At 67.3% G+C, this 56,619-nt stretch carries 55 protein-coding genes, 1 tRNA gene and 1 pseudogene (2 of these 57 cut by a window edge); 32 read left to right on the top strand and 25 right to left on the bottom strand.

Annotation, left to right across the window (positions count from 1 at the left end):
• The 6 genes from WS96_RS10355 to WS96_RS10330 form a co-directional block, all read right to left on the bottom strand.
• On the bottom strand, window positions 1-428 hold the beginning of the coding sequence (locus WS96_RS10355) for a prepilin peptidase (protein WP_059832347.1). Its footprint begins 484 nt before the window's first position; only the first 428 of its 912 coding nucleotides appear in the window; its start codon is at window positions 426-428; the stop codon falls past the left edge of the window.
• Between the two features lie 45 nt (window positions 429-473).
• Entirely contained in the window at window positions 474-1,679 is a 1,206-nt protein-coding gene (locus WS96_RS10350; protein ID WP_059832346.1) for a type II secretion system F family protein, read from the bottom strand.
• Between the two features lie 2 nt (window positions 1,680-1,681).
• On the bottom strand, window positions 1,682-2,959 hold the full coding sequence (locus WS96_RS10345; RefSeq protein ID WP_059832344.1) for a GspE/PulE family protein: 1,278 nt from the start codon (window positions 2,957-2,959) through the stop codon (window positions 1,682-1,684).
• Window positions 2,960-3,361: 402 nt separating this feature from the next.
• Window positions 3,362-4,654 (bottom strand): HlyC/CorC family transporter, encoded by a 1,293-nt coding sequence (locus tag WS96_RS10340; protein ID WP_052100232.1) that lies wholly within the window; start codon window positions 4,652-4,654, stop codon window positions 3,362-3,364.
• 140 nt (window positions 4,655-4,794) lie between these two features.
• A tRNA-Pro gene (locus WS96_RS10335) sits at window positions 4,795-4,871 on the bottom strand.
• A 148-nt stretch (window positions 4,872-5,019) separates the two neighbouring features.
• Window positions 5,020-6,015 (bottom strand): polyprenyl synthetase family protein, encoded by a 996-nt coding sequence (locus WS96_RS10330; RefSeq protein ID WP_034206340.1) that lies wholly within the window; start codon window positions 6,013-6,015, stop codon window positions 5,020-5,022.
• 210 nt (window positions 6,016-6,225) lie between these two features.
• Here WS96_RS10330 and rplU point away from each other — a divergent pair, with 210 nt between their 5' ends.
• From rplU to proB, 4 genes are all read left to right on the top strand, one after another.
• Window positions 6,226-6,537, top strand: coding sequence for a 50S ribosomal protein L21 (rplU, locus tag WS96_RS10320; protein ID WP_027783472.1), 312 nt, complete (start codon window positions 6,226-6,228; stop codon window positions 6,535-6,537).
• A gap of 24 nt (window positions 6,538-6,561) precedes the next feature.
• Window positions 6,562-6,825: a 50S ribosomal protein L27 gene (gene rpmA / locus WS96_RS10315; protein WP_034206341.1), complete on the top strand. Its 264-nt coding sequence runs from the start codon at window positions 6,562-6,564 to the stop codon at window positions 6,823-6,825.
• Between the two features lie 186 nt (window positions 6,826-7,011).
• A complete protein-coding gene (gene obgE / locus WS96_RS10310; RefSeq protein ID WP_006476998.1) occupies window positions 7,012-8,124 on the top strand; it encodes an Obg family GTPase CgtA in 1,113 nt (370 codons plus the stop codon).
• Window positions 8,125-8,213: 89 nt separating this feature from the next.
• The gene (gene proB, locus WS96_RS10305; RefSeq protein WP_034206343.1) at window positions 8,214-9,332 is read left to right on the top strand and encodes a glutamate 5-kinase; all 1,119 of its coding nucleotides are present in this window, start codon (window positions 8,214-8,216) and stop codon (window positions 9,330-9,332) included.
• A 93-nt stretch (window positions 9,333-9,425) separates the two neighbouring features.
• Here proB and WS96_RS10300 read toward each other — a convergent pair whose 3' ends face one another.
• The gene (locus WS96_RS10300) at window positions 9,426-10,034 is read right to left on the bottom strand and encodes a CNP1-like family protein (protein ID WP_059779121.1); all 609 of its coding nucleotides are present in this window, start codon (window positions 10,032-10,034) and stop codon (window positions 9,426-9,428) included.
• Window positions 10,035-10,047: 13 nt separating this feature from the next.
• Window positions 10,048-10,692, bottom strand: a complete 645-nt coding sequence (locus WS96_RS10295) for an RNA pyrophosphohydrolase (RefSeq protein ID WP_034206345.1) — start codon at window positions 10,690-10,692, stop codon at window positions 10,048-10,050.
• A 218-nt stretch (window positions 10,693-10,910) separates the two neighbouring features.
• Here WS96_RS10295 and WS96_RS10290 point away from each other — a divergent pair, with 218 nt between their 5' ends.
• Window positions 10,911-12,647: a proline--tRNA ligase gene (locus WS96_RS10290; protein WP_059500922.1), complete on the top strand. Its 1,737-nt coding sequence runs from the start codon at window positions 10,911-10,913 to the stop codon at window positions 12,645-12,647.
• A 21-nt stretch (window positions 12,648-12,668) separates the two neighbouring features.
• Entirely contained in the window at window positions 12,669-13,277 is a 609-nt protein-coding gene (locus WS96_RS10285) for a MarC family protein (protein ID WP_006496761.1), read from the top strand.
• Window positions 13,278-13,363: 86 nt separating this feature from the next.
• Here WS96_RS10285 and WS96_RS10280 read toward each other — a convergent pair whose 3' ends face one another.
• Together WS96_RS10280 and ffh are read right to left on the bottom strand one after the other, a co-directional pair.
• Window positions 13,364-13,915 carry a hypoxanthine-guanine phosphoribosyltransferase gene (locus tag WS96_RS10280; protein WP_059832342.1) on the bottom strand — a complete coding sequence of 184 codons (552 nt, stop codon included), beginning with the start codon at window positions 13,913-13,915 and terminating at the stop codon, window positions 13,364-13,366.
• Between the two features lie 94 nt (window positions 13,916-14,009).
• Window positions 14,010-15,377 carry a signal recognition particle protein gene (ffh, locus tag WS96_RS10275; protein ID WP_059779123.1) on the bottom strand — a complete coding sequence of 456 codons (1,368 nt, stop codon included), beginning with the start codon at window positions 15,375-15,377 and terminating at the stop codon, window positions 14,010-14,012.
• A gap of 89 nt (window positions 15,378-15,466) precedes the next feature.
• Here ffh and WS96_RS10270 point away from each other — a divergent pair, with 89 nt between their 5' ends.
• The 7 genes from WS96_RS10270 (at window position 15,467) to WS96_RS32155 (ending at window position 23,375) form a co-directional block, all read left to right on the top strand.
• Complete coding sequence (locus tag WS96_RS10270; RefSeq protein WP_059832340.1) at window positions 15,467-16,360, top strand: cytochrome C assembly family protein; 894 nt, start codon at window positions 15,467-15,469, stop codon at window positions 16,358-16,360.
• A 13-nt stretch (window positions 16,361-16,373) separates the two neighbouring features.
• Window positions 16,374-16,682, top strand: a complete 309-nt coding sequence (locus WS96_RS10265) for a PP0621 family protein (protein WP_034206349.1) — start codon at window positions 16,374-16,376, stop codon at window positions 16,680-16,682.
• Window positions 16,679-17,269, top strand: a complete 591-nt coding sequence (ampD, locus tag WS96_RS10260) for a 1,6-anhydro-N-acetylmuramyl-L-alanine amidase AmpD (RefSeq protein WP_034206350.1) — start codon at window positions 16,679-16,681, stop codon at window positions 17,267-17,269. The genes WS96_RS10265 and ampD overlap by 4 nt, the downstream gene beginning before the upstream one ends.
• Window positions 17,270-17,721: 452 nt before the next feature.
• Entirely contained in the window at window positions 17,722-20,727 is a 3,006-nt protein-coding gene (locus WS96_RS10255; protein WP_034206351.1) for a ribonucleoside-diphosphate reductase subunit alpha, read from the top strand.
• Window positions 20,728-21,093: 366 nt separating this feature from the next.
• Complete coding sequence (locus WS96_RS10245; RefSeq protein WP_006476978.1) at window positions 21,094-22,305, top strand: ribonucleotide-diphosphate reductase subunit beta; 1,212 nt, start codon at window positions 21,094-21,096, stop codon at window positions 22,303-22,305.
• 82 nt (window positions 22,306-22,387) lie between these two features.
• Window positions 22,388-22,714: a hypothetical protein gene (locus tag WS96_RS32160; protein WP_080334256.1), complete on the top strand. Its 327-nt coding sequence runs from the start codon at window positions 22,388-22,390 to the stop codon at window positions 22,712-22,714.
• Between the two features lie 28 nt (window positions 22,715-22,742).
• Window positions 22,743-23,375, top strand: a complete 633-nt coding sequence (locus WS96_RS32155; protein ID WP_034206353.1) for a histone H1-like repetitive region-containing protein — start codon at window positions 22,743-22,745, stop codon at window positions 23,373-23,375.
• Window positions 23,376-23,431: 56 nt separating this feature from the next.
• Here the strand turns inward: WS96_RS32155 and WS96_RS33625 are convergent, their stop codons facing one another.
• The 12 genes and pseudogenes from WS96_RS33625 to WS96_RS10190 all read right to left on the bottom strand — a co-directional run bounded on the left by WS96_RS33625 (window position 23,432) and on the right by WS96_RS10190 (window position 31,891).
• Entirely contained in the window at window positions 23,432-23,578 is a 147-nt protein-coding gene (locus WS96_RS33625) for a hypothetical protein (RefSeq protein WP_156443619.1), read from the bottom strand.
• 40 nt (window positions 23,579-23,618) lie between these two features.
• A complete protein-coding gene (locus WS96_RS10235; protein WP_006476977.1) occupies window positions 23,619-24,092 on the bottom strand; it encodes a glycine zipper 2TM domain-containing protein in 474 nt (157 codons plus the stop codon).
• Between the two features lie 19 nt (window positions 24,093-24,111).
• Window positions 24,112-25,050, bottom strand: coding sequence for a carbohydrate kinase family protein (locus WS96_RS10230; protein WP_034206354.1), 939 nt, complete (start codon window positions 25,048-25,050; stop codon window positions 24,112-24,114).
• Window positions 25,051-25,136: 86 nt separating this feature from the next.
• A complete protein-coding gene (gene tpx, locus WS96_RS10225) occupies window positions 25,137-25,640 on the bottom strand; it encodes a thiol peroxidase (protein WP_059500932.1) in 504 nt (167 codons plus the stop codon).
• A 70-nt stretch (window positions 25,641-25,710) separates the two neighbouring features.
• Entirely contained in the window at window positions 25,711-26,802 is a 1,092-nt protein-coding gene (locus WS96_RS10220) for a DUF3426 domain-containing protein (protein WP_373557877.1), read from the bottom strand.
• A 186-nt stretch (window positions 26,803-26,988) separates the two neighbouring features.
• Window positions 26,989-27,093: pseudogene (locus WS96_RS34885) on the bottom strand (MJ0042-type zinc finger domain-containing protein); the annotation flags it as partial.
• 45 nt (window positions 27,094-27,138) lie between these two features.
• Window positions 27,139-28,041, bottom strand: coding sequence for a 50S ribosomal protein L11 methyltransferase (gene prmA, locus WS96_RS10215; RefSeq protein WP_059791896.1), 903 nt, complete (start codon window positions 28,039-28,041; stop codon window positions 27,139-27,141).
• A 2-nt stretch (window positions 28,042-28,043) separates the two neighbouring features.
• Window positions 28,044-29,411: an acetyl-CoA carboxylase biotin carboxylase subunit gene (gene accC / locus WS96_RS10210; protein WP_059500935.1), complete on the bottom strand. Its 1,368-nt coding sequence runs from the start codon at window positions 29,409-29,411 to the stop codon at window positions 28,044-28,046.
• 85 nt (window positions 29,412-29,496) lie between these two features.
• Entirely contained in the window at window positions 29,497-29,973 is a 477-nt protein-coding gene (accB, locus tag WS96_RS10205; RefSeq protein ID WP_034206358.1) for an acetyl-CoA carboxylase biotin carboxyl carrier protein, read from the bottom strand.
• 67 nt (window positions 29,974-30,040) lie between these two features.
• Window positions 30,041-30,493 (bottom strand): type II 3-dehydroquinate dehydratase, encoded by a 453-nt coding sequence (gene aroQ / locus WS96_RS10200; protein WP_027783493.1) that lies wholly within the window; start codon window positions 30,491-30,493, stop codon window positions 30,041-30,043.
• A gap of 194 nt (window positions 30,494-30,687) precedes the next feature.
• Window positions 30,688-31,239, bottom strand: a complete 552-nt coding sequence (locus tag WS96_RS10195) for a TlpA family protein disulfide reductase (protein WP_059832334.1) — start codon at window positions 31,237-31,239, stop codon at window positions 30,688-30,690.
• Window positions 31,240-31,246: 7 nt separating this feature from the next.
• Window positions 31,247-31,891, bottom strand: a complete 645-nt coding sequence (locus WS96_RS10190; RefSeq protein WP_059500937.1) for a hypothetical protein — start codon at window positions 31,889-31,891, stop codon at window positions 31,247-31,249.
• 246 nt (window positions 31,892-32,137) lie between these two features.
• Between WS96_RS10190 and mpl the strand changes: the two genes are divergently transcribed.
• From mpl to WS96_RS10100, 18 genes are all read left to right on the top strand, one after another.
• Entirely contained in the window at window positions 32,138-33,523 is a 1,386-nt protein-coding gene (gene mpl, locus WS96_RS10185) for a UDP-N-acetylmuramate:L-alanyl-gamma-D-glutamyl-meso-diaminopimelate ligase (protein ID WP_059832332.1), read from the top strand.
• A complete protein-coding gene (locus WS96_RS10180) occupies window positions 33,520-34,089 on the top strand; it encodes a YqiA/YcfP family alpha/beta fold hydrolase (protein ID WP_059832330.1) in 570 nt (189 codons plus the stop codon). The genes mpl and WS96_RS10180 overlap by 4 nt, the downstream gene beginning before the upstream one ends.
• A gap of 80 nt (window positions 34,090-34,169) precedes the next feature.
• Complete coding sequence (locus tag WS96_RS10175; RefSeq protein ID WP_059832329.1) at window positions 34,170-36,257, top strand: ribonuclease catalytic domain-containing protein; 2,088 nt, start codon at window positions 34,170-34,172, stop codon at window positions 36,255-36,257.
• Entirely contained in the window at window positions 36,254-37,120 is an 867-nt protein-coding gene (gene aroE / locus WS96_RS10170; protein WP_059832327.1) for a shikimate dehydrogenase, read from the top strand. The genes WS96_RS10175 and aroE overlap by 4 nt, the downstream gene beginning before the upstream one ends.
• A 13-nt stretch (window positions 37,121-37,133) precedes the next feature.
• Window positions 37,134-37,871 (top strand): monofunctional biosynthetic peptidoglycan transglycosylase, encoded by a 738-nt coding sequence (mtgA, locus tag WS96_RS10165; RefSeq protein ID WP_059832325.1) that lies wholly within the window; start codon window positions 37,134-37,136, stop codon window positions 37,869-37,871.
• 426 nt (window positions 37,872-38,297) lie between these two features.
• A complete protein-coding gene (locus WS96_RS10160; RefSeq protein WP_059832323.1) occupies window positions 38,298-39,908 on the top strand; it encodes a S10 family peptidase in 1,611 nt (536 codons plus the stop codon).
• A gap of 76 nt (window positions 39,909-39,984) precedes the next feature.
• Window positions 39,985-40,383, top strand: a complete 399-nt coding sequence (locus WS96_RS10155; protein ID WP_059832321.1) for an EF-hand domain-containing protein — start codon at window positions 39,985-39,987, stop codon at window positions 40,381-40,383.
• Between the two features lie 352 nt (window positions 40,384-40,735).
• A complete protein-coding gene (locus WS96_RS10150) occupies window positions 40,736-41,635 on the top strand; it encodes an IclR family transcriptional regulator (RefSeq protein WP_034206368.1) in 900 nt (299 codons plus the stop codon).
• Window positions 41,632-42,657 carry a 2-dehydro-3-deoxygalactonokinase gene (locus tag WS96_RS10145; protein ID WP_059832319.1) on the top strand — a complete coding sequence of 342 codons (1,026 nt, stop codon included), beginning with the start codon at window positions 41,632-41,634 and terminating at the stop codon, window positions 42,655-42,657. The genes WS96_RS10150 and WS96_RS10145 overlap by 4 nt, the downstream gene beginning before the upstream one ends.
• Window positions 42,658-42,686: 29 nt before the next feature.
• Window positions 42,687-43,364: a 2-dehydro-3-deoxy-6-phosphogalactonate aldolase gene (locus WS96_RS10140; RefSeq protein WP_059832318.1), complete on the top strand. Its 678-nt coding sequence runs from the start codon at window positions 42,687-42,689 to the stop codon at window positions 43,362-43,364.
• Complete coding sequence (locus WS96_RS10135) at window positions 43,364-44,143, top strand: SDR family oxidoreductase (protein WP_059832385.1); 780 nt, start codon at window positions 43,364-43,366, stop codon at window positions 44,141-44,143. The genes WS96_RS10140 and WS96_RS10135 overlap by 1 nt, the downstream gene beginning before the upstream one ends.
• Before the next feature lie 102 nt (window positions 44,144-44,245).
• The gene (locus WS96_RS10130; RefSeq protein ID WP_034206372.1) at window positions 44,246-45,241 is read left to right on the top strand and encodes an arabinose ABC transporter substrate-binding protein; all 996 of its coding nucleotides are present in this window, start codon (window positions 44,246-44,248) and stop codon (window positions 45,239-45,241) included.
• 67 nt (window positions 45,242-45,308) lie between these two features.
• A complete protein-coding gene (araG, locus tag WS96_RS10125; RefSeq protein ID WP_059832316.1) occupies window positions 45,309-46,820 on the top strand; it encodes an L-arabinose ABC transporter ATP-binding protein AraG in 1,512 nt (503 codons plus the stop codon).
• A 69-nt stretch (window positions 46,821-46,889) separates the two neighbouring features.
• On the top strand, window positions 46,890-47,906 hold the full coding sequence (gene araH, locus WS96_RS10120; RefSeq protein WP_034206374.1) for an L-arabinose ABC transporter permease AraH: 1,017 nt from the start codon (window positions 46,890-46,892) through the stop codon (window positions 47,904-47,906).
• Window positions 47,907-47,934: 28 nt separating this feature from the next.
• Window positions 47,935-48,741, top strand: coding sequence for an SDR family NAD(P)-dependent oxidoreductase (locus tag WS96_RS10115; RefSeq protein WP_059832314.1), 807 nt, complete (start codon window positions 47,935-47,937; stop codon window positions 48,739-48,741).
• Between the two features lie 49 nt (window positions 48,742-48,790).
• Complete coding sequence (locus WS96_RS10110) at window positions 48,791-49,852, top strand: aldose 1-epimerase (RefSeq protein WP_059832312.1); 1,062 nt, start codon at window positions 48,791-48,793, stop codon at window positions 49,850-49,852.
• A 39-nt stretch (window positions 49,853-49,891) separates the two neighbouring features.
• On the top strand, window positions 49,892-50,734 hold the full coding sequence (pyrF, locus tag WS96_RS10105) for an orotidine-5'-phosphate decarboxylase (RefSeq protein WP_059832310.1): 843 nt from the start codon (window positions 49,892-49,894) through the stop codon (window positions 50,732-50,734).
• A gap of 254 nt (window positions 50,735-50,988) precedes the next feature.
• The gene (locus WS96_RS10100; protein WP_059832309.1) at window positions 50,989-52,047 is read left to right on the top strand and encodes a hypothetical protein; all 1,059 of its coding nucleotides are present in this window, start codon (window positions 50,989-50,991) and stop codon (window positions 52,045-52,047) included.
• 33 nt (window positions 52,048-52,080) lie between these two features.
• Here the strand turns inward: WS96_RS10100 and WS96_RS10095 are convergent, their stop codons facing one another.
• The 3 genes from WS96_RS10095 to thiL are packed head-to-tail and all read right to left on the bottom strand — an operon-like array spanning window position 52,081 to window position 54,146.
• On the bottom strand, window positions 52,081-52,581 hold the full coding sequence (locus WS96_RS10095) for a CinA family protein (RefSeq protein ID WP_034206379.1): 501 nt from the start codon (window positions 52,579-52,581) through the stop codon (window positions 52,081-52,083).
• Window positions 52,582-52,612: 31 nt separating this feature from the next.
• Entirely contained in the window at window positions 52,613-53,158 is a 546-nt protein-coding gene (locus tag WS96_RS10090; RefSeq protein ID WP_059832307.1) for a phosphatidylglycerophosphatase A family protein, read from the bottom strand.
• Window positions 53,148-54,146, bottom strand: coding sequence for a thiamine-phosphate kinase (gene thiL / locus WS96_RS10085; protein ID WP_059832305.1), 999 nt, complete (start codon window positions 54,144-54,146; stop codon window positions 53,148-53,150). Before thiL ends, WS96_RS10090 begins: the two co-directional genes overlap by 11 nt.
• A 134-nt stretch (window positions 54,147-54,280) precedes the next feature.
• On the opposite strand from thiL, the gene WS96_RS10080 reads away from it, so the two are divergent.
• Window positions 54,281-56,619, top strand: partial view of an NADP-dependent malic enzyme gene (locus WS96_RS10080; protein ID WP_306454032.1) — the 5' portion only. 4 nt of this gene lie beyond the right edge of the window; 2,339 of the gene's 2,343 nt are visible here — the first part of the coding sequence; the start codon lies at window positions 54,281-54,283; the stop codon falls past the right edge of the window.

The raw sequence follows: 56,619 nt of genomic DNA, 5'->3' as shown, positions 1-56,619 counted from the left end.
GCCGCGAGCGAGGCGGCGGCGAGCAGCGCGCACGCGAGTTCGACGAGCACATAGCGGACGCCGATCGCATGGCCGCAGCGCCGGCAGCGCCCGCGCAGCATCAGGTAGCTGACGAGCGGGATGTTTTCCCACGCGCGCAATACGTGGCCGCAGTGCGGGCAGGCGCTGCGCGGGCGCCACAGATCGTAGCGCGGCGGATAACCGTCGTCGGGCGGGGAGCTCGCGGCGCCCGTCGCTTCGGCGATCTCCGCCTGCCACGCGCGCTGCATCATCACGGGCAACCGGTGCACGACCACGTTCAGGAAGCTGCCGATGCAAAGGCCGATGACGACCGCGAACGCATACTGCAGCGCGGGCGGCAGCAACGCCAGCGCGAGCAGCGCGCGCTCGGGCGAATCGGAAACGGCGGACAGGGGCGCTGGCGTCATGAGGCTCGAGGTTCGGACAAAAAGGCGACAGAATCGGTTGCGATGCTACACCACGTTGCCGAGTTGAAGGATCGGCAGGTACATCGCGATCACGAGGCCGCCGACGAGGGCGCCCAGGACGATCACGATCAACGGTTCGCCGAGCGCCGCGAGCGCATCGAGGCGCGCGTCGAGCTGGCGTTCGCACGACGCGGCGATGTCGGCCAGCATCGTATCGAGCGCACCGGATTCCTCGGCGACGGCGATCGGTTGCACGACGTCGTCCGGAAAGCAGCCGGCCGAATGCATCGCGTCGGCCAGACGCACGCCGTGCAACACGCGTGCGGCGATGTGCGCGGTGGCGTGCGCGAACACCGGATGGCCGGCCGTGCGCTCGAGCGTGGCGAATGCATCGGCGAGCGGCACGCCGGCGCCGAGCAGGGTCGCCAGCGAGCGGCACCAGCGTGCGGCCGCGAACCGCTCCAGCGCGCTGCCCGCGAGCGGGGCGCGCAGCAGGTGCCGCGCGAGCGCATGACGCAGCGCGGCCGAGCGCCGAAGCGCGTGCTGCGCCGCGAACCCCGTGGCGGCCGCGCCGGCCAGAAGCACGCCGCCCCAGGCCGACAGCGCGGAGGACAGCGCGAGCAGTGCGCGCGTCGGTGCGGGCAGGGCGGCGCCGAAACCGTCGAAGATCTGACGGAAGGTCGGCACGACCCACACCATCAATGCTGCCGAGATCGCGAGCGCGAACAGGATGACGGCGGCCGGATACGCGAGCGCCGCGCGCAGCTTGCGCCATTGCGCATCGGCGCGCTCGCGGTGTTCCGCGAGCCGCGTCAGCACGATGCCGAGCGAACCGGACGCTTCACCGACTTCGATCAACTGGCGATACAGCGTGCCGAACTGCGATGGATAGCGTGCGAGCGCATCGGCGAAGCGCCGGCCGCCGACGATTTCGCGCGCGAGCCCCGCGGCGATGCGCGGCACGCCGTCGCGCGTGCGGGTGCGCGCGAGCATCTCGAGCGACGGCGCAAGCGGCAGGCCGGCTTGCAGCAGGCTCGCGAGCTGGCGCGTGAAGCGCGTGATGTCGCGCGCGGCCGCCGCAGGCGGACGGGCCGGCCCGCGGACGTCGAGCGACAGTACCGCGATGCCGTCGCGCGCGAGCGTGGCGCGCGCGGCCGCGGCGTCAAAGGCGATGACGATTCCGCTGCGCGGCGAGCCGTCGCGATGGCGGCCGCGCCATGCAAAGCGGGTTTCGCGCGGCGGCGTGCGCATGTTCACGCCGCGGGTGTGGCGGCGACGGCTTCCGCGATGCTCGTCGTGCCGTCCATGACGCGCGCGAGTGCCGCGTCGCGCAGCGTGCGCACGCCCTCGGTCGCCACGCATTGCGCGAGTTCGCCGACGCTCGCCCGCGCGACGATGCGCTCGGCCAGCCGGGGCGATACCGGCATCGTCTGGTGCAGGCCGATGCGGCCGCGATAGCCGATCCCGTGACAGGCGGAACAGCCGCGCGCGACGAACGGCCGCCATCCGGCTGCCAGCGCCGCCGGGTCGCACCCGGCTTCCCGCAGCGCGCGCGCCGACGCGTCCGAATGCACGCGGCAGGCGACGCACAGGCGCCGGACGAGACGCTGCGCGGTGACGAGGTGCAGCGCCGCGGCGAGGTTGTACGGCGCGACGCCGATGTCGAGCAGCCGCGCGACGGCGGCCGGCGCATCGTTCGTGTGCAGCGTCGACAGTACGAGATGACCGGTCTGCGCGGCCTTGATCGCGACATCGGCCGTCTCCGCATCGCGAATCTCGCCGACCATGATGACGTCCGGATCCTGCCGCAACAGCGCGCGCAGCGCCGTCGCGAACGTGAGCCCCGCCTTGTCGGCGACCCCGACCTGATTGATTCCGTCGAGCTGGATCTCGGCGGGATCCTCGACCGTGCAGACGTTGTGCGCGTCGCGATCGAGCATCTGCAGCGCGCAGTAGAGCGACAGCGTCTTGCCGCTGCCGGTCGGGCCCGTGACGAGCACGAGGCCATGCGGCGCGCGGATCGCGGCCTCCATCGCGGCCGCCTGCCGCGCGTCGAAGCCGAGGTTGGCAAGCGTGAGATCGGGCGGCAGCGTTTCGAGCCGCCGCAGCACGAGCTTTTCGCCGAACAGCGTGGGCAGCGAGCTGACGCGGTAGTCGCCGCGCGTGCCGCCGTCGACCGCAATGCGCAGCCGGCCGTCCTGAGGAAGCCGCCGCTCGGCGATGTCCATGCGCGAGAGCACCTTGATCCGCGTGACGAGCGCATCGCGCAGGTGCAGCGGCGGTCGCGCCAGTTCATGCAGCACGCCGTCGACGCGCAGACGGATGCGCCAGCCGGCTTCGAACGGCTCGACGTGGATGTCCGATGCGTCGCGCACGCGCGCCGCATGCAGCGTGTCCGTCAGCAGGCGTACGGCGGGGGCATCGTCGAGCTGGGCCGCATCGAGTGCAGGGGGCGCGGCGGCCGGCGGTGCGCCGGAATGCGCGGGCGACGACTGCGTGTGCAGCGGCGCCCCGGAGGAAGGGAAATGCATGTGAGCCGGCACGCTGGCCGCCTGTTGACCGTGATGCGCAGATGATCGCGCGTCGCGGGCGGCGCCGGCAGTCGGCCGTTCGGCCAAGGGCCTGTTCGCGCTAACAACGGGTTTGCGAACGTGTCTTTCCGCCCGTCCCCCAAGGGGGACTTCCTTCGGGCGCGTGCAAGAAGAGAGGAGGCGCAATAGCCGTCGCTATTGCAACGACGAACGACGCCGCCATGCGGGCGGAAAGGCACGTTCCCCTGTTTGGAAAACATTCGTTCGTGGGGCTGGCCCCCCCAGAAGGGCTGATCGCCGCGTCATGCTCCTCACGAATACGTCGAGTATTCGCTTCGTCGCCATCCTTGCGCTCGGCCCTTCTGGGGGCCAGCGCAAGCCCGTTATTAGCGTGAGCAGGCCCTAGCGCGCGGCGGCGCGTCCGGTGCGTGTGCCGCGCGGCTTGAACAGCTTGACGGTGCGTACGGCCTGATCGTCGCTGCGCATCACTTCGAGCATCACGTCGCCGATTTTCACGCACACGTCGTCTTCCGGAATTTCCTCGAGGATCTCGAGTACCAGTCCGTTCAGCGTCTTCGGCCCGTCGGTCGGCAGTTTCAGGTGCAGCCAGCGGTTCAGTTCGCGCAGCGGCATGCTGGCCGAGACGATGCATTCGCCGTTCTCGTCCCAGCCGCCCGCGCGTTCGCTGCGCGGCATCGACGTCGTGAATTCGCCGATCAGTTCCTCGATGATGTCCTCGGGCGTGACGAGCCCCTCGAGTTCGCCGTACTCGTTGACGACGAGCGCGGTGCGCTGCCGGGTTTCCTGGAAGAACTGGAGTTGCTGGACCACCGGCGTGCCCGACGGCACGTAGTACGGTTCGGCGAGCAGCGCGCGCAGCGTCTCGCGGTCGAAATCCTGGTTGTGCAGCGCGGTGAGCGTCTTGCGCACGTGCAGCACCCCGAGCACCTTGTCGATGTCGCCTTCGTAGACGACCAGGCGGTTGTGATAGCAGGTTTCGAGCTGATGCAGGATGTCGTCGAGCGGCGCGTAGAAGTTGAGCGACTCGATCTGGCGGCGCGGCACCATCACGTCGTCGACCGTGATGTTCTCGAGGTCGAACAGGTTGAGCAGGATGCTGCGGTGCTTGGTCGGCATGAAACTGCTCGATTCGAGCACGATGGCCCGCAGCTCGTCGGCCGACATCCGCTGGTCGCGGCCCTTTTTCGTGTTGATGCGCAGCGCCCACAGCACGCCGTTCGCGAGCGCATTGACGAACCAGACGACCGGCTTGAACACGCGCATCAGCGGGGCGATCACGAGGCTCGCGGGCAGCGCGATGCGTTCGGGGAACGTCGCGCCGACGATCTTCGGCGCGATTTCCGCGAACACGATGATCAGGAACGCGACGACGCCGGTCGCGATCGACAGCGCGAGGTTGTTGCGGCCGAACGTATGGAGCGCGAGCGAGGTCGTGAGGACCGGGATGATCGTGTTGAACAGGTTGTTGCCGATCAGGATCACGCTGAGCAGCAAGTCAGTGCGCGTGAGCAGCCCCTGCGTGGTTTTCGCGCCGAGTACGCCCTGACCGGCGAGATGCTTCAGCCGATGGCGATTGAGCGCCATCATCGCGGTCTCGGAAATGGAAAAGAAGCTGGAACAGAGGAGAAGCAGGAAGACGGCGCCGATTTGCGCCCATAAGGGAATTTGGTCCACGCGTTGGAAAGGGCAGTGAAGGACAGGGATGGGGGAAATATAGCAGAGGCCGGCGACCGCAATGTGTCGCGCGCGACACGGGGGCCTGCGGCCGCCGGACGAAAAAAAACCGTGCACACGGTGCACGGTTTTTTTAAATCTGGTCGGGGTGAGAGGATTCGAACCTCCGGCCTCTACGTCCCGAACGTAGCGCTCTACCAGGCTAAGCTACACCCCGATTTTTGCTCTTCGGACTTCGCCGTCTTCATGAAGATCGCTGCGTCGTCTCAAGCAAGAACGTAACTATAACGATGTTTTTTCTAAAAGGGAATACTTGGATGAAGAAATTTTTCGGGACAAGGCATCGCTCCCCGTTCGCGGCGTGCTTACGATTGCCGCGACGTCGAGTATGAGCACAACCCGAGCAGGCTTTCCTTGTAGATCGAATCGGGGAACGCGGCAATCGCCGCTGCGGCCGCCTGCGCTTCCTGGCGCGCGCATTCGAGCGTGTGATCGAGTGCGCCCGAGCGCGTGATCGCTTCGAAAATCGTGTCGAAGCGATCGGTGCCGCCCTGTTCGATCGCCTCGCGCGCGAGCGCCGACTGTTCGGGCGTGCCGCGCTCGATCAGGTAGATGAGCGGCAGCGTCGGCTTGCCTTCGCGGAGATCGTCGCCGGCATTCTTGCCCATCGCCTCGGCGGTGCCTGCATAGTCGAGCCAGTCGTCCATGATCTGGAACGCGGTGCCGATCCGGCGGCCGTATTCGGCTGCGGCGGCCTCGGTCGGCGCATCGGCGCCCGCGAGCACGGCGCCCAGACGGGCCGACGCCTCGAACAGCTTCGCCGTCTTGTAGCGGATCACCTGCATGTAGCGCGCTTCGTCGACGTCCGCGTCGTGCATGTTGAGGAGTTGCAGCACCTCGCCTTCCGAAATGATCGTCGTCGCTTCGGACAGGATCTCCATCACGCGCATCTTGCCGACGCCGACCATCATCTCGAACGAGCGCGAGTAGAGGTAATCGCCCACCAGCACGCTCGCCGCGTTGCCGAACAGCGCATTGGCGGTCTGGCGGCCGCGGCGCAGCTCGGATTCGTCGACGACGTCGTCGTGCAGCAGCGTGGCCGTGTGGATGAACTCGACGACGGCGGCCAGCACGTGCCGCTGGTGCGACGTTTCGCCGAGCGCGCCGGCGACGAGCAGCAGCAGCGCCGGACGCAGCCGCTTGCCGCCCGCGCCGATGATGTACTCGGCGATCTGGTTGATCAGCAGCACGTCGGACGCGAGGCTTTGCCGGATAACGCGATTCACCTGCTCCATGTCGCTGGTGATCGGGGCGAGCAGGTGGGCGGCGCTGAGGGTGGGGGAGGCGGTGGACGACGACATGATGATGGAATTGGGTGATGCCGCGGATTATAAGTCGAATCCGCGATATGCCGGTCTGTCAGACGTACCGGCAGCGCGATTTTGGCCGTCCGGCCGAGGCCCGCGCGCGGCAATCGTCGATCGGCTTTGACTTGGGTGCTAACCCCATGTATAATCACGTGTTTTCCGCGCGTGGTGTGCGGAAAAATTGGATCCAGAGTGAGGTTCTCAATGTACGCGGTCATAAAAACCGGCGGCAAGCAGTACAAGGTTGCCGTTGGCGAAAAACTCAAAGTAGAACAGATACCGGCTGACATTGACGCTGAAATCACGCTCGACCAGGTTCTCGCAGTGGGCGAAGGCGAATCGATTAAGTTCGGTGCGCCGCTGGTCAGTGGGGCTTCCGTCAAGGCCACCGTTGTGTCGCACGGTCGTCATGCCAAGGTCACCATCTTCAAGATGCGTCGCCGGAAGCACTACCAAAAGCACGGCGGCCACCGCCAGAACTACACTGAGCTGCGCATCGACGCGATCAACGCGTAAGCGCCTCGGTAAAGGAGCAATCAGATGGCACACAAAAAGGCAGGCGGCTCTTCCCGGAACGGCCGCGACTCCGAGTCGAAACGTCTCGGCGTGAAAGTGTACGGCGGCCAGGCAATCAATGCCGGCGGCATCATCGTGCGTCAGCGCGGTACGCGCATGCACGCTGGCGATAACGTCGGCATGGGCAAGGATCACACCCTGTTCGCGCTGGTCGACGGTCACGTCAAGTTCGCGACCAAGGGCGCGGACAAGAAGCATCTGGTCATCGTCGTCCCGGCGGCTGCCTAAGTCAGGCACCCACGGGCTTCGTAGCCGAAAGGCCCCGCAGTCTTCGCGGGGCCTTTTTTATTGGGTCGCCGGGCGCATGTGCGTGCCGGCGACCCTCGCGCAACCGGCGTGCGATCGGCCGAACGGCAGATTGTTCAAGCGCGCCGGCGCGCGGCACAATAGCGGAAATACTGGGCGGAGTGACGAATGAAGTTCATTGACGAAGCACGAATCGAAGTCATCGCCGGCGACGGAGGCGATGGCAGCGCGTCGATGCGCCGTGAGAAATTCGTCCCGTTCGGCGGGCCGGACGGTGGCGACGGCGGCCGGGGCGGCAGCGTTTACGCGATCGCCGACCGCAACATCAACACGCTGATCGACTACCGTTACGCGAAGAAGCACCTCGCGCGCAACGGCGAAAACGGTCGCGGTTCGGATTGCTACGGCAAGGGCGGCGACGATGTCACGCTGCGCATGCCGGTCGGCACGATCATCAGCGACATGGATACGGGCGAGCTGATCGCCGATCTGACCGAGCACGACCAGCAGGTGATGCTCGCGCAGGGCGGCGCCGGCGGCCTCGGCAACCTGCATTTCAAGTCGAGTACGAACCGCGCGCCGCGCCAGAAGACGGACGGCAAGCCGGGCGAGCGGCGCATGCTGAAGCTCGAGCTGAAAGTGCTCGCCGACGTCGGCCTGCTCGGCATGCCGAACGCGGGCAAGTCGACCTTCATCTCGTCGGTGTCGAACGCGAAGCCGAAGATCGCCGATTACCCGTTCACGACGCTCGCGCCGAATCTCGGCGTGGTGCGTGTCGGCCCGAGCAAGAGCTTCGTGATCGCCGATATCCCGGGGCTGATCGAGGGGGCGGCCGAAGGCGCGGGCCTCGGGCATCAATTCCTGCGTCACCTGCAGCGTACCGGCGTGCTGCTGCATCTGGTCGATCTCGCGCCGTTCGACGAAAGCGTCGATCCGGTCGCGGAAGCGACGGCGATCGTCGGCGAGCTGCGCAAGTACGACGAGGCCCTCTACGAGAAGCCGCGCTGGCTCGTGCTCAACAAGCTGGACATGGTGCCGGAAGACGAGCGCGAGGCGCGCGTCGCGGATTTCCTCGACCGCTTCGGCTGGGACGGCCCCGTGTTCGAGATCTCGGCGCTGACGGGCCAGGGCTGCGAAGCGCTGTGTTACGCGATCTACGACTATCTCTCCGAACACTCGGACGCGCATCGTGCGGCGGAGGCGGAGGATCTCGCGGCCGACGTGCGTTTCCGCGATGCGCCGCCGGCGAAGGGCGGTGCGACGCCGGGCGACGACGCCTGAACGTTCGCTGACGCGCCGGGCGTGCCGCCCGGCGTTGGCGTTCAATCGCGCCCGGCCGGGCAGGCATCAGATACAGGAGACAGTGCAGGATGCGTTCGATCATCGCGGATTCGAAGCGATTGGTGGTGAAGGTGGGCTCCAGCCTCGTGACCAACGACGGCAAGGGGCTCGATCATGCTGCGATCGGCCGCTGGGCGGCTCAGATCGCTGCGCTGCGTGCGCAGGGCAAGGAGGTCGTGCTCGTCAGTTCGGGCGCGATTGCCGAAGGCATGCAACGGCTCGGCTGGAGCAAGCGGCCGCGGGAAATCGACGAGCTGCAGGCCGCCGCCGCGGTCGGCCAGATGGGGCTCGCGCAAGTCTACGAAAGCCGCTTCACCGAGCACGGCATCCGCACCGCGCAGATCCTGCTCACGCACGCCGATCTGGCGGATCGCGAGCGCTACCTGAATGCGCGATCGACGTTGCTCACGCTGCTGCGGCTCGGCGTCGTGCCGATCATCAACGAAAACGACACGGTCGTCACCGACGAAATCAAGTTCGGCGACAACGACACGCTCGGCGCGCTCGTCGCGAACCTGATCGAAGGCGATGCGCTGATCATCCTCACCGACCAGTCGGGGCTGTTCACGGCCGATCCGCGCAAGGACCCGAATGCGACGCTCGTCGGCGAGGCCAATGCGGGCGCGCCGGAGCTCGAGGCGATGGCAGGCGGAGCCGGCTCGAGTCTCGGTCGCGGTGGGATGCTGACGAAGATCCTCGCGGCGAAGCGTGCGGCGCACAGCGGCGCGAATACCGTGATCGCGAGCGGCCGGGAGGCCGACGTGCTCGTGCGTCTGGCGGCCGGCGAGGCGATCGGCACGCAACTGATCGCACGGACCGCGCGGATGGCGGCGCGTAAGCAATGGATGGCCGACCATCTGCAGGTGCGCGGCCATGTCGTGATCGACGCGGGTGCGGTCGAGAAGCTGACGGCCGGCGGCAAGAGCCTGCTGCCGATCGGCGTGACCGACGTGCAGGGCGCGTTCGCGCGCGGCGAGGTGATCGCGTGTGTCGGCCCGGACGGGCGCGAGGTGGCGCGCGGGCTCACGAACTACAGCAGCGCGGAAACGAAGCTGATTCACCGCAAGCCGAGCGGCGAGATCGAGACCGTGCTCGGCTATATGCTGGAACCCGAACTGATTCATCGCGACAACCTCGTGCTGGTGTAATCGCCGGCCGGTTCCGTCGTTCAAATGAAAAAGCCCGCGCGATGCGGGCTTTTTCATGCGCGGGACGATGCGGGTAGCCCGCATCGCGTGCCGTCAGCGCAACTGCGTCATCGCGGTGCGGTGGAACCGGATGTTTTCGAGAATCTGCCGGGTCGAGCCCTGCGGCATCTTGTTCGAACAGAAGTAGTCCTGGTAGAGCGCGGAGTGGTAGGCGTTCAGCTCGCCGTTCTCGATGCGCCGCCAGTCGTTCTCGACCGTGCGATCCCAGCCGTCGTGGTCCGAGTTCAGGCCGGCGTACTGGCGCCATTCGTAGGTGTCGCAGCGGATGCCTTCGTAGTTCACGTTGCGCGCACCGGCCGGGCTCGTGATGACGACTGCGTAGCGCACGACGCCGTCGGTACCGACGTCGAGCGACTTCGCATCGACGAAGAACTTCAGCGGCGTGTTCTGCGACACGTTGAACGGCAGCAGGTCGCCCGTTTGCGGCAGCGGCGGCAGCGTGTCGACGGCGTTTTCCTTCCAGGTCCCCTGACGGTCGAGCAGGTACACGAACTCGCTGTCATCCTTGTTGGACGGCGCTTTCGAGTTCGCGCAGCCGGCCAGGGCGGCCACCGCGGCGATCGATGCGAGCGCGAGAGCAATCGCTTTCAATATGCATTCCTCGTAAAAAAAGGGCGCGACACCAAGGTCGCGCCCGGTCATGCAGTCCGACTCGTCATTTGCCGACGATCACGCGGGGCGGCATCTCGTCGAGCGAGCTCGCCTCCACTTCGATCTCCGAACAGACCACCGATGTGTCGACAATCGTCAGCGGCTGGGCCGGTGCGCCAATGACGCGCGGATAGCGCGACACACGCGGCCCGCGCGGCTTCTCGGCTCGCTGCGCCGGGCGGCGCAGGAAGCGCGACAGTTCCGTCAGCGCCAACTGATAGACATCCCGCTTGAACTCGATCACCGCATCGAGCGGCACCCAGTACTCGTTCCAGCGCCACGCATCGAACTCCGGGTGGTCGGTCGCGCGCAAGCAAATGTCGCAATCGCGTCCGACCATCCGCAGCAGGAACCAGATCTGCTTCTGGCCGCGGTAATGACCGCGTACTTCGCGTTTGATGAACTTGTCAGGCACCTCGTAACGCAACCAGTCGCGGGTGCGGCCGATTATCTTGACGTGTTCCGGATGCAGGCCCGTTTCCTCGTGCAGTTCCCGGTACATCGCCTGCATGGGGGTCTCGCCGTACTTGATCCCACCTTGAGGAAACTGCCAGGAATGCTCGCGGAGCCGCTTGCCCCAAAACACCTCGTTGCGCGCGTTCAAGAGGATGATGCCGACGTTCGGGCGAAAGCCTTCACGATCCAGCATACAACCACCTTCGAATCCTTTAAAATTGCTTTGATTATAAACAGATAACGGGCGCTGCGCACCGTGACGGAGCGAATCCGCACGGGGCACACCGGCTGAATTGTCCCTGATTAGTCTGCTACGTCATCTGCGCCATCGCTGTTCACGGCGCGCAGCTTTTTCACCTTGAAACTTTTTCGGGCGCCCCGCCTGGGGGCGCCGTATTTGGAACCGTCCGCATGAAAGCTTCCCGTTTCTTTATCGGCACCCTGAAAGAGGCACCGGCCGACGCAGAGATCGTCAGCCACAAGCTGATGGTCCGCGCCGGCATGATCCGTCGCGTCGCCGGCGGCATCTACAATTACCTGCCGGTCGGCCTGCGTTCGATTCGCAAGGTCGAGGCGATCGTGCGCGAGGAAATGAACCGGGCGGGCGCCATCGAGCTGCTGATGCCGGCCGTGCAGCCGGCCGAGCTGTGGCAGGAGTCGGGCCGCTGGGAGCAGTACGGCCCCGAGCTGCTGCGCTTCAAGGACCGCAAGGACAACGATTTCGTGATCGGGCCGACGCACGAGGAAGTCGTCACCGACATCGCGCGCAACCAGATCAAGAGCTACCGGCAGATGCCGGTGAACTTCTACCAGATCCAGACGAAGTTCCGCGACGAGATCCGTCCGCGCTTCGGCGTGATGCGCGGCCGCGAATTCATCATGAAGGACGCGTATTCGTTCGACAAGGATGCGGCGGGCCTGAACGAGTCGTACCGCAAGATGTACGACGCGTACGTGCGCATCTTCACGCGTCTCGGCCTCGAGTTCCGGGCGGTCGCGGCCGACAGCGGCTCGATCGGCGGCAACTTCTCGCACGAATTCCACGTGATCGCCGATACCGGCGAGGACGCGATCGCGTACTGCCCGACGTCCGAATTCGCGGCGAACGTCGAGGCGGCCGAAGCGCTGCCGCTGATTGCCGAGCGCGCGGCGCCGGCCGAAGCGATGGAAAAGGTCGCGACGCCCGGCAAGGCGAAGTGCGAGGCCGTCGCCGAACTGCTGGGCATCCCGCTCGAGCGCACGATCAAGTCGATCGTGCTCGCGACCGACAACGAAGGCGCCGAGCCGACCATCTGGCTCGTGATGCTGCGCGGCGATCACGACCTGAACGAGATCAAGGTGTCGAAGCTGCCGGGCCTGAAGAACCACCGCTTCGCGACCGAGCAGGAAATCGTCGAGTGGTTCGGTACGCCGCCGGGCTACCTCGGCCCGGTCGGCACGAAGAAGCCGGTGAAGGTGATCGCGGACCGCACGGTCGCGAACATGAGCGACTTCGTCGTCGGCGCGAACGAGGTCGACTATCACATCGCCGGCGTGAACTGGGGCCGCGACCTGCCGGAGCCCGAAGTCGCCGACGTGCGCAACGTGAAGAAGGGCGACCCGTCGCCGGACGGCAAGGGCGCGATCGACATCTGCCGCGGCATCGAAGTCGGCCACGTGTTCCAGCTCGGCACCAAGTACTCGGAAGCGATGGGCGCGACGTTCCTCGACGAGTCGGGCAAGCCGCAGCCGATGCTGATGGGCTGCTACGGCGTCGGCATCACGCGTATTCTCGGCGCGGCGATCGAGCAGAACTTCGACGATCGCGGCATCGTCTGGCCCGAGTCGATCGCGCCGTTCGAGGTCGTGCTGTGCCCGATGGGCTATGACCGCAGCGACATGGTGCGCGAGACGGCCGACAAGCTGTACGCGGAACTCGTCGCGGCCGGCATCGACGTGATCCTCGACGATCGCGGCGAACGCCCGGGCGTGATGTTCGCCGACTGGGAGCTGATCGGCGTGCCGCATCGTCTCGTGATCGGCGAGCGCGGGCTGAAGGAAGGCAAGATCGAGTACCAGGGCCGCCGCGACACCGAAGCGACGCTGCTGCCGGCCGACACGGCCGCGGCGACGGTCGCGGAGAAGATCCGCGCTGCGCTCGCGCACTAAGCGCGGCGACCGGGGGACACGATGGAATACACGTTCCTGTCGGCCACCGTGCTCCTCGTGCTGATCACGGATCCGCTCGGCAACATCCCGCTGTTCATTTCGGCGATGCGCGACGTGCCGCGCGAGCGGCGCGTGAAGCTGATCCTGCGGGAAGTGGGCATCGCGTTCGTGATCCTGCTGTTCTTCATGGTGGTCGGCGATCGCTTCCTGCGGATGATGAGCCTCACCGACCTGTCGCTGCGGCTCGGCGGCGGGATCGTGCTGTTCCTGATCGCACTGCGGATGATCTTCCCGCATCCGGACGGTGCGCTCGGCAGCGATCCGCGCGCGGGCGGCGAACCGTTCATCGTGCCGCTCGCGATCCCGGCGCTCGCGGGGCCGTCCGCGCTCGCGACGGTGATGCTGCTGACGTCGCAGGCGCCGGGCAAGATGTTCGAGTGGGTCGGCGCGCTGACGGTCACGATGATCGTCTGTGCGATCACGCTGGTGCTGGCCGAAAGGATTCAGGCGTGGCTCGGCGAGCGGACCGTCGCCGCGTTCGAGCGGCTGATGGGTCTCGTGCTCGTCGCGATCTCGGTCGAGATGCTGCTGGCGGGCATTCGCGCGTTCGTGCACCAGTTGCAGCCGTAGCGCGGGCGGCGCGGTCGACGAAAAAAAAGCGGCGCTCCGGGAAACCGGAGCGCCGCTTTCTATTTATATAGCCGGCGGGGCGGCGATCAGACGTTCGCGGTCAGCGCGCGGATCGTCGGCAGGTTGCGCCAGTAGCCCTTCGCGTCCATCCCGCAGCCGAACACGTAGCGATCCGGCACCGAGAAGGCGCAGAAGTCTGGGTGCAGCGGTTTCGCCTTCGCGAGCGTCTTCTCGCATAGCACGGCCGACATGAAGCGCTGCGCGCCCATGTCGAGGATGCGGTCGCGGATCGCGGCCATCGTCTCGCCTTCGTCGAGGATGTCGTCGAGCACGAGCACGATGCGGTCCTTCACCGATTCGCGAGGCGCGACGCGCCAGTGCATTTCCGGGCTGCCCTGCGTCGTGTTGCGGTAGCGGGTCAGGTGGATGTAGTCGAATTCGAGCGGGAAATCGAGATGCGGCAGCAGCATCCCGGTAAACACCGCGGCGCCGCCCATCACCGAGAGAACGAGCGGGAACGCGTCGCCGATCTCGGCGCGGATCGCGTCGGCCATCTTCGAGATCGACGCGTTGACGGCGTCGGCCGAGACGATCTCTTCGGAGTGGTCGAAAATGTGGAGGGCTTCTTCGCGGTTCATGTGTTCTGGCGGGCAGTCGGTATACAAATAAGGATGAAGCAGAACGGCAGGCGCGCGCTACGGCAAAAACCCGCGCGCCGGCCGACGGGCGAAATCAGCGCATGCCGGGCATCATGCCCTTCAGGCCGCGCATCATCTTCTGCATGTTGCCGCCCTTCAGCTTCTTCATCATCGTACGCATCTGGTCGTACTGGTTCAGCATCCGGTTGACTTCCTGCACCGGCACGCCCGCGCCGGCCGCAATGCGACGCTTGCGCGTCGCCTTGATGATTTCGGGTTTCGCGCGCTCGGCGGGCGTCATCGAGCTGATGATGCCTTCCATCCGGCGAATCGACTTCTCCGCCTGGCCCATGTCGGCGCCGGCCGCCGCCTGCTGGAACTGCGCGGGGAGTTTGTCCATCAGCGACGACAGGCCGCCCATGTTCTTCATCTGCGAGATCTGCGCGCGGAAATCGTTCAGGTCGAAGTCGCCGCCTTTCTTGACCTTGTCGGCGAGCTTCTGCGCGGCCTGGACATCGACGCCGCGCTGCGCTTCCTCGACGAGCGCGAGGATGTCGCCCATGCCGAGGATCCGGTTCGCCATCCGGTCCGGGTGGAACACCTCGAGGCCGTCGAGCTTTTCGGCGACGCCGACGAACTTGATCGGCTTGCCCGTGATGTGGCGCACCGACAGCGCGGCGCCGCCGCGCGAGTCGCCGTCGAGCTTGGTCAGCACGACGCCGGTGAGCGGCAGCGTGTCGTTGAACGCCTTCGCGGTGTTGACCGCGTCCTGGCCGAGCATCGCGTCGACGACGAACAGCGTTTCGGCCGGCTTCAGCGCACCGTGCAGCGCGGCGATTTCCTGCATCATCGCTTCGTCGATGCCGAGGCGGCCGGCCGTGTCGACGATCAGCACGTCGTGGTAGTGGCGCTTCGCCCAGTCGACGGCCGCGAGCGCGATGTCGACGGGCTTCTGGTCCGGCGTGGACGGGAAGAAGTCGGCGCCGACCTGTTCGCTCACCGTTTTCAGCTGCATGATCGCGGCCGGGCGATACACGTCGCACGACACGGTCAGCACCTTCTTCTTGTACTTCTCGCGCAGCAGCTTCGCGAGCTTGCCGGCGGTCGTGGTCTTGCCCGCGCCCTGCAGGCCGGCCATCAGGATCACGGCGGGCGGCGTGACCGCGAGGTTCAGCTCGGCGGCCTTGCCTTCGTAGTCGCCGCCGATCACGGCGGTCAGTTCCTTCTGGACCACGCCGACGAGCGCCTGGCCCGGCGACAGGCTGCTGATCACTTCTTCGCCGAGCGCCTTTTCCTTGACCTTGGCGATGAATTCGCGGACGACCGGCAGCGACACGTCGGCTTCCAGCAGCGCGAGACGCACCTCGCGGAGCATCTCCTGCGTGTTCGCCTCGGTGAGCCGGGCCTCGCCGCGCAGCGTCTTGACGACGCGCGCCATCCGTTGAGTGAGATTGTCGAGCATGGGGAGCGATGGACAGTGGGGCCCGAAGGCGCGGCGGAACCGAACAAAGGGAGCCGTCGCGGGAAGGGGGCCTAGTGTAAACTTCGAACATGGATATTGTACTGTATGCCCTCACCGCATTCCTGTACGGCGGCCTCGCCGTCGCCGGCTGGCGCGCGCACCGCCAGAGCGCGACGCCGCTCGTCGCGAGCGTGCCGGCCGTGCCGGTTCCCGCGTCTGCCGCGTCCGGGATGAGCGGGGCCGGCCGCGCGCTGCTGTTCGCCGCGCTGGTCGCGCACGGCGTGCTGCTCCACATGACGATCTTTCCGAACGACGCGATGGTGTTCGGCTTCGCGTTCGCGCTGTCCGCGATGTTCTGGCTCGGCGCCGGCATCTACTGGATCGAGAGCTTCTTCTTCCCGCTCGACAGCCTGCGCCTGCTGGTGCTGCCGCTCGCGTGCGGCGCGTCGCTGCTGCCGCTCGTGTTCGGCGGCGTGCGGGTGCTTCCTTATGCCGCGGCGCCGCTGTTCAAGCTGCATTTCCTGATCGCGAACATCGCGTACGGGCTGTTCGCGATCGCCGCGCTGCACGCGATTCTGATGCTGATGGTCGAGCGGCGCCTGCAGTCGCTGCGCAGCGGCGGGCGCGACGGCTCGACGGGCTGGATCGCGAGCTGGCTCGAAACGCTGCCGCCGCTGCTCACGCTCGAGAAGCTGCTGTTCCGCCTGATCGGCGCCGGCTTCGTGCTGCTGACGCTGACGCTCGCGTCGGGCATCCTGTTCAGCGAGCAGGTCGACGCGCGCGCGTTGCGGCTCGACCACAAGACGGTGTTCGCGATCCTGTCGTGGCTGATGTTCGGCGGCCTGCTGATCGCCCGCAAGACGTCGGGCTGGCGCGGCCGCGGCGCCGCGCGCTGGGTGCTCGTGTCGTTCGCCGCGCTGCTGCTCGCGTATGTCGGCAGCCGGTTCGTTTTCGAGGTGCTGCTGCACCGCTCCGTGGTTTGACCGCAGGTTTTCGATGCGACAGATTCTTCTCCTGATCCTTCTCTTCTTCGCGGGTTCGTGGCTCGCGCGCAAACTGCGCCATGCGCAGGAACAGGCACAGGCGCGCGCCGGCCGCGGCGCCGGTCACGACGGTGCGCCCGGCGCCGGCGCCGCGCGCCCGAACGGCGACGCACGGTCGCTGCCCGAGCCGATGGTGCGCTGCGCCGAATGCGGCGTGCATGCGCCGAAGGGCGACGCCGTCGCCGCGAGCGGCGAATACTTCTGCAGCGCCGAGCATGCGCGGCGCCACGCCGCGCGCGTGAACGGTCGCGACGCCCGATGAGCGACGCGCCGGTGCTGTCGGTCGACGCGAACGGCTGGGTGCGCGAAGCGCGCCACGCGCCGTCGCCGAACTTCGAGATGCGGCCCGCGGGTGCGGTGCCGACGCTCGTGGTCGTCCACAACATCAGCCTGCCGCCCGGCGAATTCGGCGGCGATGCGATCGAGGCGCTGTTCCTGAATCGCCTCGACTGCGATGCGCACCCCTATTACCAGCGCCACCTGCGCGGCGTGCGGGTGTCCGCCCATTTCCTGATCCGCCGCGGCGGCGAGCTCGTGCAGTTCGTGTCGTGCGACGAGCGCGCGTGGCACGCGGGCTCGTCCGAGTTCTTCGGCCGCCCGCGCTGCAACGACTTCTCGATCGGCATCGAGCTCGAAGGCGCGGACGACGTGCCGTTCGACGATGCGCAATACGCGGTGCTCGCCGCGCTCTCCCGCGCGCTCGCCGCGCGCTACCCGGTCGACGCGTTCGCGGGGCACTCGGACGTCGCGCCGGGCCGCAAGACCGACCCGGGCCCGCACTTCGATTGGCAACGCTTCGCGAGCGATGCCGGTTTTTCCGCCGAATACTTTCCTTTCCGTCAGCACTGATCGCGGGGTTTTTTGAGCGGAGAAAGTTTTTTCTCCGACCAATGCCTTGCCGTGTCTGCGCGTGAGCGATGTCAAGACCTCTATCGCAAATTATCCGTTTGGACGTCCTCCGAATGTCCACTATACTTGGTGCCAGTTGAGCAGTTCTGCACTAGATATAGTGTGTGTCGCAGGGGAAAACCCGAGCGGCACCGGCCGGCGGGCAACGCCGGCGGACAGGGTTCTCAAGGCGGCGCGTCAGGCCGGGCGGTCCGGGCGTCGCGACCAGCGCAGCGAATATCGACGGGGCAGGGTATACATGACGAAGCACACGACCGGCCGGGTTGTCGCGCATCGACCGAACCGGCTTCCCCGGCGCATCGCTCGCCTCTTACCGCTCGCGCACCGCATGGCGCGGCGTTCGTTTTAATCCGCGGTTCTCTCCGCACCATCCAACACCAGGAGCTTTGCACATGCAAACCACCGACAACGCGACGTCCCAGTACGAGAGCGCCTCGAGCCGTCCGCTCGGCGGGACCGAACAGGGCGCGAAGGCGCTCGCGCCGCAGGCCACGTTCGCCGACTACAAGGTGATCCGCCGCAACGGCAGCGTCGTGTCGTTCGAACCGTCGAAGATCGCGATCGCGGTGACCAAGGCTTTCCTGGCCGTCAATGGCGGGCAGGGCGCGGCATCGGCGCGCGTACGCGAGCAGGTCGAGCAACTGACGCACAACGTCGTGCGCGCGCTCGTGCGCAGCCGCCCGAACGGCGGTACGTTCCATATCGAAGACATCCAGGACCAGGTCGAACTCGCGCTGATGCGCGGCGGCGAGCACAACGTCGCGCGTGCGTACGTGCTGTATCGCGAGAAGCGTCACCTCGAGCGCCAGCATGCGGGCGAGGAAGCGGCGGCCGCGGGCGGCGAGTCGACCACCGGCATCAACGTCGTCGACAACGGCGTCACGCGCCCGCTCGACCTGAACGCGCTGCGCGCGCTGATCGTGTCGGCGTGCGACGGCCTCGGCGCTGCGGTTAACCCTGACCCGATCGTCGCGGAGACGGTGAAGAACCTGTACGACGGCGTGCCGATGAGCCAGGTCTACGACTCGGCGATCCTCGCGGCGCGCACGATGATCGAAAAGGATCCGGCATACAGCCAGGTCACGGCCCGCATCCTGCTGCACACGATCCGCCGCGAGATCCTCGGCGAGGAAGTCGTGCAGGCCGAGATGTCGACCCGCTACGCCGAATACTTCCCGCAGTTCCTGAAGCGCGGCGTCGACGCCGGCCTGCTCGACGACAAGCTGCTGCAGTTCGACCTGAAGCGCCTCGGCGAAGCCCTCGACGCGAACCGCGACCTGCAGTTCGGCTATCTCGGCCTGCAGACGCTGTACGACCGCTACTTCCTGCACGTCGAAGGCACCCGCATCGAAATGCCGCAGGCATTCTTCATGCGCGTCGCGATGGGCCTGTCGCTGAACGAGATCGACCGCGAAACGCGCGCGATCGAGTTCTACAACGTGCTGTCGAGCTTCGACTTCATGAGCTCGACGCCGACGCTGTTCAACTCGGGCACGCACCGCTCGCAGCTGTCGTCGTGCTACCTGACGACGGTCGCGGACGATCTGGACGGCATCTATGAAGCGCTGAAGGAAAACGCGCTGCTGTCGAAGTTCGCCGGCGGCCTCGGCAACGACTGGACGCGCGTGCGTGCGCTCGGCTCGCATATCAAGGGCACGAACGGCAAGTCGCAAGGCGTGGTGCCGTTCCTGAAGGTCGTGAACGACACGGCCGTCGCGGTGAACCAGGGCGGCAAGCGCAAGGGCGCGGTGTGCGCGTACCTGGAATCGTGGCACCTGGACATCGAGGAATTCCTCGAGCTGCGCAAGAACACCGGCGACGACCGCCGCCGTACGCACGATATGAACACGGCGAACTGGATTCCCGACCTGTTCATGAAGCGCGTGATGGAAGGCGGCGAGTGGACGCTGTTCTCGCCGTCGACCTGCCCGGACCTGCACGACAAGTTCGGCGCGGAATTCGAGGCGGCTTACACGGCTTACGAAGACAAGGTCGCGCGCGGCGAGATCAAGCTGTTCAAGAAGATTCCGGCGCAGCAGCTCTGGCGCAAGATGCTCGGCATGCTGTTCGAGACGGGCCACCCGTGGATCACGTTCAAGGATCCGTGCAACGTGCGCTCGCCGCAGCAGCACGTCGGCGTCGTCCACTCGTCGAACCTGTGCACGGAAATCACGCTGAACACGAGCGACACCGAAATCGCGGTGTGCAACCTGGGCTCGGTGAACCTCGTCGCCCACCTGGTGAAGCAGGCCGACGGCAGCTACGCGCTCGACCACGACAAGCTGAAGCGCACGATCAGCGTCGCGATGCGCATGCTCGACAACGTGATCGACATCAACTACTACGCGGTGCCGAAGGCGCGTAACTCGAACCTGAAGCACCGCCCGGTCGGCATGGGCATCATGGGCTTCCAGGACTGCCTGCACCTGCTGCGCACGCCGTACGCGTCGGAAGCGGCGGTCGAGTTCGCCGACCGTTCGATGGAAGCCGTCTGCTACTACGCGTACTACGCGTCGACCGAGCTGGCCGAAGAGCGCGGCCGCTACTCGAGCTACCGCGGCTCGCTGTGGGATCGCGGCATCCTCCCGCAGGACACGCTGAAGCTGCTGACGGAAGCGCGCGGCGGCTACGTCGAGGTCGACACGTCGGAATCGCTCGACTGGACGACGCTGCGTGCGCGGATCGCCGCGCACGGCATGCGCAACTCGAACTGCGTCGCGATCGCGCCGACGGCGACGATCTCGAACATCATCGGCGTGTCGGCCTGTATCGAGCCGACCTTCCAGAACCTGTACGTGAAGTCGAACCTGTCGGGCGAATTCACGGTGGTGAACGAGTATCTGGTGCGCGACCTGAAGGAACGCGGCCTGTGGGACGAAGTGATGGTCGCCGACCTGAAGTACTTCGACGGCATGCTGTCGCGCATCGACCGCATCCCGGCCGACCTGCGCGCGATCTACGCGACCGCGTTCGAGGTCGACCCGACGTGGCTCGTCGAAGCGGCATCGCGTCGCCAGAAGTGGATCGACCAGGCGCAGTCGCTGAACATTTACATGGGCGGCGCATCGGGCAAGAAGCTCGACGAGGTCTACAAGCTCGCATGGCTGCGTGGCCTGAAGACGACCTACTACCTCCGCACGATGGCGGCGACGCACGTCGAGAAGTCGACGGTCGCACACGGTGCGCTGAACGCAGTGCCGACGGGCGGTGCAGGCAGCGGCGGCTCGGGCAGCGGCGGCGCGCAAGGCGCGGCGGGCGGCTTCGGTGCGGCAGGCGGCGATGCGTCGTCGGGCGTGGTCAACGCGGCGCCGGCACTCGCGCCGGTCGAAGCAGACGGTCCGGTGTGCACGATGCGTCCGGGCGATCCCGGCTTCGACGAGTGCGAAGCGTGCCAGTAACGCAGTGCGCCTGATCTGAGAAAGCAGGTCAGGGCGGCGCACACGACGGCCGATCGAGGTTGAAGTGTGCGCCGCTCTCAACTAAAAAAATGATAAGGAATCTGTAACGCGACACCTGCGTTGCAGGCAGTGACAAGCGATCGAAACATCCCCGACGGCGTCGCGTTTCGATCGGCGTTCGATGCGTCGAGCGCACCTCGCGACACAAGCGCGACGCACATCGCGCGCTGCATGAACGACGATGCGTTGCTCAAAGTGTTGTATCGAGGTCGCAACGCGAATCGAAAAAAGGATTTTTCGTGAGCGAACCCTTTTATCGCTCAGGAAAAGATGGTACAAACCGTTCTAAATTGATGGTGAGAATTTATGCTCAACTGGGATGACGAGAAGACTGCCGTAACCCCCGCGAGCGGAGCGCAGCAAAACGCGATGCGCACCTCCGCCGGGATGGCTGTCGGAATGCAGGCTGCAACGCCTGCCGCCCATCAGGTCCGCGACATTTTCGAAGGCGATCTTGCGGTGCCGCCGCAAGCATCGGCTGTTCCCGCCGGCGGTACGGAAGCGCGGGTCAATGTCGCCGACAAGCGCATCATCAACGGCCAGACTGACGTCAATCAGCTGGTGCCGTTCAAGTACAAGTGGGCGTGGGAAAAGTATCTGGCCGGTTGCGCGAACCACTGGATGCCGCAGGAAATCAACATGTCCCGCGACATCGCACTGTGGAAGGACCCGAACGGTCTGACCGAGGACGAGCGCCGCATCGTGAAGCGCAACCTCGGCTTCTTCGTGACGGCCGATTCGCTCGCGGCGAACAACATCGTGCTCGGCACGTACCGCCACATCACGGCGCCCGAGTGCCGGCAGTTCCTGCTGCGCCAGGCGTTCGAGGAAGCGATCCACACGCACGCGTACCAATACATCGTCGAATCGCTCGGTCTCGACGAAGGCGAGATCTTCAACGCGTATCACGAAGTCACGTCGATCCGCGCGAAGGACGAATTCCTGATCCCGTTCATTCATACGCTGACGGACCCGGCCTTCAAGACCGGCACGCTCGAAGCGGATCAGAAGCTGCTGAAGTCGCTGATCGTGTTCGCCTGCATCATGGAAGGCCTGTTCTTCTATGTCGGGTTTACGCAGATCCTCGCACTCGGCCGCCAGAACAAGATGACGGGTGCTGCAGAGCAATATCAGTACATCCTGCGCGACGAGTCGATGCACTGCAACTTCGGCATCGACCTGATCAACCAGATCAAGCTCGAAAACCCGCATCTCTGGACCGCGGAATTCCGCGCCGAGATCCGCGAGCTGTTCAAGCAGGCTGTCGAACTCGAATACCGCTACGCCGAAGACACAATGCCGCGCGGCGTGCTGGGTTTGAACGCGTCGATGTTCAAGAGCTATCTGCGCTTCATCAGCAACCGCCGTTGCCAGCAGATCGGCCTCGACCCGCTGTTCCCGAACGAGGAGAACCCGTTCCCGTGGATGAGCGAGATGATCGACCTGAAGAAGGAACGCAACTTCTTCGAGACGCGTGTGATCGAGTATCAGACGGGGGGCGCGCTGTCCTGGGAATGACCCGCAGCAGCGAACCCGTTACATGATGGAGCAGCCGGTGGCCTCTCGGCCCCGGCCCAAGGTTTAGGAGCAAGAACGCCTGATGCAAAGCATGCCCGGTGCCTTAACGGCCCAACGATACGACAGGCACTTTGCGAACCCTTCAGTGGGATGGGCAAACTTCCCTCCGGAAAAAGCGGACGGCCGTGTGGCGGTCCGCTTGATCAAGCGATTAGGGGTAGCGGCGCGAGGTGCGCCGGCTACCGACTTGATTTGGCGCGCGAGGCCATGGGGTCACGCGCGCCATACCGTATTCATTAGCGTAAGCGCGCGGTATCTGCGTACGCCGATGAATAGCCCGCTTCGAAGCGCACGTCCTGAACAGCGTCCGCGGGAAGCGGGTTTTGACGAAGGGTGTAGTTTGAACTGACTCTCATCTGAACCTGAAGGAGAACAACATGGCTACTGCCAAGAAGAAACCGGCTGCTAAGAAGGTTGCCGCCAAGAAGACCGTTGCGAAGAAGGCTGCTGCTCCGGCGAAGAAGGCCGCAGTGAAGAAGGTCGCTGCGAAGAAGGTCGCGGTGAAGAAGGTTGCCGCGAAGAAGGCCGCACCGGCGAAGAAGGCCGCTGCAAAGAAGGTCGCAGCCAAGAAGGTCGCAACGAAGAAGGTTGCAGCGAAGAAAGTCGCGGTGAAGAAGGTTGCTGCGAAGAAGGCAGCACCGGCCAAGAAGGCCGCTGCGAAGAAGGTTGCAGCGAAGAAAGTCGCAGTGAAGAAGGTTGCTGCGAAGAAGGCCGCACCGGCGAAGAAGGCTGCTGCGAAGAAGGCTGCGCCGGCGAAGAAGGCTGCCGCGAAGAAGGCCGCGCCGGCGAAGAAGGCTGCCGCGAAGAAGGCTGCGCCCGCCAAGAAGGCTGCCCCTGCGAAGAAGGCCGCCGCACCGGCGAAGAAGGCTGCTGCACCGAAGAAGGCCGTCGTGAAGAAGGCTGCGCCGGCAACGACCGCGTCGACCGCATCGGTTGCGCCGGCATCGGGCGTGAAGACCGCGCTCAACCCGGCAGCGGCATGGCCGTTCCCGACCGGCAGCCGTCCGTAATCGCGGCTGAGCAGCATCACCCGGACACTCACGTGGTGTCCGTGGGTTGAGTAGCGCTACTCAATCAATCCCGCCATCTGGCTCAGGTGGCGGGATTTTTTTTCGTCCTTGTGGTCGCCGATGGCGCGCCCGGCGGGGCTGGCCGACGCGAGCGCGGACGAGAACGGGCGGACGAAAAAAAACGCATGTGCGGCTTCGCACATGCGTTCGATCGCGGCTTGCGCCGCGTGCTGAGGATACCGGTCAGTGCGTGACGCGCGTGACGCCGCCGCTCGACAGCAGGCGCACGCGCTCGCCGGCGCGGAACGCTTCGCCGCTTGCCGCCTGCGTGATCGAGCGCAGATCGCCGTTGTCGAGGCGCACGGTGATTTCGACACCGTTCGCGGTGCTGAGGTTTTCGCCGACCGCGTTACCTGCGACCGCACCGACGAGGCCGCCGGCGATTGCCGTCAGGATCGAGCCTTTGCCGCCGCCGATCGCGCTGCCCGCGACCGCGCCGAGTGCACCGCCGCCGAGCGTGCCGATCGCGCTGCCGCCGCCGTCGGACTGAATGCGCACCGCACGGACGCTTTCGACCGTGCCCATGCGGACCGTCTGTTCGCGCTGCGCCTGGCCGACGCTATAGACATCCGCCGAACCGGGCGCCGTGAAGCAGCCGGCGAGCGTCAGCGTGGCCGTCAGCATGGCCGCGAGCGTGAGGGTTTTTTTCGTCAACATCTTTGCTCTCCCACAATATTCATTTGAGACTGTAACCGAATGCAGTCTCGAAGCGTGCGTCGATTTCGGCGCGCGTCAGTACGTAAGTCTGGGGCCCTTGATGGGCGATCTTGAGCGAGCCCATCAGGCTCGCGAGGCGGCCGGTGGTTGCCCAGTCGAAGCCTTGCTCGATGCCGTACAGCAGGCCACCCCGGAAGGCGTCGCCGCAGCCGGTCGGATCGGCGATGCGCTCGGCCGGCACGACCGGAATCTGTTCCGCACCCTGCTTGTGGCGGATGGTCGCGCCGTGCTCGCCACGCGTGATGACGAGGGCGTCGACCCGGCTGGCGATTTCATCTTCGGACCATCCCGTCTTGTCGCTCACCAGCTTGGCCTCGTAGTCGTTGACCGCTACATAGGTCGCAAGTTCAATGCTGCGGCGCAGCGTCGCACCGTCGAACAGCGGCAGGCCCTGGCCCGGATCGAACACGAACGGCACACCGGCCTCGGCGAGCTCTTCCACGTGCTGCACCATCCCGTCGAAGCCGTCCGGGCCGACGATCGCGAGCTTGATGTCGGGCGCGTCGCCCGCATGGTTCAGGTGCGATTGCATCATCGCGCCGGGGTGGAACGCCGCGATCTGGTTGTTGTCGAGATCGGTCGTGATCATCGCCTGCGCGGTGTACGTATCGGGCAGCACGCGAACGTGGTCGCGGCGCAGGCCGAGAGCGTCGAGCCGGTCGAGGTACGGCTGCGCATCCAGCGCGCCCATCGTGCCCATGATGCGCGCGTCGCCGCCGAGCAGGTGCAGCGCGTACCCGATGTTGCCTGCGCAGCCGCCGAATTCGCGGCGCATCGTCGGCACGAGGAAGCTCAGGTTGATGAGGTGCACCTGGTCGGGCAGGATGTGCTCGCGGAACCGCCCTTCGAAGGTCATGATGGAGTCGTAGGCGATCGAGCCGCAAATCAGCGTAGCCAAGGTGTGCGTTCCTGTAGAAATGAGGAGCCCTGCGCGACAACGCCGCGCGGAAGGGCGCGGCGCGGCAGGGGAAAGCGGAAGAAAGCTTACTTCAGTGCGGCGAGCGCTGCATCGTAGTTCGGCTCATCCTTGATTTCGCTGACGAGTTCCGCATGGATCACCTTGTCCTGCGCGTCGAGCACGACCACCGCGCGTGCGGTCAGGCCGTTCAGCGGGCCGCTCGTCACGTCGACGCCGTACGCGTTCGCGAACGCGCGGCCGGTGCGGAACGTCGATGCCGTCACGACGTTCTCGAGGCCTTCGGTCGTGCAGAAGCGCGTGGCGGCGAACGGCAGGTCGGCGGACACGACCACCACCACCGTGTTGTCGAGCGACGACGCGGCTTCGTTGAACTTGCGGGTCGACGTCGCGCAGGTCGGCGTGTCGAGGCTCGGCACGATGTTCAGCACCTTGCGCTTGCCGGCGAAGCTGGCGAGCGACAGGTCGGCGAGGTCCTTGCCGACCAGCTTGAAATCGGCGGCTTGCGCACCGACGGCCGGGAACGTGCCGGCGAGATCGATCGGGTTGCCACCCAGCGTAACTTTGCTCATGTTCGTGCTCCGAAATAGCGCGCCGCTCGGCGCGCGGGTTGAGACGGGCGCGCAAGCGCGCCGCGGCGCGTCACGGATAGAAGATCTGGACGCGGAAATTCGAGGCGGGCGTGCCGTTCGTGTCGAGGCGGACGACCATCGTCTGCGTCGTGCCGGGCGGCAGCCCGGCGTCGATCGGCGTGCCCGGGCGCACGTAGTCGCGCGGCGCGAGCACGCGGCGCACGGTGACGTGATTGGTGTCGTCGAGCAGCGTGAGTTCGAGCGACGGGTACGCGAGCGCGACGCGGTAGCGGTTCGTCAGCGGCACCTTCAGTTCGAGCTTGTGCGGGCCGTCGACCTGGCGCAGGTCGGTCGCGTCGAGCCGCAGCCCGTCGATGGCGCGCGGCGGCGCGACCGTGCAGCCGAGCGGCGCACAGGCCTGCCGGAACCAGCTCTGCGTGACGGGCCAGTAGATCATCAGCGCTTCGCGCTGCCACCACGCCAGTTGCACGACGAGCAGCCCGACCAGCGCGGCCGCGACGAGGCCGCCGAAAAAGCCGCCGAGCATTCCGCGTCGCTGCGGCGCGCGCGTCTCGCGCGTGACGGCGAAGTGCGGACGATCGTCGTCGGCCGGTGCGGCGGGGAACGGGACGGTCAGTGGGACGGCCGGTGGGACGGCCGGTTCATCGGTTGCCGCTCCGGCCGGGGCCTTGTCGTGTCGGGCGAGGGTGTCGGATTCCGATGCGGTCCCGGTTTCGGCGACGGCCGGTGCGGGCGTGAACGCAAAGCGCGGTTCGCGCGGCGCGCGTTCGTCGTCCGGCACGGCGAAGTGCGTGTGGCCGACGGGTTCGGCCGGTTCGGCGGCGATTTCCGTTTCCGACGGCAGGTGGGCGACGAAGCGGGGCTCGCGCGGGTCGCGCTCGACGGGCGAGGGCCCGGCTGCTTCGGTTTCGTGCGGTTCGTGCCGCGTTTGCGGCGAATGCGGTTCGGCCGGTTGCTCGACGGCAGCCGACGAATCGAGCTCGGCCGGAGAGGTCGCGAACGGCGCGGGCGTACCCGACAGGTGGACGACGCCGGCTTCCGTGGACGGGAGCGCGAGCGGGATCAGCGGCTCGGTGCGCACGGTCTCGGCGCTGTGCTGCAGCGACGGATCGACGCCGGCGTCGAGCCACGGCGCCCACATGTCCCAGCCATCCGACTTGTAATCGGTGCCGGTCGGCAAGCCGGCCGGCGCGTCGGCGGTGAACAGTCGGACCGGGGCGGCCTGCTGGTGTGCGTCGCCGTCATGCGGCGCGGCAGCCGGTTCCGTCAACGCCGGTTCGGGCTGCTGCGCGTACTCGGGAACGAGCGACTCGGAAGCGTTGAAGACTTCGTGGCAATGCCCGCAGCGCACGAGCCCCTGATGCAGCGAGAGCTGTTCCTGCTGCAGCCGGAAGACGGTTTCGCAATGAGGGCAGCGCGTCGCAAGGAGCATGTCGAGCCGGGCGGCCTGCTGGCCAGAGTGAAGGACAGCGCTATTCTAATGGCTTTCGCGGCGGGTTCCGGCGAGGCATACCCAGCCTTCGTGTTCGCGCCAGACCGAGATGTCGACGTAGCGCGCATAAACGGCCGCGACCTCGTCCGCCTGGCGCGCGAGCACGCCCGACAGCGCGATGCGGCCGCCCGGCTTGACCTTCGACGCGAGCATCGACGCCATCAGCTTCAGCGGATTCGACAGGATGTTCGCGACGACGATGTCGAATTCGCCGTCCGGGCATGCATCGGGCAGCCCGTACGTGACTTCCGCCCGGTTGCGTTCGCTGTTCTGGCGCGCCGATTCGACCGCCTGCGGATCGATGTCGATGCCGATCACGGGGTTCGCCCCGCATTTCTTCGCGAGGATCGCGAGGATGCCCGAGCCGCAGCCGTAGTCGAGCACCGACTGGCCGGGCTTCACCGACTGTTCGAGCCACTCCATGCAGAGGCGCGTGGTGGGGTGGCTGCCGGTGCCGAACGCGAGGCCGGGGTCGAGCTCGAGGACGAGCGCATCGGGATCGGGCGCATCGTGCCACGACGGCACGACCCAGATCCGCTCGCCGATCGGGATCGGCTCGAACTGCGATTGCGTGAGCCGCACCCAGTCCTGCTCCTCGACGTCGCGCACGACGAACGCCGGTGTCTCGGCGATGCCGATTTCGTTCGCGGCCGCCGCGAGCAGCACGGCCGGTTCATGGTCGGCCGACAGCAGCGCGACCACGCGCGAGTGCTGCCACGCGGTGCGATCGGGCACGAGGCCCGGCTCGCCGAAGAGTGGCTGTTCGTCGGGCGTGTCGGCGTCGGCGTCTTCGACGGACACCGACAGCGCGCCGAGCTCGAGCAGTGCGTCGGACAGCGCCTCCGCATGCTCGCGGGCCAGTTCGACGACGAGTTCGCGATAACTCATGCTTACGCTTCTTCCGGTGCGACCTGCTGCTTCTGCGCGAGCCGGTTTTCGAGGTAATGGATGCTGGTGCCGCCTTCGACGAACTTCGAGTCGATCATCAGCTCGCGGTGCAGCGGGATGTTGGTCTGGATGCCTTCGACGACCATTTCCGACAGCGCGATGCGCATCCGGCGGATCGCCTGCTCGCGCGTCGCGCCGTAGGTGATCAGCTTGCCGATCATCGAATCGTAGTTCGGCGGCACGAAATAGCCATTGTAGGCGTGCGAGTCGACGCGCACGCCGGGGCCGCCCGGCGTATGCCACGACGTGATCCGGCCCGGCGAGGGCGTGAACTTGAACGGATCTTCGGCGTTGATCCGGCACTCGATCGCATGCCCGCGGAACTGGATGTCGCGCTGGCGCAGCGCGAGCTTTTCGCCGGCTGCGATGCGGATCTGTTCCTGCACGATGTCGACGCCGGTGATCAGCTCCGATACCGGGTGCTCGACCTGCACGCGCGTGTTCATCTCGATGAAGTAGAACTCGCCGTTTTCGTACAGGAATTCGAACGTGCCCGCGCCGAGGTAGCCCATCTTCTTGCACGCGTCCGCGCAGCGGTCGCCGATGCGGTCGATCAGGCGGCGCGGAATGCCGGGCGCCGGCGCTTCCTCGATCACCTTCTGGTGGCGGCGCTGCATCGAGCAGTCGCGCTCGCCGAGCCAGATCGCGTTCTTGTGCGCGTCCGACAGCACCTGGATCTCGATGTGGCGCGGGTTCTCGAGGAACTTCTCCATGTACACCTGCGGGTTGCCGAACGCACGGCCGGCTTCCTCGCGGGTCATGTTGACCGCGTTGACGAGCGCGGCCTCGGTGTGCACGACGCGCATCCCGCGCCCGCCGCCGCCGCCCGCCGCCTTGATGATGACCGGATAGCCGATCGCGCGCGCAATCTTGACGATCTCCTTCGGATCTTCCGGCAACGCGCCTTCCGAGCCCGGCACGCACGGCACGCCGGTCTTGATCATCGTCTGCTTCGCGGTGACCTTGTCGCCCATCATCCGGATCGTTTCCGGGCGCGGGCCGATGAACGTGAAGCCCGACTGTTCGACGCGTTCCGCGAAATCGGCGTTCTCCGACAGGAAGCCGTAGCCGGGGTGGATCGCCTCGGCATCGGTCACTTCCGCGGCGCTGATCAGCGCCGGCATGTTCAGGTAGCTCAGGTTCGACGGGGCCGGGCCGATACAGACGGCTTCGTCCGCGAGGCGCACGTACTTGGCTTCCTTGTCGGCTTCCGAGTAGACGACCACCGTCTTGACGCCGAGTTCGCGGCACGCGCGCTGGATGCGCAGCGCGATTTCACCGCGGTTGGCAATGAGGATTTTTTCAAACATAGCGAGTATTCGTCTCTTCGAGGGGCGCGCGAACGGCGCCTGGCGAGCATCGGCGGCGCGCGGCCGGCAGGGCCGCGCGGCGGGCTTAGCCGATCACGAAAAGCGGCTGGCCGTATTCGACGGCCTGGCCGTTCTCGACGAGGATTTCCTTGATCACGCCGGCCTTGTCCGACTCGATCTCGTTGAGCAGCTTCATCGCTTCGATGATGCAGATCGTCTGGCCTTCCTTGACCGTGTCGCCGGCCTGCACGAACGGGTCGGCGCCCGGCGACGGCGCGCGATAGAACGTGCCGACCATCGGCGACGTCACGACGTGGCCCTGCGGGGCGGCCGGTGCGGCCGGGGCGCCGGCTGCCGGCGCCGCCGCTGCACCATCGGTCGGCAGCGCGGCCGACGGCGCCGGCGCGCTGACTTGCGGGGCATACCCAGCCGTCGGCTGCACGTAGACCGGCGGCGCGTTCTTGACGATGCGCACCTTGCCTTCGCCTTCCGTCACTTCCAGCTCGGAGATGCCGGATTCGGAAACGAGGTCGATCAGAGTTTTCAGCTTACGAAGATCCATCGGGAATTCCCCTTTTCAATACGTGAAAGCGCCGGTTAGGGGCCGGCGCTGAATCTAGATCGCGAAATCAGCCGCGCGACGCGCCTTGCAGCTTGTCCAGCGCGTACTCGAGCGCGTACAGATAACCTTTCCAGCCGAGCCCGCAGATCACGCCTTCGGCCTGGTCGGAAAAGTAGGAGTGGTGCCTGAACGCTTCGCGGCGATGCACGTTCGACAAGTGAACCTCAACGAACGGGATGCCGACGCCGGCGATCGCGTCCCGGATCGCAACGCTCGTATGCGTATACGCGGCCGGATTGATCAGGATGAAATCGGTCTGTTCCTCCCGCGCGGCCTGGATGCGGTCGACCAGCGCGCCTTCATGGTTGCTCTGGAACGACGACAGTTCGGCGCCGGCTTCCCGGGCGCGCGCGGCAAGCGCCTGATCGATCTGCGCGAGCGTGACGCGGCCATACACCTCCGGTTCCCGGGTGCCGAGAAGGTTCAGGTTGGGGCCGTGCAGCACCAGCAATCGTGTCATGGTCGCTTCTATTTCTGCGGAATTGCGCGAACTTTAGCGCTATTTAGAGAAATTTGTCTAGTTTTGCCGAACGGCCGGGCGCGCCGGCCCTGCAAGAATTACCGGTGCCGATGCGCAGTATCGGCGAATTCACGCGAAATTGCGGCGATCGACCTGCAAATCGCCGTCAACGCGCAGGCCGCCGTTCGGGCCGATTACAGCGCGTCGAGCGTCTTTTTCAGCTCGGCCGGCTGGATTTGTCCCAATTTTGTCTCGCGGACCTTGCCGGTTTCGTCGATGACGACGGTAAACGGCAGCGCGCCGGCGGTATTTCCGAAATTGCGGGCCAGATCGGCGCCCGCATAGCCGCTGACGAAGACCGGATAGTCGACCTTCACCTTCTGCAGGAAGGTCTTCACGTTCTGCTCGGAATCGACGCCGATTCCGACGAAACGGATGCCTTTCTGTTTGTATTGATGCGACAGCGCCACGAGCTCGGGCATCTCCTCGACGCACGGGCCGCACCACGACGCCCAGAAATTGACGACGACTTTCTGACCCTTGAACGCGGCCAGCGTGGCCGGCTTGCCGTCGATGCCGGTGAGCGACGACGCCCACAGCTGGTCGACCGGGTTGCCGTGGGCGGCCGGCGCTGCGACGGCGACGCCGTCGTCGGCCGTGCCGCGGAACCAGTGGCCGGCGGCAATCCCGCCGGCGACGGCGGCGGCCGCGACCACCGCGAGCGCCAACATGCGTTTCATCATCATCGTTGAATCATTCCGGTTCGGAAGGGGCCTGGCTCGCGTCGACGAGCGCGCGCAGCGCGGCGGCATCCGCGCGGGCGACGCGCCCGCGCGCGTCGGCCTTCACCGCGCCGCGCAGATCGTCGCTCGCATAGAGCGCGAGATGGATGCCGATCGCGTCCATGTCGCGCCGCGGGCGCCACAGGAAACTGAGCGTCTCGACGTCGCCGCGGCCCGCGAAATGCCGCGTCTCCGACACGTCGTACTGGACGTTCTGGTTCAGCAGGTAGATCGCGACGTCCTTCGGGTTGTCGGTGAATGCCTGCAAATGGATATCCGAATGCGCGTTCGCGGTGCCGTTCAGCACGGCGCCCGTCACATAAGGATGGAACTCGGCGAGCCGGCGCATCCAGTCGAGCGCGATCTCGCGCAGGCGGCGCAGTTCGTCCGGCTGCGTGTCGCTCTGGAACAGTGCGAGGTATTCGCGCAGTTCTTCCTCGATCTGGTCGTTATCCGGCAGCCATTCGCCGGCAACGCGCGAATCGCCCAGCAACTGGCGCGCGGCCTTGCGCTTCGCGCCGGCATAGTCCTGGCCATCCTCCGCGATCAGGCGGGCGGCTGACTGGGCGATTTCCTCGCGGACGCGCCGCGGGTCGACAAGAGGTTTGCGAGACATGATCCGGCAATCATACTCGATCGTCGCGGCGCCCGAGCACGGGTGCGGCGGCCCGCCGCCCGAGGGCGTCGGCACCGTTCGCGCGCATCGTTCGGGCCGCCGGGCATCGCGAGCCGTCAGTTACAATACTGCTCTTTGTGTCGCGGCCAGGTCGTTGGCCGGGCGCCGGCCGCACGGCCTCGCCGGCGCGCCGCACACGCATCCTTTCCGAATCGACGGCGCCCGGCGGCGCGAAAGCATTCATCTATGCACATCCATATTCTTGGCATCTGCGGCACCTTCATGGGCGGTCTCGCCGTACTCGCACGCGAGGCGGGCCACACGGTGACGGGTTGCGACGCGGGCGTCTATCCGCCGATGAGCACGCAGCTCGAGGCGCAGGGCATCGCGCTGACCGAGGGCTACGGCGCCGAGCAGATCGACCTGAAACCGGACCTGTTCGTGATCGGCAACGTCGTCACGCGCGGCAATCCGCTGATGGAGGCGATCCTCGATCGCGGCCTGCCTTACGTGTCCGGCCCGCAGTGGCTCGGCGAGCACGTGCTCGCCGGCAAATGGGTGCTCGCGGTCGCGGGCACGCACGGCAAGACGACCACGTCGTCGATGCTCGCATGGCTGCTGGAAGACGCGGGGCTGAACCCGGGCTTCCTGATCGGCGGCGTGCCGCTGAACTTCGGCGTGTCCGCGCGGCTGACCGATTCGAGCTTCTTCGTGATCGAGGCCGACGAGTACGACACGGCGTTCTTCGACAAGCGCTCGAAATTCGTGCACTACCGGCCGCGCACCGCGGTGCTGAACAACCTCGAATTCGATCACGCCGACATCTTCCCCGATCTCGCCGCGATCGAGACGCAATTCCATCATCTCGTGCGCACCGTGCCCGGCGTCGGGCGGATCGTCGCGAACGGTCGCTCGGACGCGCTCGAGCGCGTGCTGGCGCGCGGCTGCTGGAGCGAGGTCGAGCGCTTCGGCGTCGACGGCGGCTGGCAGGCGCTGCCGGCGGAGGACGGCGTGCCGGTCGACGAACGCTTCGCGGTGTATTCGCACGCCGAGCGCGTCGGCGAGGTCGCGTGGCAGGTGCAGGGCGACCACAACCGGATGAACGGGCTCGCGGCGATCGCCGCCGCGCGCCACGTCGGCGTGCCGCCCGCGCAGGCCGCCGAATCGCTCGCGTCGTTCCGCAACGTGAAGCGCCGCATGGAAGTGCGCGGCAGCGTGGACGGCGTGATCGTCTACGACGATTTCGCGCACCATCCGACCGCGATCGACACCACGATCGCCGGCCTTCGTGCGCGCATCGGCCGGGAGAATACCCGCATCCTCGCGGTACTCGAGCCGCGCTCGAACACGATGAAGCTCGGCGTGATGAAGTCGCAATTGCCGGCAAGCCTCGCCGATGCCGATCTCGTGTTCGGCTACGGCGCGCCGACCGGGCGCGATGCGCTCGGCTGGAATCTCGCCGAGGCGCTCGCGCCGCTCGGCGAGCGCGCGCGTGCATTCGACGATCTGCATCTGCTGGTGAAGGCGGTGGTCGAGGCCGCACGTCCGGGCGACCACGTGCTCGTGATGAGCAACGGCGGCTTCGGCGGCGTGCACCAGAAGTTGCTCGACGCGCTCGGGAGCCGCACGTGATCCTGTATCTGCACGGTTTCCGGTCGTCGCCGGAATCGCAGAAATCGCGGCTGCTCGCCGCGCGCATGGCCGAACTCGGCCGCACCGGCGAGTGGCGGTGCCCGTCGCTGTCGGTGTCGCCGCTCGAGGCGATCGCGGTCGCCGAGGCCGAGGTCGCGGGCGCGGCCGACGTCACCGTCATCGGCAGCTCGCTCGGCGGCTATTACGCGACGTGGCTCGCGGAAAAACACGGGTGGAAGGCGGTGCTGCTGAATCCGGCCATCGTCCCGCAGCGCGACCTCGAACAGTATCTCGGCGAACAGCCGCTGTGGCACGGCGGTGGCACGATCGTCGTCGAGCGCCGCCATCTGCACGAACTCGACGCGCTGCGCGTGCCGGCGATCACGCGGGCCGACCGCTACTATCTGTTCGCGGCGACCGGCGACGAAGTGCTCGATTATCGCGAGATGCTCACCCATTACCCGGGCGCGACAACCCGCGTGATCCACGGCAGCGATCACGGAATCAGCGAATTTGCCGACTATGTCGACGACGTTCTCGCGTTTTGCGACGGAAAGACGTCATAAACCGGCCGCGTGCCGATCGAATTCCCATCATCATGCGGCGCCGCCGACGCGGCGCCCGGCAGTCTGAACGAGAGTACTGAGTGAACGTTTTCTTCGAGGAATCGGGCAGTTTCAAGGCGGGCAGCGTGCTGTCGCGCCAGGGCGACGCATTTCAGGTCGAGTTGCCCGGCGGGCGGCGCGCGAAGGTGCGCGCGAAAGACGTGCTGATCGAATTCGACAAGCCGGCCGCGGGCGAGCTGATGCAGGAGGCCGACACGGCCGCGCAGCAGATCGACCTGGACTTCCTGTGGGAATGCGCGCCGGCCGACGAGTTCGCGTACACGGCGCTCGCCGCCGAGTACTTCGGCGCGACGTACGGCCCGGTCGAGCGCGCGGCGCTCGTGCTGCGGCTGCACGGCTCGCCCGTCTATTTCCGCCGCAAGGGGCGCGGCCAGTACCAGCGCGCGCCGGAAGAGCAGCTCAAGATGGCGCTCGCGTCGCTCGAGCGCAAGCGCCAGCAGGCGCTCGTGCAGGCGCAGTATGAAGAGGAACTGAAGGCCGGCAAGCTGCCGGAAGCGTTCGCGGGCAAGGTGCTCGGGCTGCTGACGCGGCCGGACAAGAATTCGATCGAATACAAGGCGATGGAAGCGGCGGCCGGCGCGCGCGGCGTGTCGCCGGCGCGGCTGATGCTCGACTGCGGCGGCATCGAGTCGCCGCGCGCGCTGCACGAAGCACGCTTTCTCGCGGAATTCTTCCCGCACGGCACGGGCTTTCCGCCCGTCACGGTCGGCCCGCTGCCGGACGACCTGCCGCGCGCGAACGTCGAGGCGTTCTCGATCGACGACATCACGACCACCGAAATCGACGACGCATTTTCGGTCGAGCACCTGGCCGACGGCCGCGTGCGGATCGGCGTGCACATCGCGGCGCCGGCGCTCGGCATCGTGCGCGGCGATCCGGTCGATGCGATCGCGCGTGCGCGCCTGTCGACCGTCTACATGCCGGGCGACAAGATCACGATGCTGCCGGACGACGTCGTCGACGTGTTCACGCTGAAAGAGGGCGATTACCGTCCGGCGCTGTCGCTGTACATCATCGTCAACCGCGAGACGCAGGACATCGTCGCGAACGAGACGCGCGCCGAGCTCGTCTTCGTGAAGAACAACCTGCGCCACAACACGCTCGACGAGCTCGTCACCGAAGAGACGCTCGCGGCCGGCACCGGCGACTATCCGCACAAGGACGACATCGCCGTGCTGTGGCCGCTCGCGCAGGCGCTGTTCGAGAAGCGCCAGGTCGCACGCGCGGGCTACGGCCTGAAGCGCGAGGTGCAGCGCAACACCGACTACAACTTCTACGTCGAAGGCGAGCACGTGACGATCACGCCGCGCCGCCGCGGCTCGCCGCTCGACCTGATCGTGTCGGAGCTCGCGATTCTCGCGAACTCGACCTGGGGCGCGTTCCTGCACGATCACACGGTGCCGGGCATCTATCGTTCGCAGCGCGGCTTCGGCGCGCCGGGCCCCAAGCGCACGCGGATGCAGACGACGGCCGCGCCGCACGAAGGCCTCGGCGTCGCGCAATACGCGTGGAGCACGTCGCCGCTGCGCCGCTACGTCGACCTCGTGAACCAGTGGCAACTGCTCGCGTGCGTGCAGCACGGCGTCACCGCGAAGCTCGCGGCGCCGTTCAAGCCGAAGGACGCCGACCTGTACGCGGTCGTGCAGGGTTTCGACGACACGTATACGGCCTACGCCGACTACCAGCGCCGGATGGAGTACTTCTGGTGCCTGCGCTGGCTCGCGCAGGAGCAGAAGAAGCAGGTCGTCGCGAGCGTCGTGAAGGGCGATCTCGTGCGCCTCGAGGACATTCCGCTGCTGCTGCACGTGCCGGGGCTCGGCGTGCATGCGCGCGGCACGCGCGTGCTGCTCGACGTGATGTCGCTCGACGAGCTGACGATCGAGGCGTCGGTGCGCCTCTTGAACGTGCTCGACGCGCCGACCGTGACGAGCGGCGACGCGGCCGACGAAGAGGATGACGCCGAAGGCGGCGACGATACGCTGGTCGACGCGGAAGACGCGTCGGCGCAAGCCGAGGCCGAAGCGCTGGCCGAATCGGGCGACGATGCGGCGGCGGAGGGCGGCGAAGCCGCGAGCGGCAACGACGGCGAAGCGGGGCGCGCATCATGAACGCAGTTGCGTCGTCGAGCGGCGTCGACCGCTATGTCGTGTTCGGCAACCCGGTGGCGCACAGCAAGTCGCCGTTCATCCACGCGCAATTCGCCGCGCAGACCGGCGAGCCGATCGAGTACACGCACCGGCTCGCGCCGGTCGACGGTTTCGAGGCCGCCGTGCGCGCGTTCTTCGCCGAAGGCGGTCGCGGCGCGAACGTGACGGTGCCGTTCAAGCTCGACGCGCATGCGCTCGCCGACACGCTGTCGCCGCGCGCGGCGGCGGCGGGCGCGGTGAACACGCTGCGTATCGACGCCGACGGCCGTCTTCACGGCGACAACACCGACGGCGTCGGCCTCGTGCGCGACATCGAAGCGAATCTCGGCGTGTCGCTTGCGGGCGCGCGCATCCTGTTGCTCGGCGCGGGCGGCGCCGCGCGCGGTGTCGTGCTGCCGCTGCTCGACCGTGCGCCGCTGTCGATCGCGATCGTGAACCGCACCGCGAGCAAGGCCGAAGCGCTCGTCGGCCAGTTCATGCAGGCCGCGCACGATGCGGGTTGCACGCTCGCGGGCGGCGGCCCCGGCGTCGTGCGGGCCGAACCGTACGACGTGGTGATCAATGCGACGGCCGGCAGCCTCGACGCCGCGCTGCCGGAATGCGACGCTGCCGCGTTCGGCGCCGGCACGCTCGCGTACGACATGATGTACGGCGCGCAGCCGACCGTGTTCATGCAGCACGCGGCATCGCTCGGCGCACGCACGGCCGACGGGCTCGGGATGCTGGTCGAGCAGGCGGCCGAATCGTTCTTCATCTGGCGCGGCGTGCGGCCGGACGGCGCACCGGTGCTGGCCGCGCTGCGCCAGGCGCTCGCGGCGAGCTGACGGAGCGCGGCACGTGGTGGCGGTGAGCGGCACGCAGCGCACGCGGACGACGAGCCTCGCTCGCTGGATCGTCTATGCGGGATCGGTGTTCGCGGGCGCATGGCTCGCGACGCAACTGTTCTATCTCGCGCAGATCGCGCTGTGGTCGTTCGTGAACCCGGGCTCGACCGCGTTCATGCGCACCGACGCGTGGTGGCTGTCGCGCGACACGCCGCCCGCGCAGATCCGGCACCAGTGGGTGCCGTACGACCAGATCTCGCGCAACCTGAAGCGTGCGCTGATCGCGTCCGAAGATGCGACCTTCGCGACCAACAACGGCTACGACGTCGACGCGATCCTGCAGGCGTGGGAGAAGAACAAGGCGCGCGGCAGGATCGTCGCGGGCGGCTCGACGATCACGCAGCAGCTCGCGCGCAACCTGTTCCTGTCGCGCGAGAAGAGCTACATCCGCAAGGGGCAGGAGCTGATCATCACGTGGATGCTCGAGACGGTGCTCGACAAGGAGCGCATCTTCGAGATCTACCTGAATTCGGTCGAGTGGGGGCGCGGCGTGTACGGCGCCGAAGCGGCCGCACGCTATTACTACAAGATTCCCGCGAGCCGGCTCGGCGCGTGGCAGTCGGCGCGCCTCGCGGTGATGCTGCCGAAGCCGCGCTGGTTCGATGCGCATCGCGGCTCGGCCTACCAGGCGCAGCGGGCGGCGGTCATCGCGCGCCGGATGGGCGCGGCCGAGCTGCCGCAATCCGAATGAGCGGCGCGTCCGCGCCGCTGCATTGTCTGTTTCGCCGTCGACGCGCGATTGGTGCGCTGCAGCGGATTCGTGTCGCCGTCATTTCGGGCCACATCCTTTAGACGAATCCGTCTATTTCGGTTTGCTGAGCAATGACGGCGACCGCACGATTTTGTTGGCCGCCAGCGCGTGAAATCGATGCTTTTTTAGTCTTCGCGAGTAAACGCGAAAGTCGATGAAAGCGACGTGAAATGCAACGTTTCGCGAATCGAAGCATTCCTGAAAGGTGTGCGCCGCACCGCCCGCGCGCCAAATATTTCAAAATTTTTCAAAGCTGACGGGCTCGCGTATATTGGCCAGCGCCTCGGCTTATCGGCCGCAATCGAGGCGGGGGGCGGCTTATCCGGCTGCTCGACACAAAAAACATCCGAGAGAAGGAACGCAACGATGCCAGCGAGCAAAGCGAAGCTGTTGTTGGGGGTGGTGTGTTCTTCGCTGATTCTGACGGCCTGCAACGACGACGTGACGTCGTCCGCTGCTGCAAGCGCCGCCAATTCGGCCGATCCCGCCGGTCAGGTCGACCGCGCGTACAACGATCCCAACAGTTATTCGTCGAGCGCGAACGCGTCGCTCGACGCGTCCGCCGCGGTCGAAAAAGCCGCCGTCACGCACCATCAGATCACGCTGAACGGCAAGACGATCCGCTACACGGCCACCGCCGGCCACCTCGTCGCACGCAATCCGCAGACGGGCGCGCCCGAAGCGTCGTTCTTCTATGTCGCGTACACGGCCGACAACCAGCCCGCGGCGAAGCGGCCCGTCACGTTCCTGTACAACGGCGGCCCGGGCTCGGCCTCGGTGTGGCTGCACCTCGGTTCGTTCGGCCCGCGCCGGATCCAGACCGGCGACCCGAACGCGAACACGTCGACGTTCCCGTTCGTCGACAACCAGGAAACGCTGCTCGACACGACCGACCTCGTGTTCGTCGATGCGATCGGCACCGGCTTCTCGGAAGCGATCGCGCCGAACACGAACCAGACGTTCTGGGGCGTCGACCAGGATGCCGGCGCGTTCCGCGATTTCGTGACGCGCTATTTGAGCGTGAACCAGCGCAACGATTCGCCGAAATACCTGTTCGGCGAATCGTACGGCACGCCGCGCACCGACGTGCTCGCGAACCTGCTCGAGACGGCCGGCGTGAAGCTCGACGGCATCGTGCTGCAATCGTCGATCCTGAACTACAACACGAACTGCGACATGGCGAGCGACTATGTCGGCAACTCGAACAACGGCGCGAGCCCGGTGAGCTGCGCCGGCTTCGTGCCGTCGTACGGCACGGTCGGCGCGTATTACCAGCTCGACAACCCCAACCCGTCGAACCTGCCGCAGTATGCGGACCAGATGCGCCTGCTGACGGCCGGCAGCTACGCGCCTGCCGTGAACGCGTATCTGGCGAGCCACACGCCGCCGCCGCCGAATCTCGTCACGACGATGGCGAATTCGACCGGCGTGAAGCGGGCGCTGTGGAATGCGGACTTCAACGTGGTCCCGACCTTCTTCGACAACAGCTTCCAGCTGTCGCTGGTGCCGGGCACGCTGATCGGCCGCTACGACGCACGCGTGAACGTGCCCGTGTCGAGCCCGCTCGCGGCCGACGGCGATCCGTCCAGCTCGTTCATCACGAAGCCGTTCACCGACACGATCGGCAGCTACCTGCCGAACGAGCTGAAGTACACCGCGCAGTCGGCCTACTCGGTGAGCAGCAATGCGATCAACACGTGGGACTGGACGCACGACGGCCTGGCGATGCCCGACACGATCCCCGATCTGGCCGCGGCGCTGACACTCAATCCGCAGTTGAAGGTGCTGTCGCTGAACGGGTATCACGACATCGCGACGCCGTTCTACCAGACCGAGCTCGACCTCGCGCGGCTCGGGACGCAACCGAACCTGACGATCAAGGACTATCAGGGCGGGCACATGGTTTATCTCGACGATACGTCGCGTCCGCAGGAGAAAGCCGATCTCGTGACCTTCTACGGCGCGGCCGCGCACTGATTGCGCTACGCCGGCGACAGGGCGCCCCCGCGGCGCCGCTCGCCGGCCGTCGACCTCATCCAGACTGGAGCCTGACATGAAGAATCGTTTCATCGTCGTTGCCGCGGCGCTCGCATGCGTCGGCGCCGCAGCATCCCTGTCCGCGTTCGCGCAGGCGAGCGACGCCGCCGCGCCGGCGCGCGCGCGCCAGGCGCAACTCGGCGATCCGTACGTGCCGCCGGCCGCCCGCCACGCGACCGCCGGCACGCAAACGACCGGCGCCGCGCTGCATGCGCAGGTGGTGCGCAAGCTCGCGCGGCAATTCAGCGCGGCCGATACGCAGAACACGGGTTCGATCACCGAGTCGCAGGCGCGCGCGGCCGGCCTCGGCTATGTCGCGAACCACTTCCGGCAGATCGACGCGGGCGGCAACGGTCGCGTGTCGTTCGCCGACGTGCAGCGCTACATGCAGGCGCGCGACACGAGCCAGCAGTAAGCGCGCGACACGTCGAACAAACGGGGGCGGAGCCTGCGACGCGGCGGGTTTTCCGCCCCCGTGCGCATGGCGCGGCCGCCGCGTCGAGTCCGCGGCCGATTTCGTCGCCATTCTCATTATCTGGACAACGCATTCAAATATTGGAGACGAGTGCGTGCGCTCCTACAATCCGAAGCACATCGACAGCTTCGGACCCACGCATCGCGCGGCGCCCGTCGCACACGGAGACACCTTCCATGAAGTTCGCCGGGCGCTTTACTCGGTGCATCGACCGCCGCCACGCCGCAGCACCGGACGCAGTTCCGGCGCCGCGCGTGCGGCTTCACCGATTCCGTTGAAGAAGCCCCGCCCCATGACCAAGATGCCAGATTCCCTTGCCCTCGACGCCCGGCGCGCGATGCCGGTCAATGCGTCGCTGACCGACAGCATCGGCGCGACCAGCACGCCGCTCGACCTCGCCGCGCAGCAGGCCGGCACGCAGACGCTGCTGCGCGGCCTCGCGATCCTCGAGGCGATCGCCAACGGCGCGCGCGACATGCGCGCGATCGGCGCCGCGCTCGGCACGACGCGCAGCACGACGCACCGGCTCGTCAGCAGCCTCGTGCAGGCGCGCTATCTGCGCCAGGTGCAGGGCGGCTACCTGCTCGGCCCGAAGCTGATCGAGCTCGGCACGATCGCGCTCGAGCAGATGCCGCTCACCGCGGTGGCGCGTCCGCATCTGGAAGCGCTCGCGGAAGCGACGCTCGACACGATTCACCTCGGCGTGCGCGACGGCGACGACGTCTTGTACATCGACAAGATTCCCGGCACGCGCGGCCTCGAAATGCGCTCGCGCGTCGGCCACCGGATGCCGCTCGCGTCGACCGGCATCGGCAAGGCGATGATGCTCGACCTCGATCCGGACCTGTGGCGCTCGCTGTTCGAAGCCGCGCGGCGCGCGCTGGCCGGCGTCAATTTCAAGCCCGACAACCGGCCCGAGACGAGCGCGTTCCTGCAGCGCATGGCCCATTACGCGGCCGGCGGCTATACGTTCGATCTCGAGGAAAACGAGGCGTCGATCCGCTGCGTGGCCGCGCCGATCCGCGATGCGTCGGGCGCGATCGTCGCGGCGGTGTCGGTCGCGAGCACGATTCCGTACATGCCGCACGACCGCATGGACGAACTGATTCCGCTCGTGCAGCGCGAAGCGCGAGCCATTTCCGCGGAACTGGGCTGGAGCCCGCCGCAGGGTACCCGCAGGATCAAACGATGACGACTTCGACCCGGCCCGCTCCGGATGCCAGTTCCGCCTCCCCGTCGCTGATCGCGCTCGACTGGGGCACCACGTCGCTGCGCGCGTATCTGTTCGACGCGCACGGCGTGCCGATCGACACGCGCAGCCGGGCGGCCGGCGTGATGCACGTGCCGGGCGGCGGCGCGCGTGCGTTCGACGCGGTGTTCGAGGAAGCGTGCGGCGACTGGCTCGACCGTGCGCCCGGCCTGCCGGTGCTCGCCGCCGGCATGGTCGGCAGCGCGCAGGGCTGGCGCGAGGCGCCGTACGTCGCGGTGCCGGCCGGCGCGGACGCGCTCGTCGCGGGCCTCATCACGGTGACGACGGCGCGCGGCGCGACGGTCTCGATCGTGCCGGGCGTGATCGCGACGGGCGAATTGCCCGACGTGATGCGCGGCGAAGAAACGCAGATCGTCGGCGCACTCGCGAGCGACCCGACGCTTGGCGCCGATCGTTCAGGGGTCCTGATCGGCTTGCCGGGCACGCATGCGAAATGGGCATGGGTGAAGGACGGGCTGATCGAGCGCTTCCAGACCTTCATGACCGGCGAGCTGTTCGCGGTGCTGCGCGATCACACGATCCTCGGCCGCACGATGCGAACGGGCGCGTCGCCCGACCGCGACGCGTTCGTGCGCGGCGTGTCGGTCGCACGCGGCGCGCAACACACGGGGCTGCTCGCGACGATTTTCAGCACGCGCACGCTGGGGCTGACCGACCGGCTCGCGCCCGATGCGCAGGGCGACTACCTGTCCGGCCTGCTGATCGGCCACGAGCTGAATGCGCTCGATGCGATGCTCGCGGAGCGCGGCATCGCGCTCGCGGACCAGCCGCTGCTGCTGATCGGCGACGACGGCTTGTGCTCGCGCTACGTCGATGCGCTCCAGGTATTCGGCCATGCGCATGCGCGTGTCGCCGCGCATGCGACCGAGCTCGGCCTGTGGCGGATCGCGTCGCGCGCCGGGCTCGTGCGCGCGGACGGCGAACCCGTCTGCGCCGATCACTGAACACCGAACTGCTTGCAGAGGAATCCTCGATGCCGTCCGACCTGACATTGCCCGCGCCGTACACGCCCCACGCCGCATTGATGCGCGCGTTCGACGCGTGTCCGCTGATCGCGATCATGCGCGGCATCACGCCCGCCGAAGCGGCCGATCACGGCCGCGCGCTCTACGACGCCGGCTTCCGGATCGTCGAGGTGCCGCTCAACTCGCCGGACCCGTTCGACAGCATCGCGGCGCTGCGGCGCGCGTTGCCGGACGACGCGATCGTCGGTGCGGGCACCGTACTGCGCGCCGAGTACGTCGACCGCGTGCAGGACGCGGGCGGCGCGCTGATCGTGATGCCGCACAGCGACGCAGCCGTGATCCGCCGCGCACGCGAGCGCGGGCTGGCGAGCGCGCCGGGCGTCGCGACGCCGACCGAAGCGTTCGCGGCGCTGACGAACGGCGCCGACGTGCTGAAGATGTTCCCGGCCGAGCAACTCGGCGTGACGGTCGTGAAGGCATGGCGCGCGGTGATCGACCGCGCGGTGCCGCTGATTCCGGTCGGCGGGATCGCGCCGGACAACATGCGGCCGTTCCTCGACGCCGGCGCGAACGGCTTCGGGCTCGGTTCGGCGCTGTACCGCCCCGGCCAGTCCGCCGACACGACCGCGACGAATGCGCGTGCGTTCCAGGCCGGCTTGCGCGTCGCGCGCGGCGGAGCCGCATGATGGACCGCCTCGCGGGCAAGGTCGCGATGGTGACGGGCGCGGGCCGCGGCATCGGCGCCGCGATCGCGCGCGCGTTCGTGCGCGAAGGCGCAGCCGTCGCGCTCGTCGATCTCGACTTCCCGCAGGCGCAGCACACGGCCGTCGAGATTGCACGCGAATGCGACGGCGCGCGCGTGCTGCCGCTGCAGGCGGACGTCGCGCGGCAACAGGCGGTGCGCGATGCGCTCGCGCAGACCGAAGCGGCGTTCGGCCCGCTCGACGTGCTCGTGAACAACGCGGGCATCAACGTGTTCGCCGATCCGTTGACGATGACCGACGACGATTGGCGGCGCTGCTTCGCGGTCGATCTCGACGGCGTGTGGCATGGCTGCCGCGCGGCGCTGGAGGGCATGGTCGAGCGCGGGCGCGGCAGCATCGTAAACATCGCGTCGACGCATGCATTCAGGATCATCCCGGGCTGCTTTCCGTACCCGGTCGCGAAGCACGGCGTGCTGGGGCTCACGCGGGCGCTCGGCATCGAATACGCGGCGCGCAACGTGCGCGTGAACGCGATCGCGCCGGGCTACGTCGAGACGCAACTGACGCGCGACTGGTGGGACGCGCAGCCCGATCCGGCCGCCGCGCGCGCCGAGACGCTCGCGCTGCAGCCGATGAAGCGGATCGGCCGCCCGGAGGAGGTCGCGATGACGGCCGTGTTCCTGGCGTCCGACGAGGCGCCGTTCATCAATGCCGCGTGCATCACCGTCGATGGCGGGCGCGCGGCGCTGTATCACGACTGACGCAACGATTCGAAAGACCGCACGTGCGACGGCCGCGCGCACGCTGCGTCGAAACCAACAAGCGGCTGCATCCTGTTCGATGAAAACAAGGAGACACTGGAGATGAAACGCAGAACGTTCGTAACGCTGGCCGCCGCGGCCGCGGTGGTGATGGGCAGCCCGGTCGCGCACGCGGCCGACCCGGTCAAGATCGGCTTCCTGGTGAAGCAGCCGGAAGAGCCGTGGTTCCAGGACGAATGGAAATTCGCCGAGATCGCCGCGAAGCAGAAGGGCTTCACGCTCGTGAAGATCGGCGCGCCGTCCGGCGAGAAGGTGATGAGCGCGATCGACAACCTGTCCGCGCAGAAGGCGCAGGGCTTCATCATCTGCACGCCCGACGTGAAGCTCGGGCCGGGCATCGTCGCGAAGGCGAAGTCGCACAACCTGAAGATGATGACGGTCGACGACCGCCTCGTCGACGGCGCGGGCAAGCCGATCGAGGCGGTGCCGCACATGGGGATCTCCGCGTACAACATCGGCAAGCAGGTCGGCGACGGCATCGCGGCCGAGATCAAGAAGCGCGGCTGGGACATGAAGGACGTCGGCGCGATCGACATCACCTACGAGCAGTTGCCGACCGCGCACGACCGCACGAGCGGCGCGACCGACGCGCTGGTCGCCGCCGGCTTCCCGAAGGCGAACGTGATCGCGGCGCCGCAGGCGAAGACCGACACCGAGAACGCGTTCAACGCGGCGAACATCGCGCTCACGAAGAACCCGCAGTTCAAGCACTGGGTCGCGTACGGGCTGAACGACGAGGCCGTGCTCGGCGCGGTGCGCGCGGCCGAAGGGCGCGGCTTCAAGGCGGACAACATGATCGGCATCGGCATCGGCGGTTCCGATTCGGCGTTGAACGAGTTCAAGAAGCCGCAGCCGACGGGCTTCTACGGCACCGTGATCATCAGCCCGAAGCGCCACGGCGAGGAAACCTCGGACCTGATGTACGCGTGGATCACGCAGGGCAAGGCGCCGCCGCCGCTGACGCTGACGACGGGCATGCTCGCGACGCGCGACAACGTGGCGAAGGTGCGCGAGGAGATGGGGCTCGCGTCGAAGTAAGCGGCCCGCCGGCTGCCGCGGCGACGCGGCGGCCGGCGGTCGATCGATCTGGAAGTGGGGAGACGACGTGTCAGCGGCACTGCGTTTTGACAATATCGGCAAGGTATTTCCCGGCGTGCGCGCACTCGACGGCATTTCGTTCGACGTGCATGCGGGCGAGGTGCATGGCCTGATGGGCGAGAACGGCGCGGGCAAGTCGACGCTGTTGAAGATTCTCGGCGGCGAATACCAGCCCGATGCGGGCAGCGTGCTGGTCGACGGTCAGCCCGTGCAGTTCGCGAGTGCGGCCGCGTCGATCGCGGCCGGCATCGCGGTGATTCACCAGGAACTGCAGTACGTGCCCGACCTAACGGTCGCGGAAAACCTGCTGCTCGGCCGCCTGCCGAACGCGTTCGGCTGGGTGAGGAAGCGCGAGGCGAAGCGTTACGTGCGCGAGCGGCTCGCCGAGATGGGCGTCGATCTCGATCCGGATGCGCGGCTCGGGCGGCTGTCGATCGCGCAGCGGCAGATGGTCGAGATCTGCAAGGCGCTGATGCGCAACGCGCGCGTGATCGCGCTCGACGAACCGACGAGCTCGCTGTCGCATCGCGAGACCGAGGTGCTGTTCAAACTGGTCGACGATCTGCGTGCGCAAGGCCGCGCGCTGATCTACATCTCGCACCGGATGGACGAGATCTACCGGCTGTGCGATGCGTGCACGATCTTTCGCGACGGACGCAAGATCGCGTCGCACGAATCGCTGGCCGACGTGCCGCGCGAGCGGCTGGTTGCCGAGATGGTCGGGCGCGAGATTTCGGACATCTACCATTACGCGCCGCGCGCGCTCGGCGACGTGCGGTTTTCCGCCGAAGGGATCGACGGCCCGGCGCTGCGCGAACCCGCGAGCTTCTCGGTGCGCGCGGGCGAGATCGTCGGTTTCTTCGGGCTCGTCGGCGCGGGTCGCAGCGAGCTGATGCGGCTCGTGTACGGCGCGGACCGCCGGCGCGCGGGCGTGCTCACGCTCGACGGCGCGCGCATCGACGTGAAGCGCACCGGCGACGCGATTCGGCACGGCATCGTGCTGTGCCCCGAGGACCGCAAGGAAGAAGGGATCATCGCGATCGCGTCGGTCGCGGAGAACATCAACATCAGCTGCCGTCGCCATTCGCTGCGCGCGGGGCTCTTCATCAACGGCAAGACCGAAAGCGAAACGGCCGACCGCTTCATCCAGCGGCTGAAGATCAAGACGCCGAACCGGCGCCAGAAGATCCGCTTCCTGTCGGGCGGCAACCAGCAGAAGGCGATCCTGTCGCGCTGGCTCGCGGAGCCCGACCTGAAGGTCGTGATCCTCGACGAGCCGACGCGCGGGATCGACGTCGGCGCGAAGCACGAGATCTACGACGTGATCTACCGGCTCGCGGAGCGCGGCTGCGCGATCGTGATGGTGTCGTCGGAACTGCCGGAAGTGCTCGGCGTGTCCGACCGCGTCGTCGTGATGCGCGAAGGCCGCATCGCCGGCGAGCTGCCGCGCGCCCAGGCGAACGAGCACGCGGTGCTGAACCTCGCGCTGCCGCAGACGAGCGCGGTCCAGGCCGCCTGACGCGGCATACGACATTCGAATCGAACACGCGCGGCGCGGGCCGCGCGATGCAGGAGCAGGAGACACACCATGCAAGTCAACGAAAACCTTGCCAGCGCCGCCGCGAAGCCGTCGGCCGACGCGCTGGTGCCACAGCAGAGCGACCGCCAGAAGTGGTGGCAGCATCTGACCGAATACAGCCTGATCGCGATCTTCGCGGTGATGTTCATCACGATGTCGCTGACCGTCGATCACTTCTTCTCGATCGACAACATGCTCGGCCTCGCGCTGTCGATCTCGCAGATCGGCATGGTCGCGTGCACGATGATGTTCTGTCTCGCGTCGCGCGACTTCGACCTGTCGATCGGCTCGACCGTCGCGTTCTCCGGCGTGCTGTGCGCGATGGTGCTGAACGCGACCGACAACACGTTCGTCGCGATCGTCGCGGCGGTCGCCGCCGGCGCGGCGATCGGCTTCGTGAACGGCGCGGTGATCGCGTACCTGCGCATCAACGCGCTGATCACGACGCTCGCGACGATGGAGATCGTGCGCGGGCTCGGCTTCATCGTGTCGAAGGGGCAGGCGGTCGGCGTGTCGTCGGACACGTTCATCGCGCTCGGCGGGATGTCGATGTTCGGCGTGTCGCTGCCGATCTGGGTCACGCTGCTGTGCTTCGTCGGCTTCGGCGTGCTGCTGAACCAGACCGTCTACGGCCGCAACACGCTCGCGATCGGCGGCAATCCGGAAGCGTCGCGGCTCGCGGGGATCAACGTCGAACGCACGCGCGTGTACATCTTCCTGATCCAGGGCGCGGTGACGGCGCTCGCGGGCGTGATTCTCGCGTCGCGCATCACGTCGGGTCAGCCGAACGCCGCGCAGGGTTTCGAGCTGAACGTGATCTCCGCGTGCGTGCTCGGCGGCGTGTCGCTGATGGGCGGTCGCGCGACGATCTCGGGCGTCGTGATCGGCGTGCTGATCATGGGCACCGTCGAGAACGTGATGAACCTGCTGAACATCGACGCGTTCTACCAGTACCTCGTGCGCGGCGCGATCCTGCTCGCGGCCGTGCTGCTCGACCAGCTCAAGAACCGCGGCGTACGCGACTGACCGACCTGTTCCCACGGAGACGATCCGCATGACCATCGACACTTCCGCGCCCGATCCGCACGCCGCGAGCGACGCGCGCTTCGCGCGCTACCCGAGCCTCGAGGATCGCGCGGTGCTGATCACGGGCGGTGCGACCGGCATCGGCGCGTCGTTCGTCGAGCACTTCGCCGAACAGGGCGCGCGCGTCGCGTTCGTCGATCTCGACGCGGCGGCCGGCGCCGCGCTCGCCGAGCGCCTCGCGCATGCGCGACATGCGCCGCTGTTCCTGTCGTGCGACCTGACCGACATCGACGCGCTGCGCCGGGCGATCGACGCGATCCGCGCGCGCATCGGCGCGATCGCGGTGCTCGTGAACAATGCCGCGAACGACACGCGGCATGCGATCGGCGACGTGACGCCCGCGTCGTTCGACGCGGGCATCGCGGTAAACCTGCGTCACCAGTTCTTCGCCGCGCAGGCGGTGATCGACGACATGAAGCGGCAGGGCGGCGGCGCGATCATCAATCTCGGCTCGATCAGCTGGATGCTGAAGAACGGCGGCTATCCCGTCTACGTGATGGCGAAGGCGGCCGTGCAGGGCCTGACGCGCGGCCTTGCGCGCGATCTCGGCCCGTTCGGCATCCGCGTGAATTCGCTGGTGCCCGGCTGGGTGCTGACCGACAAGCAGCGCCGGCTGTGGCTCGACGACGCGGGCCGCGCGGCGATCAAGGCCGGCCAGTGCATCGATGCCGAACTGCTGCCGGCCGATCTCGCGCGGATGGCGCTGTTTCTCGCGGCCGACGACAGCCGGATGATCACCGCGCAGGACGTGATCGTCGACGGCGGCTGGGCCTGACCGTTCGCACGACCCGCATCGTTTCTTCGACGAAGGAAAGGAGCTCACCATGACCGCCACGTCCTCGCGCGCATCGTCGTCCACCAGCCAGTCGCGCCGCGCGCGCCTGGCCGCCGCCGCCCAGCCGGTCAGCCCCGGCCCGCAGACGGCCGCGTTCGCGCAGGGCGTCGGCGCCGCGCATGCGGCGGCCGTCACGCTGTCGAACGCGTCGCTGCGGCTCGACGTGCTGCCGCACCTCGGCGGCGGCATCGCGCGCTTCGACTGGCGCGGCGACAACGGCGTGCTGACGCCGGTGTTCCGCCGGTGCGAGCACCCGGAGACGGCGACCGACCCGAACGAGCTCGCGTGCTATCCGCTGCTGCCGTACTCGAACCGGATCGGCGACGGGCGCTTCGAATGCGACGGGCGCAAGGTCGCGGTGCCGCGCAACCGCCGCGACGAGCCGCTGCCGATCCACGGCGACGGCTGGCTCGCGCCGTGGCAGGTGGACGATGCGACGGACACGTCGCTGCAACTGTCGCTCGACCGTGCCGCCGGCGCGCCGTATGCGTTCCGCGCGATCCAGTCGTTCGAACTCGACGACGCGACGCTGTCGATCGCGCTGACGATCGAGAACGCGGGGCGCGCGCGGCTGCCGTTCGGGCTCGGCGTGCATCCGTTCCTCGTGCGCGATGCGGTGACCGAGCTGGCCGCGGCGGCGGGCGGCCTGTGGCTGTCGGGCGCCGATTTCCTGCCGGTGCGGCACGTCAGCGTGCCGCCGGCCTGGCAGTTCGGCGTCGCGTATCCGCTGCCGGCCACGCTCGTCAATCACGCGTTCACCGGCTGGGGCGGCCACGCGACGGTGAGCTGGCCGCGCCGCCGACTGTCGCTGACCGTCTCGGCCGACGCCGACGCGTACGTGCTCTATACGCCGCCGGGCGAGGATTTCTTCTGCTTCGAGCCGGTCGATCATCCGATCAATGCGGTGAACCTGCCGGGCGGCGCGACCGCGCACGGGATGACGCTGCTCGCGCCCGGCGAGCGGCTCACGCGGCGCTTCGCGTTCACCGTCGAGCGCGCCGATGCGCGCGGCAACGCCGCGGCACGCGAGGGCCGCCCGCGACGCGGGTAAAATACGCGGTCTACCAACGGTTTGCCGCGAGTATCCGCCATGTCTTCCCCGCTTACTTTCATCGAATCGCTGCGCGCCGCGTGGCAGCGCACGAATTCGCTGCTGTGCGTCGGCCTCGATCCCGAGCCGTCGCGTTTTCCCGTGCAGTTCGACGGCCAGCCCGACGCGATCTTCGAGTTCTGCCGGCAGATCGTCGACGCGACCGCACAGTACGCGAGCGCGTTCAAGCCGCAGATCGCCTACTTCGCCGCGCATCGCGCGGAAGACCAGCTCGAGCGCCTGATCGCGCACATCCATCTCCAGCATCCGGGCCTGCCCGTGATCCTCGACGCGAAGCGCGGCGACATCGGCAGCACCGCCGAGCAGTACGCGCGCGAAGCGTTCGAGCGCTATCGCGCGGACGCCGTCACGGTGAACCCGTACATGGGCTACGACTCGGTCGAGCCGTACTTCGAACACGAAGGCAAGGGCGTGATCGTGCTGTGCCGCACGTCGAACCCGGGCGGCTCGGACCTGCAGTTCCTCGACACGAGCGGGGCCGGCCATTCGGGCCGGCCGCTGTACCAGGTCGTCGCCGACCTCGCGGCGAACAAGTGGAATGCGAAGAGCGGCCAGCTCGGCCTCGTGGTCGGCGCGACGTTCCCGAACGAAATCGAGCTCGTGCGCGGGATCGTCGGCGACATGCCGCTGCTGATTCCCGGCATCGGCGCGCAGGGCGGCGACGTGCAGGCGACCGTCAACGCGGGGCGCACGGCCGACGGCACCGGGATGATGATCAACTCGTCGCGCGCGATCCTGTATGCGAGCAAGGGCGAGGATTTCGCCGACGCCGCGGCGCTCGCCGCGCAGAAGACGCGCGACGCGATCAACGCGCATCGCTGATCGCGTCGCGCGACGCCCTATCGCCGCACCGTATCGCACCACAACCGCCCGGCCGGCCCGCCGGGCGGTTGGCGCCGGCCCCGCGCCCGCGGGCCCGCACCGCACCTCCCGTTCCGCCTTCGCGTTCCTCGATCGTCCCTGGCGCACGCCGACAACTTCCCGTCGCTTCCGCACTGCATGTCGCTAATTTATTCGCGCGATGCTGCCGCTTGTCATCGGTTCGTCACGAAAACGTCAAGAAAAGGAGCGACGCCATGCCCAAGCTGTCCCGCCGTCTTCTGAGCGCGTTCGCCGCGTCGCTGTGCATGACGTTCGCCCACGCGGCGGATCTGTCGCACTGGCCGGCCGACAGCGCGAAGGCGCTGAACGCGATGATCGCCGCGCACGCGAACCGCGGCGACTACGCGGTGTTCGACGCCGACAACACGACCTACCGCTACGACCTCGAGGAATCGCTGCTGCCGTATCTCGAGAACCGCGGCGTGCTGACGCGCGATTCGCTCGATCCGTCGCTGAAGCTGATCCCGTTCAAGGATGCCGCCGACTACAAGGAATCGCTGACGAGCTACTACTACCGGCTGTGCGAGATCGACGACCTGGTCTGCTATCCGTGGATCGCGCAGGCGTTCGCCGGGCAGTCGCTCGCCGACCTGAAGCGCCACGTCGACGCGATGCTGGCCGACGGCAAGCCGATCCCGATCCGCTACTGGCACGGCGACAAGGTCGTCGACGGCACGGTGAACCCGCCGCGCTTCTTCCGCGGGATGCAGGAGCTGTACAACGCGCTGCGCGAGAACGGCATCGACGTCTACGTGATGACGGCCGCGCACGAGGAGCTCGCGCGGCTCGTGCTGTCCGATCCGAAGTACGGCTACAACGTGAAGCCGCAGAACGTGATCGGCGTGACGACGCTGCTGCGCGACCCGGCGACCGGCGCGCTGACGACGTCGCGGCTGCAGATCAAGGCCGGCAAGTACGACGAGGCCGCGAACCGCCACCTCGTGATCACGCCGTTCCTGATGAACCCGATGACGTGGTACGAAGGCAAGCTCGGTTCGATCGTCGGCTGGATCGACCAGTGGAAGAAGCCGGTGCTCGTCGCGGGCGACACGCCGACGTCCGACGGCTACATGCTGCTGAACGCGACCGACGTCGCGCGCGGCGGCGTGCGCGTGTGGGTCGACAAGAAGGACAAGCAGATGGCGCAGATCCGCGCGTGGTCCGACGAATCGGCCGCGAAGCAGAAGTCGCTCGGCCTGCCGGTGACGGCGGACAAGAACTGGATCGTCGTGAAGCCCGACGCGATTCAATAAGCGCGCGGCGGCCGCGGCACGCCGCCCGCCCGGTCAGCGTTCGCGCTCGTCGAGCAGCTTCAGCAGCCCGCGCAGTGCATGCGCGGCCGCCTGCGTGCGGATCTGTTCGCGGTCGCCCTTGAACACGAGCGTTTCGACGTCGGTATGCAGCCGGTTGCTCCAGCCGAACGACACGGTGCCGACCGGCTTCTTCTCGCTGCCGCCGGCCGGACCCGCGATGCCGGTGACGGACAGCGCGACCTGCGCGCGGCTGTTGCGCAGCGCGCCTTCGGCCATCGCACGCGCGACGGGCTCGCTGACGGCGCCGTGCTTGTCGATCAGGTCGGCCGGCACGCCGATCATCTCGATCTTGGCCTGGTTCGAGTACGTGACGAAGCCGCGCTCGAACCACTGGCTGCTGCCGGAGATGTCGGTGATCGCGGTGGCGATCATGCCGCCGGTGCAGGATTCGGCGGTGGCGAGCGTGAGGTGCTCGTCACGCAGCTTGTTGCCTGCGCGGATCGCAAGCTGGTGAACGACGGAATCGGTTGGCATGCGCGTCGGGAAACGGGAGTCGGGAAATCGGTCAGCCGGCGACGGAGCGCCACAGGGCGATCACGAGCAGCGTCATGAACGCGGCCACCAGGTCGTCGACCATGATGCCGAGCCCGCCTTGCAGGCGGCGCTCGACGTAGCGGATCGGCGGCGGCTTGAGCATGTCGAAGAAGCGGAACGCGACGAACGCCCACAGCTGGCCGACGAAGGTCGCGGGCGTGACGAACAGCATCACGAGCCAGATCGCGACGATTTCGTCCCAGACGACGGCGCCCGGATCGGCGATCCCGGCCTTCTTCGCGGTGAAACCGGTGACCCACGTGCCCGCCACGAAGCCGACGGCGATCAGCGCCCACCATTCGGGCACCGTCAGGTAGCGATTGAGCACCACGAACGTGAGCCAGCCGAACAGCGAGCCGAACGTGCCGGGCATGATCGGCGCGAGCCCGCTGCCGAAGCCGAGCGACACGAGATGCGCCGGGTGCGACAGCATGAAGCGGGCCGTCATGCGTGTCGGCGCGGGCTGCGCGGCGCCGGGCTCGGCCGCGGCGCGCGTGGGCGTCGGATCAGTCTGCATGGAAGTGGTCGAAGCCGTGCAACGTGAGAGCGAGGGGCGCGCCGGCGGCGTCGCGCCACGCGATGGCGGGTTGCGCCGACGGCGCGGACAACGCGCGTATTGTACCGATTCGCGTGACCGGCACGCCGGCCGCGGCGCCCGCCGCCGCGACCGCCGCGCGGGCCGCGACCGGCGCCGTGAAGCACAGTTCGTAGTCGTCGCCGCCGGCCAGCGTGCAGCGGCGCTGCACGTCGGCCGGCAGCGTCGCGAGCGCGGCCGAGCGCGGCACCGCGTCGGCGTCGATCTCGGCGCGCACGTTCGAGCGCGTCAGGATGTGCTGTAGATCGCCGGCGAGGCCGTCCGACAGGTCGAGCGCCGCGTGCGCGACGCCCGCGAGCGCGCGGCCGAGCGCGATGCGCGGTTCGGGCCGCTCGAGCGCGCGCCGGAACGCGGCGGCTTCATCCGCGCCGGCCGCCCATTCGCCGCGGGCGACGCCGAGGCCCGCGCGCGCATCGCCGAGCGTGCCGGATACCCACACGTCGTCGCCGTCGCGCGCGGCATCGCGCCGCAGCGCCGCGTCGGGCGCGACTTCGCCGAACACGGTCACGCACAGGTTCAGCGGCCCGCTCGTCGTGTCGCCGCCGATCAGCTCGCAGCCGTATCGCTCGGCCAGCGCGAAGAGGCCGTCGCTGAACGCCTCGAGCCACGCCGCGTCGGCCCGCGGCAGCGCGCACGCGAGCGTGAACGCGCGCGGCTCGGCGCCCATCGCCGCGAGGTCCGACAGGTTGACCGCGAGCGTCTTGTGGCCGAGCGCGTCGGGCGCGACATCGGGGAAGAAGTGGCGGCCTTCCACCAGCATGTCCGTCGAAATGGCCAGCAATTTCCCGGATCGGGGCGCAATCAGTGCGCAATCGTCGCCGATGCCGAGGGTCGACGCGCGGGCGCCCCGTGCGGCGCGGCGCGTGAAGAAGCGTTCGATCAGCGAAAACTCGGAAAGGGCGGCTGGCACGGCGGGTGGTCCGAAACGGTTGAAGGAACGGCATTGTACGAGGCGAGCGGCGGCGCTCCTGCACCATCCAGTACATTTTGGTCGCGGCTGTTGCACCCGAATCGCCGGTCTGGCGGCCGATGATTGGCGCTACAATGCCGTCGAACAGTTATTCTAATCCGCACGTCACGAGACACATGTCCACCCAAGCCTCCTCCAAAGCCAAGCTCCGCGAAGCCGCGCTCGACTATCACGAATTTCCGACTCCCGGCAAAATCGCGATCGCTCCGACCAAGCAGATGATCAACCAGCGCGACCTCGCGCTCGCGTATTCGCCGGGCGTGGCGTACGCGTGCGAGGAGATCGTCGAGAACCCGCTGAACGCGGCGCGTTTCACCGCGCGCAGCAACCTGGTCGGCGTCGTGACGAACGGCACGGCGGTGCTCGGTCTCGGCAACATCGGCCCGCTCGCGTCGAAGCCGGTGATGGAAGGCAAGGCGGTGCTGTTCAAGAAGTTCGCGGGCATCGACGTGTTCGACATCGAGCTGAACGAATCGGACCCGCACAAGCTCGTCGACGTGATCGCCGCGCTGGAGCCGACCTTCGGCGGGATCAACCTCGAAGACATCAAGGCGCCGGACTGCTTCATCGTCGAGCGCGAAGCGCGCAAGCGGATGAAGATCCCGGTGTTCCACGACGACCAGCACGGCACCGCGATCGTCGTGGCCGCGGCCGTCACGAACGGCCTGAAGGTCGTCAACAAGGACATCAAGAAGGTCAAGCTCGTCGCGTCCGGCGCGGGCGCGGCCGCGCTCGCGTGTCTCGACCTGCTGGTCGACATCGGCCTGCCGCTCGAGAACATCACGGTGACCGACCTGGCCGGCGTGGTCTACAAGGGCCGTACCGAGCTGATGGATCCGGACAAGGAGCGTTTCGCGCGCGAAACCGACGCCCGCACGCTCGCCGAAGTGATCGACGGCGCGGACATCTTCCTCGGCCTGTCGGCCGCGGGCGTGCTGAAGCAGGAGATGGTGAAGGGCATGGCCGAGCGCCCGCTGATTCTCGCGCTCGCGAACCCGACGCCGGAAATCCTGCCGGAACTCGCGCTCGAAGTGCGCCCCGACGCCGTGCTGGCCACCGGCCGCACCGATTACCCGAACCAGGTCAACAACGTCCTGTGCTTCCCGTTCATCTTCCGCGGCGCGCTCGACGTCGGCGCGACGACGATCACGCGTGAAATGGAGATCGCGGCCGTCAATGCGATCGCCGAGCTCGCGCAGCACGAGCAGAGCGACATCGTCGCGACCGCGTACGGCATCCAGGATCTGTCGTTCGGGCCCGAATACCTGATTCCGAAGCCGTTCGATCCGCGCCTGATCGTGAAGATCGCGCCGGCCGTCGCGCAGGCCGCGATGGACGGCGGCGTCGCGACGCGCCCGATCGAGGACATGGAGGCATATCGCGTCCACCTGCAGCAGTTCGTGTATCACAGCGGCACGACGATGAAGCCGATCTTCCAGATCGCGCGTGCCGCGCCGGAAGAGAAGAAGCGCGTCGTGTTCGCGGAAGGCGAAGAAGAGCGCGTGTTGCGCGCCGTTCAGATCATCGTCGACGAAAAACTCGCGAAGCCGATCCTGATCGGCCGCCCGTCGGTGATCGAGCACCGGATCCAGCGCTACGGCCTGCGCCTTACGCCCGGCGCCGATTTCACGGTCGTCAACACCGAGCACGACGAGCGCTACCGCGACTTCTGGCAGACGTACTACAAGATGATGGCGCGCAAGGGTATCAGCGAGCAGCTCGCGCGCGTCGAAATGCGCCGCCGCACGACGCTGATCGGCTCGATGCTGGTGAAGAAGGGCGAAGCGGACGGGATGATCTGCGGCACGATCAGCACCACGCACCGTCACCTGCACTTCATCGACCAGGTGATCGGCAAGCGCCCGGGCTGCAGCGTATACGCGGCGATGAACGGCCTCGTGCTGCCGGGCCGCCAGATTTTCCTCGTCGATACGCACGTGAACGTCGATCCGACCCCGGAGCAACTCGCCGAGATCACGATCATGGCCGCGGAAGAAGTGCGTCGCTTCGGCATCGAGCCGAAGGTCGCGCTGCTGTCGCACTCGAATTTCGGCACGAGCAATGCCCCTTCGGCGAAGAAGATGCGCGATACGCTCGCGATCCTGCAGGAAACCGCGCCGGAGCTGAAGGTCGACGGCGAGATGCACGGCGACGTCGCGCTCGACGCGGCGCTGCGCAAGGAAATCCTGCCGGAATCGACGCTGGAAGGCGACGCGAACCTGCTGATCCTGCCGAACATCGACGCCGCGAACATCGCGTACAACCTGCTGAAGACGGCCGCCGGCAACAACATCGCGATCGGGCCGATCCTGTTGGGCGCCGCGGAGCCGGTGCACGTGCTGACCGAATCGGCGACCGTTCGCCGCATCGTCAACATGGCGGCGCTGCTGGTCGCCGACGTCAACGCCGCGCG

Origin of the sequence: Burkholderia sp. MSMB1835 (genome assembly GCF_001526365.1) — a bacterium.
Taxonomy (GTDB): Bacteria; Pseudomonadota; Gammaproteobacteria; order Burkholderiales; family Burkholderiaceae; genus Burkholderia.
Note: the sequence above shows the minus strand (reverse complement) of the source record. Positions and strands in the feature narration are given on the sequence as shown.

Coding starts and splice junctions, on each gene's coding strand:
- WS96_RS10295 (WP_034206345.1), bottom strand. CDS start 10,692: ATGCTGGATCGTGAAGGCTTTCGCCCGAACGTCGGCATCATCCTCTTG.
- WS96_RS32155 (WP_034206353.1), top strand. CDS start 22,743: ATGGCTACTGCCAAGAAGAAACCGGCTGCTAAGAAGGTTGCCGCCAAG.
- WS96_RS10345 (WP_059832344.1), bottom strand. CDS start 2,959: ATGCATTTCCCTTCCTCCGGGGCGCCGCTGCACACGCAGTCGTCGCCC.
- WS96_RS10160 (WP_059832323.1), top strand. CDS start 38,298: ATGCCAGCGAGCAAAGCGAAGCTGTTGTTGGGGGTGGTGTGTTCTTCG.
- WS96_RS10290 (WP_059500922.1), top strand. CDS start 10,911: ATGAAAGCTTCCCGTTTCTTTATCGGCACCCTGAAAGAGGCACCGGCC.
- WS96_RS10100 (WP_059832309.1), top strand. CDS start 50,989: ATGCCCAAGCTGTCCCGCCGTCTTCTGAGCGCGTTCGCCGCGTCGCTG.
- WS96_RS10245 (WP_006476978.1), top strand. CDS start 21,094: ATGCTCAACTGGGATGACGAGAAGACTGCCGTAACCCCCGCGAGCGGA.
- WS96_RS10090 (WP_059832307.1), bottom strand. CDS start 53,158: ATGCAGACTGATCCGACGCCCACGCGCGCCGCGGCCGAGCCCGGCGCC.
- tpx (WP_059500932.1), bottom strand. CDS start 25,640: ATGAGCAAAGTTACGCTGGGTGGCAACCCGATCGATCTCGCCGGCACG.
- WS96_RS10285 (WP_006496761.1), top strand. CDS start 12,669: ATGGAATACACGTTCCTGTCGGCCACCGTGCTCCTCGTGCTGATCACG.
- WS96_RS10115 (WP_059832314.1), top strand. CDS start 47,935: ATGACCATCGACACTTCCGCGCCCGATCCGCACGCCGCGAGCGACGCG.
- rplU (WP_027783472.1), top strand. CDS start 6,226: ATGTACGCGGTCATAAAAACCGGCGGCAAGCAGTACAAGGTTGCCGTT.
- WS96_RS10155 (WP_059832321.1), top strand. CDS start 39,985: ATGAAGAATCGTTTCATCGTCGTTGCCGCGGCGCTCGCATGCGTCGGC.
- WS96_RS10195 (WP_059832334.1), bottom strand. CDS start 31,239: ATGATGATGAAACGCATGTTGGCGCTCGCGGTGGTCGCGGCCGCCGCC.
- ampD (WP_034206350.1), top strand. CDS start 16,679: ATGAGCGACGCGCCGGTGCTGTCGGTCGACGCGAACGGCTGGGTGCGC.
- WS96_RS10110 (WP_059832312.1), top strand. CDS start 48,791: ATGACCGCCACGTCCTCGCGCGCATCGTCGTCCACCAGCCAGTCGCGC.
- mpl (WP_059832332.1), top strand. CDS start 32,138: ATGCACATCCATATTCTTGGCATCTGCGGCACCTTCATGGGCGGTCTC.
- accC (WP_059500935.1), bottom strand. CDS start 29,411: ATGTTTGAAAAAATCCTCATTGCCAACCGCGGTGAAATCGCGCTGCGC.
- WS96_RS10150 (WP_034206368.1), top strand. CDS start 40,736: ATGACCAAGATGCCAGATTCCCTTGCCCTCGACGCCCGGCGCGCGATG.
- rpmA (WP_034206341.1), top strand. CDS start 6,562: ATGGCACACAAAAAGGCAGGCGGCTCTTCCCGGAACGGCCGCGACTCC.
- aroQ (WP_027783493.1), bottom strand. CDS start 30,493: ATGACACGATTGCTGGTGCTGCACGGCCCCAACCTGAACCTTCTCGGC.
- WS96_RS10145 (WP_059832319.1), top strand. CDS start 41,632: ATGACGACTTCGACCCGGCCCGCTCCGGATGCCAGTTCCGCCTCCCCG.
- WS96_RS10255 (WP_034206351.1), top strand. CDS start 17,722: ATGCAAACCACCGACAACGCGACGTCCCAGTACGAGAGCGCCTCGAGC.
- pyrF (WP_059832310.1), top strand. CDS start 49,892: ATGTCTTCCCCGCTTACTTTCATCGAATCGCTGCGCGCCGCGTGGCAG.
- WS96_RS10280 (WP_059832342.1), bottom strand. CDS start 13,915: ATGAACCGCGAAGAAGCCCTCCACATTTTCGACCACTCCGAAGAGATC.
- WS96_RS10190 (WP_059500937.1), bottom strand. CDS start 31,891: ATGTCTCGCAAACCTCTTGTCGACCCGCGGCGCGTCCGCGAGGAAATC.
- accB (WP_034206358.1), bottom strand. CDS start 29,973: ATGGATCTTCGTAAGCTGAAAACTCTGATCGACCTCGTTTCCGAATCC.
- prmA (WP_059791896.1), bottom strand. CDS start 28,041: ATGAGTTATCGCGAACTCGTCGTCGAACTGGCCCGCGAGCATGCGGAG.
- WS96_RS32160 (WP_080334256.1), top strand. CDS start 22,388: ATGCAAAGCATGCCCGGTGCCTTAACGGCCCAACGATACGACAGGCAC.
- WS96_RS10300 (WP_059779121.1), bottom strand. CDS start 10,034: ATGACCGGGCGCGACCTTGGTGTCGCGCCCTTTTTTTACGAGGAATGC.
- WS96_RS10135 (WP_059832385.1), top strand. CDS start 43,364: ATGGACCGCCTCGCGGGCAAGGTCGCGATGGTGACGGGCGCGGGCCGC.
- WS96_RS10095 (WP_034206379.1), bottom strand. CDS start 52,581: ATGCCAACCGATTCCGTCGTTCACCAGCTTGCGATCCGCGCAGGCAAC.
- WS96_RS10235 (WP_006476977.1), bottom strand. CDS start 24,092: ATGTTGACGAAAAAAACCCTCACGCTCGCGGCCATGCTGACGGCCACG.
- WS96_RS10265 (WP_034206349.1), top strand. CDS start 16,374: ATGCGACAGATTCTTCTCCTGATCCTTCTCTTCTTCGCGGGTTCGTGG.
- WS96_RS10130 (WP_034206372.1), top strand. CDS start 44,246: ATGAAACGCAGAACGTTCGTAACGCTGGCCGCCGCGGCCGCGGTGGTG.
- WS96_RS10140 (WP_059832318.1), top strand. CDS start 42,687: ATGCCGTCCGACCTGACATTGCCCGCGCCGTACACGCCCCACGCCGCA.
- WS96_RS10270 (WP_059832340.1), top strand. CDS start 15,467: ATGGATATTGTACTGTATGCCCTCACCGCATTCCTGTACGGCGGCCTC.
- ffh (WP_059779123.1), bottom strand. CDS start 15,377: ATGCTCGACAATCTCACTCAACGGATGGCGCGCGTCGTCAAGACGCTG.
- proB (WP_034206343.1), top strand. CDS start 8,214: ATGCGTTCGATCATCGCGGATTCGAAGCGATTGGTGGTGAAGGTGGGC.
- aroE (WP_059832327.1), top strand. CDS start 36,254: ATGAACGCAGTTGCGTCGTCGAGCGGCGTCGACCGCTATGTCGTGTTC.
- WS96_RS10350 (WP_059832346.1), bottom strand. CDS start 1,679: ATGCGCACGCCGCCGCGCGAAACCCGCTTTGCATGGCGCGGCCGCCAT.
- WS96_RS10330 (WP_034206340.1), bottom strand. CDS start 6,015: ATGTCGTCGTCCACCGCCTCCCCCACCCTCAGCGCCGCCCACCTGCTC.
- WS96_RS10220 (WP_373557877.1), bottom strand. CDS start 26,802: ATGTGGGCGCCGTGGCTCGACGCCGGCGTCGATCCGTCGCTGCAGCAC.
- araH (WP_034206374.1), top strand. CDS start 46,890: ATGCAAGTCAACGAAAACCTTGCCAGCGCCGCCGCGAAGCCGTCGGCC.
- WS96_RS33625 (WP_156443619.1), bottom strand. CDS start 23,578: ATGTGCGAAGCCGCACATGCGTTTTTTTTCGTCCGCCCGTTCTCGTCC.
- obgE (WP_006476998.1), top strand. CDS start 7,012: ATGAAGTTCATTGACGAAGCACGAATCGAAGTCATCGCCGGCGACGGA.